The following is a 57,671-nucleotide window of genomic DNA, read 5'->3' as shown; positions in this document are numbered from 1 at the left end:
AAATTGCGGCGAAGACAGCTTGACCACGAAGATCCTCATGCTAACCATGTACAAAACCCAAGAACAGGTTTTAGCGGCTTTTAGTGCTGGTGCTGATTCCTACTGTATGAAGGATACCAGCGTCGATAAATTAGTCGAGGCGATTTATTCCACCCACAAAGGCAATCCTTGGATCGATCCCGTGATCGCCGGTGTTATTCTGCAACAAGTGCGCCAAAATTTTGCCTTCGGTGGGGCTGCCGGGAGCCAAACAGTGGTAATTCACGGCATTGACCCAGAACATCGCCAATTGCTGGAAAATGCGCCCCTAACGGAACGAGAGCTAGAAATTCTCGCTCTGATTGTCGGGGGTTTTAGTAATGCTCAGATTGCCGGCCGACTCTATATCACCATCGGCACGGTGAAAACCCATGTCCGCAATATCTTAAATAAACTCTCTGTGGATGATCGCACTCAAGCGGCAGTGCTGGCCCTGCGATCGGGATTAGTGGCTTAAAAAAAACCGGCACCCTAACCATATAGGATGCCGGTTCAGTCAAAACTAGAAACTAGACTGGCGCTGCCACTTTTGCTTCGGCTGCCATTAGTTTTTCGTAGGTTTCACGCATTTTGAGACCGACTAACACTTGGAATAAACCGGTACCATTGGTAGAACCGGGATAATCCTTGTGTTTGAGCAGTAATTCCGTCATTTCACCGTAGTATTTAGTGCCGGTTTTGCTCAAATGGCTTTCGATGTAGATCATTTCTTCTAGGTTATCGAATTGACCATCTAGTTCCAGAATCGACACTTCATTCCCCAAGAAGCCATCCGGACCATAGTAGAGTTTAATACCGGGATAAGTGCAGGTCAATTTACGACCACAGGGCCGCCAGTCGATGGTGGAACCTTCATCAAACAGATAAGCGGGTTCAAAGTTTTCTACCCCTTCTTTCTGGATTAAACGGACCCGTAGTAACTTACTTTCGTGATCTTCCAGTAATTGGGTGGGCAGCACTTGAATCACCACATCAGCGTACTGTCTTTGGGGATCGATATAGGCACTGAAATCGGGTTTTCTAGAATTAATGGCCGCCATCACATCATCATAGGTGTGACCGCGCTCGGCCATATCCCGTTGAATTTTCCAGTTAACTTTGACTTCATCGCTAATATCGAGATAAACGCTGAAATCTAATAGGGACCGGACTCGTTCATCATATAAGGGGTGCAGTCCCTCGATCACGATTACCTTATTCGGTTCGATGATTTCGGGGGGATCGATCATCCCCGTTTCATGATTATAAATAGGTTTATTAATGGCTTGACCTCCCTTAAGAGCTTTAATCTGCTCATACATCAGGTCAAAGTTATTCGCTTTCGGATTGAGTGCAGTGACACCCACCTCTTTTCTCTGTTTGCGATCGAGGCAATGGTAGTCATCTAAACAGATCACCGTCATAAACTCGGCCCCGAATAAATCGGTCAAACGACGTAAAAAAGTAGATTTCCCACAGCCGGAGTCCCCAGCTACACCGATTAGAACCACGCGCTCTGGCTTATTGGCCATAGTTTCCCTCTAAATACACAACTAATTGTTAACCCATAGTATGTAATTAAACCAGACTCTGGACCCTCGCCGTACGCCGCCGCCAGAAATTTCTGCTGCTGACAGGTTCGGCAAGAGCCTCACGCTAGAATGAGTAAGTATTTAATACTAGGGGGCCTGTTGGCGGCGATAATCTCTGACAAAAAACCAATTAATAAGCCGCCGTAACGCATCAACTTTATCATTAAATTGGTGCGTTGCGCTATCGCGCTTCACAGCCTACCAGTGAACTACTGGTAAGTAGCAAGGCCAAGGACAGCGATCGCACTAGCTGTACCAGCAGCTACAACGGTAGAGAAGGTGTTCATTGGCAATTTTGGAGAAATCTGACCAAAAAGCCTATCACCCCCCGATTTTGTCAAATATCGCTTTTTTACCAATTCTATCTCCAGAAAACGGGTTTCTCAAAGAAACCCGTTTTCTAATGTAATCGCGTAGTGCTATATCATAGACTTATCAAACTTGACAAGTCTTGTCTATGCTTTCAATAGAATACCTAACTGACCAAAACGGACAACCCAAAGCCGTTGTTATTCCGATTGAACTATGGAGACAAGTATTTCCCCAAGAAGATATGTCTTGTGAAGAGTTCACCGAAGCAATAGAAGACTACTGCCTTAACCAAGCGATGGATGAGGCACAGCAGAGTCCACTATTAGATATCGAAGAGGCACTGGCTTATTTGGAGGAATAGATTTACCTTGAAGGTTCAATATCGAAAAAGATTTCTCAAAGATTTGAAGGCATTGAAAAACCAGCCTGTTTATGAACAGATTTTACAGCTTGCTTTTAGTACCCAATGCCAAATCATTGCAGGATTAAGAATATAGTTGAGAATATGCCCGATGCTCTCAAAACTGAACTTTTACATTATGCTGAATATTTGCTCACTAAGTCTGACCAAACAGAAGAAGATAAACCAGCAGCAAAAGAATCTGTAACTGTTAAAAGAACTTTAGCCGGTTCAATAAAAGGAACTTTCGTTTTACCTTTAGCTAATGACTTTGATGCTCCCTTAGAAGACTTTAAGGACTATAGGTAATGAGGAGTGCTTTAATAGATACTCATGTCTTTATCTGGTTAGCTGAGGATGACCCAATTTTGCCGGTTTCGCTGCGAGATAGTCTTGAAAATACCGATAATGTTTTTGTAAGTATTGCTAGTTTTTGGGAAATATCGATCAAGGTAAAAATTGGTAAACTCTCTCTCTGTTCTGAAATAACTATAACTCAAAAAGATTGGGATTGAATTGCTGTGATTACCACCGTATTGATAATATCGGGAACGGTACAACCGCGACTGAGATCATTGACGGGTTTTTTTAATCCCTGTAGGATTGGACCAATCGCTAAAGCTTTCGTTTCCCGCTGCACGGCTTTATAGGTATTATTCCCTGTATTCAGGTCAGGAAAAATAAACACCGTTGCTTGGCCCGCTACCTCTGACCCCGGCATTTTTTGGGCGGCTACTTCCCTATCCACGGCCGCATCGTACTGAATCGGGCCTTCTAGCTTCAAATCGGGGCGTTTTTCCCTAGCGATTTTGGTCGCTTGTCGTACTTTTTCCACGTCTTCTCCCTGGCCCGATTGACCCGAAGAATAGGAAAGCAGGGCGATTCGCGGTTCAATTCCGAATTTTTGGGCGGTTTCGGCAGAAGATAGGGCAATTTCGGCTAATTCCTCGGCACTGGGGTCGGGATTGACCGCACAATCCCCATAGACCAAGACTCGATCCTCTAGACACATAAAAAAGACCGAGGAGACGATCGCACAATCGGGCTTAGTTTTGATAATCTGGAGTGCAGGCCGAATCGTGTGTTGAGTGGTATGCACCGCCCCCGATACCATACCATCAGCATCGCCTTGATACACCATTAAAGTGCCAAAATAGGAGACATCCTGTGCATAATCCCGGGCCAGATCGAGATTCATTCCCTTGGCTTTTCTCGCTTCGTAGAGGGTCTGCACATAGCTTTCAAAATGGGGACTAGCCACGGGGTCAATAATTTGCAGGCGATCGAGATCGAGGGTGATACCATGTTTTTTAATCACCATTGCGATCTCGTCCGGTTGTCCCAAGAGGGTTAAATCGACGATATCCTGTTCGATTAACACTGTGGCCGCCTGGAGGATGCGCGGTTCGGTTCCTTCGGCCAAAACGATGTGACGTTTTTGCGCTTTGGCCTGTTGTACGAGATTATAGGTGAACATCTTCGGGGTAATCCCCTGGGTCCGCAAAGTGCGAATTTGCGCTTCTAGGCGATCGAGATTGATGTTACTGTGAAAAAGCTGCAGACTGAGGTTAATTTTATCGTAGTCCGTCGAGGTCAGGGTGGTTCGCACATCGTGGATGCGTTCGGCCGTGGTGTAGGTATCGGTGGTGACGGAGAGAATCGGTAAGGGATCGGGCAAACCTTCAATTAAACGGGCGATCGAAGGATTGAGACTATGACCTGCTGTTAAGAGTATACCGGCTAATTGGGGATAATTGGCCGATTGGTGGGCCTGTAACATCCCGATAATCACATCGCCGCGATCCCAAGGAGTGATAATTAAACTATCTTCTTTTAACCGCTCTAGGGCATTTTGCATCTGCATGGCCACCACCAGAAAGTTACTGGCTAAACTATCTAATCTGTGCTGTCCGTAGAGAACTTTTGCCTGTAATTGTTGGGCGATTTCTGCTACTCGCGGGCTGCTAAGTTTAGCATTATGGGGAATCACTCCTAGGGCATATTCTTGGGGGGGAAAAATTTTAGTCAGGGTTTTCCGTAATTCCTCTATTTTTTCCTCTTCAGCTTGATTGATAATAATTCCAATCACTGTACAACCTTTATCTTGGTAGGTGTCGCAGGAAATCAGGATCGGACTAAGGGCATCTTCGATACTGCGCTGGTGGGCATTACCTAATATTAAGATGGGATGGCCGAGATTTTTGGCGATTTCTGTATTTAGTTCAAATTCAAAGGCGGAATTTTCTTGCAGATAATCGGAACCTTCACAGAGGATAAAATCATATTTTTTTTCTAAGTTTTTAAACTTTTTGATAATTCTTTCAATGATTTCATCAAATCTTTGTTGTACCAATAAATCCTTCACTTCTTCGTAACATAAACCGAAAGCCTCTTCGTAGGTTTGTTCTAATTTAAAATAATTGAGGATTAAGTCAATGTCTTCGTCCCGATGACCTTCGGAACAGTCGAGAACAATTGGCTGGAAAAAGGCAACTTTATTAGTTTTGCGGAGAATCAAGTCGATGATTCCTAAAGCTACTAACGCTCTACCGCTTCCCGTTGCCGTCGTGCTGATATATAAAGAGTTAGTCATGGGTAGAGAAGAATAATAACGAGGGTGGGATTTAATTCACCCACCCCAATGGTTCAGGCACTTTTGTCAAGACTATTTTTCGTTACCCAATTGGCTACGAGATTCTTGAGGTGGGCTTTTTGAGCTAAATCTTGATAATTTCGGTAAATCTGTTGATGGGAAGAATTAACTTTTAGTTGTTGATCAAGGGTTTGAAATTCTGCGATCAAATTGTCTATAAGGGCGTGAATTGTTGGCAAATTTTCAGGTAAACTACCTTCTGTTTGCTCATCCAGAGAATTCTCTAACAGAGCGATCGCTGTTAGAATATCTACTAGGGACTGACCCACTATATCTTGTAAACTATCAGCTATTTTGTCCAGTTGCTGTTCACTGGTAACATTTTTTTCCATAGAGTTGATTTAATTTCCTCAGATTAAAATAAAAACTTCCGCACATTTTATCACCAGTTTTCTGGCTAGGACTTGATTTTCACAAAGATTTAAGCTTTTGTCCGTCCTATAGCGGTAAGCGCTTGAGTGAGATACAGACCAAGCCTTGCCTAGCATGGTTTATAGCTCGTGACACTGTACCTCATACGACTGCACACCTCTATATTGGCATTAAATCTTAACTGGAAGCAATTACCCCAGATTGTTGAAACCATTGGCTAATTCCGGCGGCTAAAACCTGCGCTAATTGTTTTTGTGCCTGAGTATCGGTAATCCATTCAAATTCTTGAGGATTACTCATAAATCCTAACTCTAATAACAAAGAAGGACTACTATAGGGACGAGTTAAAGCTAAATTATTCCAAAATACTCCATAGGAAGGACGGTTAAGATTTTTGGTTAAATAATCGTGGAGAAAAACCGATAAATCCGCTGCCTGGGGATGATACCAAAATATGCCAATTCCTTGAGTATTTAAGGCATCTCCATCATCGGGTAAAGCATTATAGTGAACCGATAGTGCTAGGGTTGGTTGCAGATTATTAATCATCTCTACTCGTGCCGGTAAAGATAAGTCGATGTCAGTTTCTCTGGTTAAATAAACTGTTGCCCCCAATTTTTCTAACTCCCGTTTAATTAATTTAGACATAACTAAATTAATCTCTTTTTCCGTGTAACCCGTTGGACCGACAGCACCAGTTTCTTTACCTCCGTGTCCGGGATCTAATAAAATAACTTTGCCCTGTAAATTAGCACTTTTTTCTGGGGGATGACCCAGGGTTAAGATTAAATTTGTCCCCTGGTAACGAAGACTATAACCCCACTGTTGTTTTTGATTAAGATTAAAAGTGTATTCTATCGTGGTTGGGTTAATTTGTCGCCAATCTAAACGTCTGACCAAAGGATTATCCACTAGAAAAATTGTATCGGTTTGGGCAATAGTATTATAGAGAGTCAAAATAAATTTATCATCTTCTTGTGCCACGGCGATGGGTACAGGATGGGAGAGGGGAAAAATAATTTCTGTTGCTTGATTGATACTTCGAGAAGAGAGACCGCGAATATTAGCATTATCTAGGACCTCATTGACTATTAAACGGGTTTCTCGCTCCAAAATCCAGCCACCATAATCTAACCGTAACCAATCCCCTTCTTTCCCAGTGACTCTCGCTTTCGTGCCTTGGGGTAAAGGAGTTAAACGGGAATAATTACTACCCGGCCCCGTGCGAGCTACTCCTTGGTCTGCTATAATTTCAATCACTGGTAAATTTTGATCGCTAATAATGTTAATTTCTCCTTGACCTTGTTGGCTAATCGAGCGATTATTTAATTGTGCTGTAAAAATAGGTTTTCCTAAGTTAGCCTCTTGCTTAAACTTCTGACAACCTCGATAGTAACCAGTTTTATCCTCGGAATTCGCTTGATTAAGATTAGTTAAAACTGCGGCATTACTAGGCAGTTTTGTGCTTTGAGGTTGGGGTAAAAGAGGCAGTATTTTATCTCCTAACTGCACAGAAACCTGAGCTTGGGGAGTGGCAATCGCACTAAAACAAATCCATTCCCCCACTAACCTCGTCTTATGGACAGAAGGACTGAGAGAGTTATCAGCAAAAGCTAATCCTTGGGGAATAATTGCTTGAGTATCTAGACGAATTATTTGACGATTAATAGTTTGGTTTTGATAGCGAATAGTGAAATTATTTTCGCCAACTTCTAGGGGAAAACTAGGGGCAAAATATCCTTTAGCACTGCGTTCAATCGGTTGATTATTGAGCAAAACTTGACCCGATGGAGGTGCAGAACCAATAAAAAAGATTCTAGCGGCCGTGGTTTGATGATTATCGGGGGGATAAACAATCATCAATGAGGTAGATTTGGCGCTGATACTGTGATAAAAACCGATTAATAGGACTAAACCTAAACCGATTAAGATATTTTGCCCAAAAGTTCTCACCTTTAACCAGAATGGCCCCATATTATCCCCCTCTTAGCCGATAAATATTATCCTAGGACAAATTCTGGGGGTTTGTTGTTCGTCTTCTCAGTTGTACTACATTTAAACTGATTGAGACAGCTTAGTACAAATGCTCTGACTTCTTCTCCCCTCTCCCTTCTCCCTGCTTATAGACAGTCTTGGGGTGCTGAAGTTGGGTTTCATGCTTCAACCCAACCTACGTTCATCTTCTCCCTGCTTATAGACAGTCTTGGGGTGCTGAAGTGACCCTCATCCCTTATGATCAATATAGATTAACTTTTGTAAAGGAATCGGAGTTATGGCTTTAACCGTTGGAACAATCGCACCGAACTTTACCACCACCGACGATACTGGAAAAACCGTTTCCCTGTCGGATTTTCAAGGTAAAGTCGTAGTTTTATACTTCTATCCCAAAGATGATACCCCCGGCTGCACCAAGGAAGCGCAAAGCTTCCGGGATAACTACCAACAATACCAAGACAAGGAAATAGTAGTCTTCGGGGTGAGCAGGGATGACCAAGGTTCCCATGCACAATTTAAAGAAAAATACGGTTTACCCTTCCAATTGCTAGTGGATACCGATGGTGCTATCACCAAAGCTTATGACGTTGATGGTGGTGGCTATTCTAAGCGCGTCACCTATATCATCGATGCAGAAGGCAAAATTAGCCATGTAGATGAGAAAGTGAATACCGCTAGTCACGCATCGGATATTCTCTGCGTCGTCGGTTAATTTTTCCTAAAATCTTTTCTGGGTGTGTTAGGGCAGCCTAATACACCCGATATTTATCTTGAATGTCGGGTGAAGAGCCTCGATTTTGCCGAAGGGATGAAACCTGACCAACATAATTTAGATTGGCTATTAACCCACTTAAGAACATCAGGGGTGGGTAAGTAAGAAGAATGGGAACATAGTCTGATACTAAATCCGTTGAGAGGTCGAGTCCGTAGTCATAGAGTTTAAATTAAAAGCCAACCCATGCCAAAAGATAGCCATTTAAGAAGCTATCAGAATGGGCATTCAATAGGAACAAATGTCTGAGATTTTGGATAGACTCTGCCAGAGCTTGGTTTTCTCTATCCCGTTTTTTGGAAATATTTCTAGACATTTCTTCATATCTATTCAGAAAAATTAACAGAGGATTCTTGACCCTGCAGCTAGGGTAATATTTTAACCTAAAGATAGAACTCTGCTGCAGGGGATTTTGTTGCTGACTTTCCCTGCTATTAACATTATGACCCATCAAACTCTCAAACTCGCCGGGATGAGTTGCGCTGGTTGCGCTAATTCGATCGAACGGATAATTAAATCTATCCCCGGAGTGATTCGATGTCAAGTTAATTTTGGCATGGAACAGGTGGATGTGGACTATGATCCCAAGCGTACCGATCTTAACACTATTCAAGCAAAAGTTAGGGATGCCGGTTTCCAAGCCACACCGATAACAGAAATTAATCTCGAATCCAGGCCAGAAAAAGAACTTCTCCCTAAACTATCGATCGCTATTGTTATTAGTATTATACTTTTTATCGGTTCTTTGCCGATGATGACGGGTTTATCTCTATCTTTTATTCCCCACTGGTTACACGCTCCCTTATTACAATTAATTCTCGCTACTCCTGTCCAATTTTGGTGTGGTCAAAGTTTTTATAAAAATGCTTGGAAAGCTTTTAAAAATCGCACTGCCACCATGGACACTTTAGTAGTTTTGGGAACCAGTGCCGCCTATTTTTATTCCCTATTTTTAACCTTCGAGAGTGATTTTATCGAAAAACAGGGGTTTAATTCCCATGTCTATTACGAAGCATCAGCTATCGTCATTACTCTGATTTTACTCGGTCGTTTCCTCGAAAAACGTGCCAGAAAAGAAACGGCCGCCGCTATTAAACAATTAATGGGATTACAGGCAAAAACTGCTAGGGTAATTAGGGAAGAACAGACGCTAGATATACCAATAGAAGAGGTGAAGGTAGGAGATATAATTTTAGTGCGTCCGGGAGAAAAAATTCCCGTCGATGGCATAATTATCCAAGGCAGTTCTAGCATTGATGAATCGATGGTGACGGGGGAAAGTTTACCCGTGCGAAAAACCGTCAATCAACAGGTAATCGGGGCGACAATTAATAAAACCGGTAGCCTACAAATGCAAGCGTTACGAGTGGGAAAAGATACGGTTTTAGCTCAGATTGTTCGATTAGTGCAAACCGCGCAAGCATCAAAAGCACCTATACAAAGATTAGTCGATCGAGTGACCGCTTATTTTGTGCCGGTGGTGATGATTATTGCGGTAATAACTTTCTTATTTTGGATTCTCCGCACGGGTAATCTCACCCTCGCTTTGATTACAATGGTGGAAGTCTTAATTATCGCTTGTCCCTGCGCGCTAGGATTAGCTACACCCACCTCGATTATGGTGGGAACAGGACAGGGAGCAAAACAGGGAATTTTAATTAAAAATGCCGAAAGTTTAGAATTAGCCCAGGGCATTACTACTATTGTTCTCGATAAAACCGGAACTCTCACCCAGGGTAAACCAACGGTGACGGACTTCTTGACTCGCGAAGGGGTGAGGGATGGACGGGAATTATCGCTGCTGCAGTTAGTCGTTTCGGTGGAGAATCATTCTGAACACCCGTTAGGAGAAGCAATAGTTAAATATGGGCGGTTAAACGCCATTAAAACCCTAGAAGTAACCGAATTTGACTCAATAACTGGGGCAGGAGTGCAGGGAAAAGTCGGGTCGGATTTAGTGCAAATTGGTACACAACAATGGTTAGAACGTCAAGGGGTTGAAACAAAAGTTCTTAAAAAAGTCGCCCACGATTGGGAATGGCAGAAAAAAACCGTGGCTTGGATAGCGGTTAACGGGCATTTAGAGGGGTTGATTGCCATTTCCGACGTTTTAAAACCTTTTTCTTCTTCAGTGGTCGCCAAGCTCAAAAAAATGGGCTTAGAGGTGATGATGATGACGGGGGACAACCTCGAAACCGCAGAAGCGATCGCCAGCGAGTTGGGTATCCGGCGTTTTTTTGCCGCACTCCGTCCCCAACAAAAAGCCGAAAAAATCGAATATTTGCAGAAAAAAGGGAAAATTGTCGCCATGGTTGGCGATGGCATCAATGATGCGATCGCATTAGCACAAGCGGACTTAGGTATTGCTATTGGCACGGGGACCGATGTAGCGATCGCTGCTAGTGATATAACCTTAATTTCGGGAGATTTACAGGGAATTGTGACCGCTATTGAGTTAAGTCGGGCAACAATGGCAAATATCAAAGAAAATCTCTTTTTTGCTTTTATTTATAACCTGATTGCCATTCCCATCGCTGCCGGAGTCCTCTATCCTTTTCTGCTCAATCCGATTATTGCCGGTGCTGCCATGGCTTTAAGTTCCCTTTCCGTGGTGACGAATGCTTTACGATTGCGTCGAGTTCATCCCAGGGTGGGGAGTGGGGTGTAGGGTGTGGGGGTTATTTATTTTCAAGGGAACGAATCAAAGTTAGCAGCAGTCGGCCCACTGATTCACATTGATTAAGAATAGGATTGACGCTCTGAGGGGAAGCTAGTTCAACTCTTTGAGAGATTAACCAATGAGTCTCCAACTCTTTGAGAGAACCTTGAGCTATGTACAAAAATTGGATATATTCCTGGACTTCCCCGTTGACAAAAAGCCATAAGCTGTGCTGTAGAAGGGATTAAAAGAATTTCCAGCGCCCCGTTACTGGGTACAAATTAGGGAAACTTCCAATAAATCTAACGCATGATTGTTGTAGAGAAGTCGGTCGAGTTATCTTAGAAAAACGATAACTTCCCTCTCTAATCGTACATTCTACTGTATTCAAGCAAATTGTCCCCAGGTCTTCCAACAAAGTCCGAAAACTATGCACAGGGAGGTTCTCTTGATTCCGTTTTTTTCTCTCTTTAGATTGAACGGATTCACTGCGACTCGCTTTAATCACATTCAGAGAACTATCATCAATTTCTTCATCCTTAAATAATAAAGGAGCCAAGGACTGTTTTAAATGCCATTCCACATAATAAGCCAACATACATAGGGTTGGCTGAATAAATGTGAAATGTAGGCATGGTAAGGGTTTTGTGGCTTTTCTTGCTCCCACAGGTGCAAGATTTTGAGAGAATCGTGCTTCAAAACCTGGCGTCTTCATCGGCCCGCGTCCTGTAGGGGCGAAGCATTCGGATAGAAAATCTACGGTTTCACCGATAGGTTATTGCCCGAATGCTTCGCCCCTACTTTTTCAGCCGACCCTAGTTAAACCGGTAATATAGTCTAATCCTTCTATCGGTTTTACTAATTCCTTGATTTTCGAGTTGGTTAAAATCCCTCGCTCACTTACCCAGACCACATTCTCAATCCCCCAACCCTTTCTGACTTTCTCAATTTGTCCGCCTAAAGTAGCACCGTCTGAGGTGTTTCCTTCAAATACTTCTACCGCTATCGGACAACCCTTAGCCGAACATAACAAACCAAAAACTATCTGAGTTTTCCCTTTCTTTTTATCTCGATTATCACCATATTTTCCCAGTTCACAACCATTTCCTTCTAGGTAGGTAGAAGTGACATCATACAAGACTAATGTTCCTGATTCTAAGTGTTTAATTGCTAGGGGCTTCTCAATTTTCTCTTGTTTTTCTAATAACCAATCTAAGGCGTTATATAATTCGTCTTCATCGGCTTTCTCTAAGTCTAACAATTGTCCTAAACTCTGGCTGCAAGTCTCACTATTAAACCCTCTCGCTGTGGCTAGTTTTGATTTAGGATTGATGATTCTTGCCACAATCATCGCCACCACTAAGTTTCTGATTCGAGAGGATTTTTCACTGATTATTTTATCTAAACCCAATTTTTTAATCGTCTCTAAAATAGCCATTACATGACCATGAGGAAGACTTCTAATCACTTCAAAATGATTGGGAATGCCTTCAGTCATGGACAGTGTTGCTCCTTTGAGAGCCAGTTTCAGATTGTCGATAATATCATCGGGTAATTTTGAGAGATTGGCCAGGGTTCTTTTTTTGACTTGTTCTCCTTCTCGGTAGGACTCTCGAAGAAGAACGGCGGGGGGGGAATTACGGTTAGGAACTTTTTCTATATACATGGCTATCATTTTAGCAAATGGAGAGAATTCTTGTCCATTAAGAAATGTTACAAATTACATGGGTACATTAAGAAAAGTTAAGGGGGTGCATCCATTGATGGATAAGGGTTTTCGGCTATTGTGGTATATATGTATGGGGTAAGTTCAGCTATATTTAGGTTCGCCGAGCAAAAATAGGGTGTAAATAGCCAGATTACATTGAGCAGTTGTTGGCTTCTTGACATACTCCCACCGTCAAGCTACGCTGTGACTGGGGATTCTTGACCTATCACTATCGTAAATTCCTTGTTCAACGAGACAGCTTAGATTCTCAATGTCTCCACTGAAAATCTTTCTTGCCGGACTCTCCCCCCCCCTTGCCCCCCGACATCGGGGGGGGGTTTGGGTCGGTTTCTGTTTGCCCAACAGTACCGTTGAGATGATTTCCCAAATATTTCAACCCTTTTTTAAGAATATTTACTGCTGCGTTATGATCCCTATCTAAGACTGTTTTACAGTTAGAACACTGATGAGTTCTAGTGCTTAATGATTTTTGAACTCTCGTCCCACAAACTGAACAATCTTGGCTAGTAAAATGCGGTGGTACAGCAACAATAACAATCCGATAAATCTTGGAAAAAATTCAAACCATTCAGTGAATTGATACCAAGAAGCATCACTAATCGACTGGGCCAGCTTACGGTTTTTGACTAAGTTTCTTATCTTTAAAGCTTCATAGACTACCAGAGCATTAGACTGGACTAACGCCAAAGCGTCTTTAATTGCTTTGTCTTGACGTTGTCTTGATACTTTAAGGTGAAGCCTAGCCACTTTTATCCGTTGCTTGTGATAGTTTTTAGACTGTTTGTTTCCTTGACGAAATCGTTTTGATAATCTCCTTTGTGCTTTTTTCAGTCGTTTTTCTGACTTGCTTAAATAACGGAGATTTTCTACGGTATTGCCTTGAGCGTCAGTATAAAACTCTTTTAAACCTAAGTCAATTCCTATTATTTGTCCCGTTGGTTTATGGTATTCTTGCCGTTCTACGTCAATTAAAAACTGGCAATAATAACCGTCAGCACGTCTAACAACTCTTACCCGTCTAATCTGTTGCTCTGAATAATAAACTAAGGTCTTTTGACTACACCATAAATCAAATTCTCCTGCTTTAAAACCGTCAGTGAACTTGATTTTACGTCGAGCATCAGATAGTTGGTAGCCTGTTAGTTTGTATTCAACCGAACGGTTATGCTTTTTGAACCGAGGAAAACCTTTCTTCCCAGGTATCTGAGCATCGACAATTTTGGTAGAACCTGTTAATTGATTGCCAGGCTCTATCAGCAGCCGATTGACGAGCTTGAGAGTTTAATTTATTAACCCAATGTGTTTTTTTGTTGTCTGCTAGTACCGCACAAAGTTTTTGGAGATCATTGCGGGTTGTCCCCTTATTGTCCAGACAATAACGAACACAAGAGTTACGCACAAACTGAGATGTCCTAATTGCTTCATCTAGTCTCTGGTATTGTTCTGGTGTTCCGTTTTTTAACTTGGCTTCTACGACTAGCATTGATTAATCCTCGACCCTGGAGCAATTAAGTATAACACAGTTTACTTACAAATGGTAGAATTAAAATCGTGGTTCGCGGTCAATATCCTGGTCGGATTTCATCCCCCGCAAAGGTTGATGTCTTGTCGAAAAATTTAGCGGTGGCATTCATCCGACATTTAAGGTAATGTTTCTCATCAGTTGTTCTGTTATAAGAGATGCCCTTGTGTCAGGAAATCAAATCGGAGAGGGTTTTGTCAAGAGTCGAGAGAGAAATTGTATCTAAGAATAACAAAATTAGACCACACACATTTAAGCCTTTTTGTCAATGCGTAAGTGCTAATTTTTACTAAAATATTGCTTAAAACCCCTTGCCAGTAAGGACTATAGCTACAATCATGGATTTTTATCAAGGTGAAGAATTGTAAAATTTTTTCTCAGAAAAAATTAATTATTGAAAATGTTCTCAATAGTAGTTTCTACAATGAAGGTTTTTCGTCAAAACATCTTGGGGAATGTAAAAATATATAAAAGTATATGAAGAGCTGCGGAATGTCAGCTACAATTAAATCGGCTCGCTTGTGAGTTTATTCTCTGCTTGGCACGACTGCCAAGGGTGACGACGAGAGTAAACCAGGTGGCTACGATAAACCTAAAATTTTCCCAAAATAGGAGGAACCTCTCATGGTTGAGGCCATCTTGCCGGGTACTTACATAACAGTACGAGATGAAGGACTGATTAGTGCTGGTCAGGTTGTTTCAGGAAATATCGGAATTGTTGGAACCGCAGCCAAAGGACCAGTGGATGAGGTACAAATTCTTGGTAGTTTTTCGGAAGCTAAAGCAATTTTCGGGGAAATTGATCCCGCTCGCCAACTAACCTTAATTCAAGCACTAGAGCAGATTTATAACAATGGCGGTAAGACTGTGTATGCAGTTCGTACAGCTGCTAAAGCCGCCAAAGCTACCTACAAAATCAAAGATAGCTCTGACAAAGATCTGGTGACACTAGAGGCAAAAACTCCAGGAAACTGGGGTAATGACATCAAGATCAAAATCACTGATGCTGACTCGCCTGCTAACAGCAAAAAAGTCGAGCTAACCTATCAAAATACGAAAGAAACCTATACCATTTCTAAGTCCGGCGACCTGGAACAACAAGTCAATAACCAGACTAAAGGTTCTACTTTAGTAACTGCCACTCTAGCTAAAGGCTCTTCCTCCGATACTTTGCCAAAAAACACCAGCGAAAGTGGGGAGGAATTGGCCGCAGGCTCCGATGGAGAACCGGCTAAGGAATATAAAAATAGTCTGGCACAATTGGAGAATGAACTAATAAACTTGGTTTTGCTGGCCGGACAGGATGTCACCAACCCCGAAATGGTGACAGCACTGCTGGGTCACTTGAACACAACCGCGACAATCAAGCGAGAACGGATCGGCATTATTGGTAGCGGAACCCCTGATGATGTTGACACGATCGCCGGACACCCCCTGGATAGCGATCGCCTGATTTTGGTCGCACCAGGACTACAAATCTCCCCCCAGGTTAAACTCTCAGGCGCTTACACAGCAGCAGCAGTCGCGGGCCTACTGGCATCTCTGCCAGTGCAGGCTAGTCCGACTAACAAACCTTTGACGATTCCTGGACTCGCCAAGGAGTTTTCCACCTCCCAGTTGGAAAAGCTGGTCGGGAAGCGAGTGCTGGCGATCGAGAAACGGGAGGGTTTTCGGGTGGTCAAAGGCATTACCACCGCCACCAATTCTGCTTGGCATCAGATTACCACTCGGCGGATTGTTGACTTTGCCATTTACGGGGTGCGCTCCGCCTGCGATCCCTACATTGGCAAGTTGAATAACGAACGGGTACGGGGAGCGATGAAAGCTACTCTTGATGCCTTCTTGACGCGCATGGTCCAGAATGAAGCTCTGATTAGCTATGAGTTAGCCGTCACCGCTAACCGAGTTCAGGAAATTGCCGGAGAAGCGATCGTGACCATGACCCTGCGACCGACCTTCAGTATTGACTTCATCAAAGTAACCATGTATCTCGGTTAACCCACCCATCAATTACTTCTCAGAGGAGGAAAACTATGGCCAATAACAACGTTTTTCGAGGGTCTGATGCTACCCTAGTCTTAGCTGTGGATGACAAAGCCACCGAAGAAGGAAAACTGGCGGATGGATTGATTAGTGAGTATGAGTTTTCTAATGTCGTGGGACGACTGCGAAATGTACAGGTGAACGTCCACAATGAGATCAGACCCTATCACGAAATTGGCAAGCGCTTTCCTACTGAACTCCGTCCAGGTAATGTTGATGTTTCAGGCTTTGCTGAACGCGCTCACATTAACGGCGCACTCTTGCGGTTATTGTTAGGTGATGCGGCAAAAAGTCCACCGCCAGCAGACCCGATTCCCCAGCCAACTTTCAACATCGTCATCAATTTAAAAAATCCCGCACTCCCCAGCAACAGCAGCAAACTCGTACTATTTGGGGTCAAGTTTGAAAAGTGGAGTTTCAGTTTGCCAGAAGATGATTTTATCATGGAAGGGGTTACTTTCCGCGCTTTACGGATCAGCAGCGAAGAAACCGCAGGCTAACAATTATGGCTGAAATTTCCCTGACTCCAGAAGACCTGTTAGCGGGTGCTTCTGTCACTTTTGATATTGCTATCCCAGTCAGTATTTTGCATCCAGGCGAACTGGATACTTCAGCCGATAAATTCCCAGAGTCGAGGCGAATTGTCCAGATTCGTCCTCTGACTATTGGGAGATTTCAATTAATCATGAAGGCTTCTCGACAGGATGCAGGATTAATTCCCCTTTTAATGATTAAAGAATCCTTAGTTGAGCCAACTTTATCCTTGGAACAAGTTAAACAACTCCCTTTAGGATTGGTCAATTTTTTAATTGACAATATCCGCCAAATTAGTGGTTTAACAGGAAAAAAAAATCTTTCCTAGATGTTAGTCAGTCCCCTTGGGTACAAGCGGCTTATATCCTCGCTAGGGAATTTGGTTGGACTCCCCAACAAGTACAAACAATGACAATGGCGCAAGTTTCTCTATATTTACAAATGATCGCTCAGGATTCAACCAAAAACCATGAATGATGATTTCCTAGTCAGCCTCGGTTTAGAATTATGCCAAGAGTTTCAAGAATGGAGTGATTCTTTAATTGACAACTGGCTCAATAGTATAGAGCTTTTAGAAAAAGACCTGCAACCTTTAGCAAGATTGCACCTTGCTGTAGAAGATTTATCGGAAATAACCGATTTATTTAGAGATTGGGAGGCTTGGCTAACTGCTGATTTTGTTCCATCTTTAAGGTCTAAAAATGGGGAAATGTCTTCTCTTGAAAGGGATAGTTTCCCATTTGACCTAGGGGGAAATACTTCTTCTTTAATGTCATTTTCTCGTCAATCTTTGGCTTCAACTTCTGATTATACTCAACCTAATCCAAGAGTAAGGAAAAAAAATTATCACCCTTTACAAAAGGAGCAAGAAAATTCATATAACATTCGTCAAAACAAACAGATAAGTTTTGATGATAATCATCAAGCTAATAATATTTATCCGCAGAATAACGCAACGAAAAGCCAGCGAGAATTAACTAATTTAGTTAGGGATATATCAGGAGAAAATTTACCCTTAGATTCAGATAACCTCAATTTGGATTTGGAAACAAACCGTTGGGAAAATCCTCAACAAAAGACTGAAATTGAGTCAGATAATCCCTCACCGAAAAACTGGCAAGAATTAACCGATTTAGTTAGGGATATATCAGCAGAAAATTTACCCGTAGATTCAGATAACCTCAATTTGGAAACCACCCCTTGGCAAAATTCTAGACAAAAGACTGAAATTGAGTCAAATAATCCCTCACTGAAAAACTGGCAAGAATTAACCGATTTAGTTAGGGATATATCAGCAGAAAATTTACCCGTAGATTCAGATAAACTCAATTTGGAAACAACCCCCTGGGAAAGTTCTAGACAAAAGACTGAACCGAAAAACTGGCGAGAGTTAACCGATGTAGTTAGGGATATATCAGGAGGAAATTTACCCGTAGATTCAGATAAACTCAATTTGGAAACAACCCCTTGGCAAAATTCTGGACAAAAGACTGAAATTGAGTCAAATAATCCCTCACCGAAAAACTGGCAAGAATTAACTGATTTAGTTAGGGATATATCAGGAGACAATTTACCCTTAGATTCAGATAATCTCAATTTGGAAACAACCCCTTGGCAAAATTCTGGACAAAAGACTGAAATTGAGTTAAATAATCCCTCAGGGAAAAACTGGCAAGAATTAACCGATTTAGTTAGGGATATATCAGGAGACAATTTACCCTTAGATTCAGCAACAACGGCTGATATTATCTCTCAGCCTGCTAAGATGTTACCAATTCCACCCCAATTTTTACAGCAATCCAGAGAAAAATTATATCATCAGATCAATAATATTAACAGCAACTTTTCTAATATTCAAGAAACAGAATTAGAAATAAATGAACAGGAATCTGAAAATCAATCTTTAAATCAACACCATAGCCTGCAAGATACTGAACAACAAGCAATCGATCTAGATTATATTCTAGAAACTCTACAAACAAAAATTAATCAAGAATACCGACGATTTTATGGAGGTTAAATATGGCAATTGAAATCGCAGGAATTCAACTGAATCGAGTACATCAAATCGAGACAATCGAGCAAAATAACTTTGTCTATCACCAAATTCCGGGAAAACAGGGAAACCTAGTCCAGAATTTTGGTAGAGATTCGGTAAGATTACAAATCAAAGGCATTTTTTATGGTAATAAATACTTGGCTGATTTAGAGAAATTAAGAAAAATTTACAAAGAGCAAAAACCAGTTGAATTTATTGCTGAAATTATCGGACAATCCTATTTTAGTCAAGTCATTTTAGAAAGGTTTGCCGTTGTTCAATCTGCCACAGATCCCGATCAATTTAGCTATACTTTAACCCTAGCTGAATATGTACCTCCAACTCCTAGTCAAACAGTTGCACAAGGGGCTTCTGTTGATGCTAATATTAAAGCAGATGCTGCTAGTTTTATGACCGTTGCTATGCTACCAGATGCTTTACAATTTGGTTCAATTCCAGCAATTACTAATCCGATAGAACCATTAAAAGCTTCTCTCGATCCTATCAAAGAAGCAACTAGCACTCTTGATGGTAATCTTAGTGATTTAAAATCACTCTTTAACCTTTAGTGAAAATATGGTGTTCTTTAGGATTTTTGAGATTTTCCTCCCACAGTCTCCACACTCCCCTCCCCATTATAACTTTATTGACAGTCCCCCGACACCTGCTATAATGATTACCATAGGTTTTGATAACAGTTCCATTTTCCCTGAAATCCTTGATGTCCTAAGACTTTTCAAAGAATCGGGGATTAGCTCTAAGTCTCGCACTGTATCACCTAACTGTCAGCGCAGAAAAAATGTGACGATTTGTGTCAGACGCTCGGATTATTAACCATTACTTTAAATAAAAATTATGAGTTTAGCAATTCTCGATCAAATCCAAACCCTTGATGTAGATTCACAAGCAACTTTTGCGGAAGCGGGAAACCCTTTTACCACGTCTCAGAAATTAGTTAAGGATAATTTAGGGGGAAAAGTTACCCCTCTTCCTTCCTCAGATTTAACCAATAGCTTTGATCAAGTAACTCAACAAATTACCAGCGATCCGATAAAGATTCCTACAGCACCTTTTTCCGTGGGTGAAATTCAAACACAGGTTACGGGAAAATTAGGCGATATTTCTAGCATTAGTATAGACACTTTAACCCAGTCAATCCCAGCTAACCCCGGCGCAGATACTTTTAAAGGATTAGCTGTCACAGATCAAGTTAATAGTTCTCTTAGTAATTTAACTTCATCTATTACTGGTAATGCTAATTTTGGTCAACTTGGTATTTCCCAAAATCAATCAACTCCCTTTGACGAGTTTCAAGAGTTTCTCAATAATGCTCAAGCTTTTCCGGGTAAAGTTTTAGATGCTATTATTAAAGCCTTTAAAAATTTTATTGATAAATTATCTAATCCAGACGAATGGTTAGATAGGCTTAGTTCTGAGGCTTTAACTGAAATTTTTGTTGAACAAATTCAAGAACTTAATTATATCTTACCCAATGGAGCGATTCAACTCTATACCTTACAACTTAATCAACAGAACCAACTTTATAAAGATTATCAAAATTTTCTGAAATCTCTCGATCCTAAAAATTTAAGCCGCGCCAAAATTATACCCTTAAGACAACAAATCAAAAGCTGGTTATCGGAGGTTAACTCTCAAGGAGAACAGATTAATTTAGCAGTTAAAAATCTTAACTCTTTTGATATTGATAAGTTTTCTACGCTTTTGACAAATCTTCCCAATAGTGGAGGGGGACAAATTGAAACTCTTTCCAAAATGTTTCAAGGTATAGAAAATTTTGTCAACAGTTTAAACGAAAGGATTACGACAGTCACAGAACAACTAAAAACCTTCATTACAAACATTCAAGATTTAATTGATCAGGCTATTACCAAAGTCAGCGAAATCGGGAACAAGATTTTAAAAGCGATCGCCGATAAAATTGAACAAGCGGGAAAAGCTTTAGATCAGGTTCAAGCTTATCTGACTAATACGATTGATAAATTAGTTGATTTTGTTGAACAAACAGCAGCAAAATCTGATGAAATTGTTAAACCTTTAAAGCAAGCGATCAATCAATTTGCTAATACTGCGGTACAAGGTATTGAAACAGTAGCGCAACAAATTAAACAGACAACTCAAACAATTGAGAAATCTTTAGATGAAGTAAATAAAAAAATTACTACTGAACTTAGTCAGGAACAATTGAAAGCAAAAATCAAAGAACTTCTGGGTAAAGTAACAGGTGTTTTACAGAGTCAACCGGTTAAAGATGCTTTAAATAAAGCTGATCAAGGTATCGATCAAGTGGTGGCTGCTTTACAGAAAGTTTCCCTTGAACCTGCTTTTCAATTGGCAGTTACTCAAACCAATAAATTAGAACTAGAACTCAAAAAGATAGATGTTTCTACCATGGGGACGGCACAAAAAACCGCCTTAAAAGTAGGAGTCAAAATTCTCCAAGAAATTGATGTTCCTGGGGTAGTTAATCCAGAATTAACAGCAGCCTTCGATTCTCTGTTAGATCCGGTTGTTGGTTTAGTAGATTCAATTCAGGGAGAAATTAAACAAGTTGATGAACAAGTTAAATCTTTTGCTCCTGGAACCTTAGTTAAGACTTTTCTTGATCCTTATATTCAATCTCTAGTGACGGAACTCAATAAATATAAACCTTCTGTACTTTTAGAGACAGTTAAAGAACTGTATGAAACCTTACTAGAAAAGTTAGAAATTTTGAATCCTAATCAGCTTTTAGAACGCTTAGAAGAACTTTATGAAAAATTACTGGCAGTTGTTGACTCTCTCTCTCCTGAAAAACTCACACAGTTCTTGACGGAAAAGCTAAATGCACTGAAAAGCATCTTAGATAACTTACCAGTTGAACAACTGATCAATAAAGTTATTGAAGCCATCGGTGATGTGGAAAAATTGTTAAGCGGTTTAGGATTAGACAATGTGTTAAATTCTGGTTTTTGGCAAACTTTAGAAGAAATTTTGAGCCTTAACCTCCAAGAACAAATTCAACAAGTAGATACTATTAAAGCGAAAATTCTAGAACGGGTTAATAACATTGATGAAACTAAGTTGAGTGCTGCGTTAACTAGCTTACGTACTAATCTTACCAACTATGCAACCGATCCTAACATTGCGATCAGTAACGCCATGAATGAGTTAAACCAAGCTTGGGAAAACTATCAAAAGGCAGCCGATAATTTTGCTGCTGAATGGAATCGCAGCAAGCCACTTTTAGATAATTTTAATCCACCGGCGGAATTTGCGGTAGATTATCGAGACTTGTTAACTCGTATGACTGATTTACGTCAAAGATTAGTCACTGCAAAAGTCACCAACGATCCTGGTACAAAAGCTCTAACTCCTTTGTCAAATCCAACCAGAGAAAAGTTAGACAACTTACTGAAAAGTTCTACAGCGCGAAGTGATGAACAAATTATTGCTGATTTGAAAAAAGTCATTCCCAATGAAATCGAATCTCAGTTGACAGGTCCGCTCAAAAGGATTCTTAGTACCTTGGATGAAATTCTTGCTCAACCCCGTACTATCCTAGCAGAAATTAAGAAAGTCATTCAACGCTTGCAATCTGCTCCTACAGAAATCGCCAACATTCTGAAAAATTTAACCGCTGATTTTGGTAAACTTATTCGAGATTCGATCAATAAAGTTAAAACTGCTATTGATGGTACTGTAAATAAAATTATTGATTCCCTGGAAACAATTTACAAAGAGATTGTTGATAAACTCAAAGAACTAAGACCTTTGCTGATTCTAAATTCTTTCTATGATGTCAGTGATTTTAAAGGTGGTACTGTGGTACATCTCTTGACAAAATTACGGCGTAAAGAGCCATTGGATGCAGTTTCAGCCTACTTCTGGACAACTCTCAATGAAACGCAAAAAGCCTTGCTAGAAAATGCTGATCCTAACCAACCAGGAACGCAAAAAGCTCTTTTTAATGCTCTCAATAAATTACTAACAGATGTAAATTTCTACGGAACTGAACGCTTCAAATTAGTTGCTGAAAATCTTCCCCAAGAAGCTAAAGATTTAATTGCTAAACCCCAGCGCAGCGAACTAGAAACTATCCGCTTAAATCGGTTACTGCTAGAAACCGCTTATCCTCAAGAAATAATTCTGAGCTTACAATCAATTTATCCATTCTTCTTAGGGAAATTGAAGGATATTTATCCCACCGAAATAGTCAAAAAACTAGATCAACTTCATGCTAACATTGTCAAACTCATCCTTGATATTCCTAAAGCTTTAGAAGATGCACTTAATGATGAATATCAAAAAGTAGTAGCTGCTTATCAAGAAATACGCCAGAAAATTGATCGTATTTTTAAAGCTTTAATTGAACGATTATATGGGTTAGAAAGTGAGTTAGGTATCGGATTAGAAGATGTCAGTGATGCTTACCGAAGTTTATTAGTAGCTATTCCCGTTTAAGAGAAGGAGGTTAAACTAAATTTATGAATCAACCTCTACAAGTTAACTATAAAGTAACGATTGGTACTACCACTTATACGGTTGATGATTCATCGTTGGTTTTAAACTTGCGGGTAAGTTCTTCATTGAATATTCCTGTAAATTTATGTCAGATTTCCCTCATTCTTGCTGATTCGTTGGCTCCCTCTCTTGATGAATCGATAACAGTTAAATTAGGAAGTAATTCTCAATTAAGTCAGGTTTTTCAAGGTAAAATTAGCCAGATAAAATGGCAGGTTGATCAGGTAAATATTGAAGCTATGAGTAGTTTTAGTAGCTTGACGAAGGCAAAATTTAACCTCCTCTATGAAAAGTCCTTTGCTGGAGATATAGTAAAAAATATTGCTCAAAATATATTGGGGTTGAAAGTTAAGCAAGTTGACAATGGGATTAAATTTCCTGTCTATGTTATCGGAAATCAGCACACAGTTTATGAAAATTTACAAATCTTAGCTCAGAAATGCGGCTTTGATCTGTATGCTAATATTGAAGACCAATTAGTTTTTGCTCCCTATAAAACCTCAAAAAAACATAAATTTGAGTATGGCATTAATCTTCTTGCTTGGGAACAGATGGAGGAAAATCCCTTGCAATCTGGGGTAGAAGTTTATGGGGAAAGTCCCGCTAGTCAGGGACAAGGGGAAAAAGCTGTATCTTGGCTCACTAAAAAAGAGGTTAAAGGAACTGATGGCAAAAAATCTCCAGCAACTTTGCAACTAGAAGATTCTACTGCTAGAACTCAAGATATTGCCAACAAAATTGCTAAAGCTTACTTAAACAAATACCAGAAAAAACAAAAAGGAGTGATTAAAGTTGTGGGGGAACCTGAAGCTAAATTAGGCGACGGTGTTGAAATTGCTAAAATGCCAATATCGTCGCTTAATGGTACTTTTAAGATTACGGGAGTAGAACATTATTTATCTCGTCACAAGGGATTTTATACTACTATTCACTGGGAGGAAGTCTAATGGATTCAATTGTCGGCGTAATGAAAAAAGTTGCTCAACAGGAAGCACAAAAAATCTACACTACTGAACTTGGTATTGTTACTGCAATTTTTCCTCATTCAGCAGAAAATGATCAAGATAATTATCAATGTTCAGTAAAATTGAAAAATAAAAGGCAACCAGACGGAACTGATTTTGAACTCAGGAAAGTTCCCCTTGCTACTCCCCATTTAGGATGGGTAAATATTCCCAAAGTTGATGACCTGGTTTTGGTTACTTTTATTGGGGGTGATCTCAATTCTCCTGTGATTATTGGTCGTTTATACAATGATCAAGATCAGCCACCTGTCAACCAAGAGCAAGAATTTTTATTACAACATCCTCTGGAAAATGGTAGTCAAATTAAGATTGATAAAGATAGTGTGATTACCATTACCAGTAAAGATGAAAAAAGCATTGTGACAGTGAAGGATAAAGAAATCACAACAACTAATGAGAAATGCGAAATTAATCTTAATGATGGCGATATGACCTTAAAAACTCAACAGTGTAATATTGTTCTTAAAGGGACGACTTTGACGATTGATAATGGGACTTGTAAAATTGAAATTGCCAGTGGAGGAATTACTATTGATGCAGCAAGTAGTAATCTGACTTTGAAAAGTTTAGGTGGGATAAAAATTGGCGATGCTGCTACTTCTAGTATCCAAGTTGGGGGGAGAGTTCCCGCCAATGCGATCGCCGACAATGATGACATTTTGTTAACAACTCATACCCATCTGGGAAATTTAGGTGCGCCTTGTCCGATTCTGGTTCCGACTGAAAAAATTAACTCAATTCAAGCTAAAGCAAGAAATACAAAAGTAGGATAATTAACTAAGTAAAATTGACAAAGAGGCTTAAATCATGGTCAGACTTAAAGGCGCAAACAGCGATTATGAATATTCAAGTCAAACTGATGGAATTGTTGACAAAACGACAGAAAGACCAGAGCTTTTTCTTCAGATTTTTATCTGTCCCTATGATATGCCTAGTCGCATCGAAAAACCCCATAATGGTAAATGGTGCATAGGCACAGATCAGAATTGTCCCCACGAAGGGAATAAATCCGGTCATGCTCTTATTAATCTACATCAAAAGGAGGGAATTTCTTTAATTACTGACAACAATAATAAACTCTCAGTCACTCAGGAGGGTAATATTGAACTCATCCCCGCTAGTGGAAAAGTTATCATTAAAAGGGATAAAAAACCGAGTTGTTCTTTAACCCTGTTAGATCAAGGATTAGAAATCAAGCTAGAAAATGGCGCAGCAATTCGTTTTGATTTAGCCGGTAACATTGAATTAAGTCCTGCTGTCAATAAAACAGTGACGGTTAAAGGCAATCTTACCGTAGAAAAAGAAATTACTGGAAAACTTTCCACCACTATGAAACAGGAATTAATTCAGGAAATCAAACAAAGCTTAAATAAATAATTGAGGGTTAAAATATGACCAGTCTCAATACATTTGATCTGCAATTAACACCGGGGGAACTAGGACAAAAACAAGATCTTAATCGAGTTGATGGCCGAAAAAATCTAGCGCAAGCTATTGTTAATAGATTTTATACTCGTCGGGGAGAATTGACAAAATTAGGACATCCATCCTATGGATCTCGCCTTTATTTATTAATGGGAGAACCTAATAATATTCGTACTCGTAAGCTTGCAGAACTTTATATCAGAGAATGCTTAGAGCAAGAATCTCGGATTGCTGAAATCAAGGAAATTAGATTTGAACCACCTTCTCGCGACTTAGATAAACGCAATGTTTTACTAACAACAATTATTTTGCAACCTGTAGGAGAATCTACCGCTCTTAACATTCAGTTAGCCATCAATCTTTAGCCATAATTATCCTTTCACCAACACCGAGAATTAGATTATGACTTTTGAACCGAAAAAATTTGAAGAAATCTACACCAACATGGTGCAGAAATCCCAAGAAAAAGTTCCTACTTTGACAGATTTTCAGGTAGGTAGCGTTATTCGCACCATGTATGAATCTTTTGCTTATGAAATTGGGATACTCTACGAACAATTAAATCAAGTTTATCTGTCAGCCTTTATTGATTCAGCAGAAGGTTCACAATTAGAAATGTTGGTAGCTTTGCTAGGAATTCAACGAGGATTACCAGATTTTGCCGAGGGAACCGTCACTTTTCAACGGGATTTAGGAACCGACATAATTGAAATTCCTGTGGGAACTTTAGTGACTACAGAAGACAGTGAAAAATCACCGAAAAAAGCTTATACAACTATTGAATCCCAAATTTTTCCCGCCAATTCAAAAACTCTTGATGTTAAAATTCAAGCTGTAGAACGAGGAGAAGAACAGGTGACTAAGGAGGAGACAATTAATATTATGCCTCTTCCCATTCCTGGAATTAAATCAGTCATCAATAAAAGTCCTATACAGTTTACTGGAAAAAAAACAGAAACCGATGAAGAATTACGAAAAAGAGCCAAAATTGCCCTGATTTCTTCTGGAAAAGCTTCTAATATTGCTCTGGAAAATGCACTTTTAAGTCAGCCGAGCGTTAAAGAAGTTAAACTGATTGAAAGGTTTAATGATCCTGACAAAAAATATGGTTTAGTTGACATATTTGTCGATGGCGTTGATTTTAGCAATGAAACTAAAGTTCAAAGTCTCAAAAACCAGATTGATAAAGTTAGAGCAGCAGGGGTATTTGTTCGTTTACAATCAGCTATTTTTGTTACTATAGATGCTGTATTTAAGATTGAAATTAATCCAGCTATAAAAATATCAGAAATGGAGCGCAAGACAATAGAAAAATCTGTTGAAGAAAGCATTATTAATTATATTAGTCAAACAAAAATGGGACAACCCTTGTTGTTTTCTCAACTGACTCGCCAAATTCTTTCTGTAACAAATATCTATAATATAGAGCGTTTTGAAATTTGTACCTATGTCCCAATAGACAATGGCTCTATTCCCAGTACACCAACTCAATGTTATGCTGATAATGATTCTCGAAAGCAAATTGATATTGAGGAAGCGCAAAAAATCTATCTGCATAAGATTTGGGTAACTTCACAAGTGAAAACAGTTCCTATTGGGATTCAATTTAAAATCAATCAGGATATTAAAGCTTCTCAACAACAAGAAATTATCGATAAATTATCAGAATATTTCACAAATCTAAAATCTGGTGAATCAGTGAAAAAAGAAGATATTAAAAATAAAATTGCTGAAGCTCAAATCACCGTTAAAGATAAAGACTTGAAGTTACAAGTACAAGCTTCAGATTTATCGCCTTTAGCAGTAGTTACACCAGAAGAAATTAAATTGAGTTTTGCCGAAAAAGCGGAATTAGACGAAGCCAATCTGTTTATTTATCGTAACATTCTGAAAATTGTTGGCGCAGTTCAATTTACCCCTCCTAACAAAACTAATGATGAAGAAAAAAAACAAATCAAGAAAATAATTATTGACAGTTTGAATGCTTATTTAGAGACTCTTAAACCCGAAGAAAACGTGGATATTGATGGGTTAGAAAAAGCGGTCAAAAATGTTGTTAATGATATGCCAGTCAAGCTTGATATCAATGATTTTATTACTCTGATTAATGATCAAGAAGAATTAAGAATAAATCAAAAGCAAATTGAAGTTAAACAATGGGAAAAAGCGCAACTTGGTAATTTTTGTGTAACTAGCGAGATTGAAAGTATCAAGGTATATATTACTAAATTAAGTTTAAAATTGGTAATTCCCAATCCTTCTCCTAGTGGCTTCAAGCAAACAGATGTGATTGAACCAATACAAAAAGCTGTTACTAAAGCCATTGAAGAATTTCCGAGGCTGGAACAAGGGAAAAACTTGTCTTATACAAGTTTGCAACAAGCTATTCTTACACCAATTAGTTCGCCGGAATTACAAAATTTATTGCGAGGCGTTACTTACGTTATCGAAAATTTTGACCTAAAAGCAACTTCTCAAGCTGATAACCGCACTCAAACAAGAAATATTAACAACAATAAAGAGATTCATGTTCGTTCCGTCGAAATAATCAAGGAAATCAACCTTCCAGAAACAGTAGAAGTGAAATAACGCTAAGCACTGGAATATTTCAACTAATTAAAAACCACTCCAGACACAGAGGACACAGAGTTTTTTGATTGTGGTCAATCATCCGTACCTGATATATAGTCATTGCAAATAAGTTTGAGACATAAGTTGTAGGGGCGAAGCATTCGAGCATAACCTATCGCTGAAACCATAGATTTCTTATCCGAATGCTTCGCCCCTACGGAAGCTAACACCCTAATACCCAGTTTACTTGTTTCATTTTTAGTTGAAATAACTATAAATGCTTGCTTTAACTAGCCATACCTGCTATAATGATTCCCATGGTTGTTGAGAACGGTCTCATTTCTACCGCAACCCTGCTTTCTTGCGACCCTACTCTCATCTTGTGTTCCTAGACGGAGAAAACAATGGCGATTAGTGGTAGAACAGCTAGTATCATAAGTCGGTTTCCCCACTTCTATCCTCCCGAAGATCCTAAGAGTTTTTTGCCTCAATTTTTGGATGTTTTTGGAGAGATACTAGACGAAGTGGAGCAGGATTTAATCCGTGTCTTAAAATCTCATTTTATTAATACAGCAGACAATTTTGGTTCTCTGGGTTTCACCGCTACCCAAAAAGGAGATTTAGATAAAATCTTTGCTCTTATGTTAGCGGAATTGGGGGGAACATCCCAATTAACCACAGTCAATCCCGAATTTCAGCCTAGGGATTTTACACAAATCTCCCTATTAGTGAAAGAATTGGTTGATTCAGAAAACCCTTTATCGAGTTATATTTTTACAAAAATTAAATTATTTGAAAATACAGAAAATTTAATCAATAAATATCATGTTAACAATTCCTACTTCTCCAAGAATTTTCAATTTCAAGCATTACTAATTGTTAAGTTTATTATTGGAGAGGATGCTTTTACCAGCTATCTGCGCGATAAATTATCAGCAGAAACTAAGGAAAAATTATTCAATTATGATGGTTCAGCATCTGTTAACACCGATTTAAATCTTGTACTAATTAAAGAATTTAATAAGATTTTACAAGAAGATCGTAATCTTTATAAATACCTGCAACAAAGAAATTTACAGATCAACCTGTTCCAACAAATTACTCAAGGCTTAGAACCAGTAAAAATAGTATTAGCAAAAGGATTGTATCGGCGTTTATCTCTAGACATTCAAAGAATACTTTCTCGACAAAACCCGCCTTTTCAACCTCAAGATATTACGCCTGAAATTGAGATTGACTTAAAAAATCAATTAAAAGCTTTATTTAAAAATATCTCCTTTGTCCAACAATTACTTGCTGTAATTAATCAAGCTGAAGCAGCGACTACATTTTTATCAACCCAAGCAATCAACAGTTTATTAGAAATTGGCAAAATTAGTTTATCTAGTTTGTTATCGGTTCCAGAGAATACCACCAATATAGAAATAGCCAAGCTTTCCCCCGCAGCAGAATACCTTTTATCTCAAGTCATCGTTGGAGATGATTTAATCCGACTCAATCGAATGCTATTAGAATCGGTTTATCCAGAGGAAATTCCCTCCAGTAAAACGCCGACAGCAATAGAAGTAGCTCAACAACTTGCTCAAGCTTTCAATCAGAAAATTTTAACTGATGACAAATTCTATGAAAATAATAAAAAAAGTTTTACTTTTAAAAGCTTATCTCTCGAAATACAAAGCTTGATTCAGTCTAAATCACAAATTAAACTGCTGAATCGCTTACTATTAGAAACAGCCTATCCCACTTATTTAGAAAAAAGTATTACTGTCTATCGCAAACGTCTTCAACGCCTAATCGATGTTTTAAAGTCCGGTGCTTCAACTCAAGAGGGAATTGTCAAAATTGTTGCTGCAAACTTAGGAATGAGTACGGATGATAGCCAAGAGATCAAACCTTGGGAATCTTACCTTTTTGACATTCCGATAACTCTAGAATCCTTTCTTAGTAAACTTACCGTACCCGCAGAACTTCAGCAAGTCTTTCGAGAAAAAGGATTAATTTTGGCATTTGGGACAACTATTGTGTTAGAGAAATCTCAACAGTGTTGGTTGCTTACTGATGCCAGCCAAGGACAAGTTTATCGTATTCTTAAAAAAAATGGAACCCTTAAGGTTTATCGTCAGTTAATTCGGGTAATTGAATTTTTTCCTGAATTAGTCTTTCATAAATACACAATTCATCCTCATATTGATAAATTTAATGTCCAAAACCCCAATGCTGTTCCAGCTATTCCTGCGATTCAAATCAAGATTTTAGATAATCGTAACAATCCGCAAGGTTCTTTATCACCTTTGACGAATATTGTTCTAAAGAATCTCACTAATAATCAATCTATAAAATATGAAGCAAGTCTCAATATCAATGAAATTTTATTACTCCTACCAGATGGTTCAGCTATGGTAAATGGAGTAACAATTCCTAAACCTCCACTTGTGGGAGCTATGCCGAGTTTACCTTTAGGTCAATCTGAATGGTCAATAGAAGCGGATATTGGCAACCCACAAGTTACTTTTGATTACACTCTGTTTGACTTTTCTTTGTTTGAAAGTAACGCAACTAATTCAATTACATCTGAGGAACAAGCTAAATCTTATTCATTGGAGGTTACATTCTCTTTTTATCAAATAACTCCGGGAGGTTTTACAGTTAAGATTCCTTGGCAAATCCCAGGTTACAGTGATCGCTTTGACGAAAGCTTAGATCATCCACGCAATCAAATCCAAAGTTTAATTGAAAAAGTCAAAGCATCGGGAATTTGTGCCAAGATTGCTTATGAACAACAATTTCAAGAAGACCATCAAATCCAGGAAAAATTGTTATTTCAAGGAAAAGGCAAATTTTCAGAAGATCATAACATAACTGATGAATTTGATGGTCGATCTCAACAATCTTTGCGTTCTGAACAGGAAATGTCTGATACATTTTTGACCTCAGCCGTATTTGACTACACTTATTTTGATACAATTGTATTTACCTAAGGAGATCTAGCTATGGCTATCCAAGACACAATGGACATCAAAGGAAGTCTCACCATCCAAAAAAGAGACTTGAATAATCAACTGGTAGAAGAAATTCGCGCTAACAATACTATTGTCACTTCTGGACGAAGATTAGTGGCTCAACTTTTTAGTAAAGACTTCAAAGACACTATTAAACCAGTTTCTCAGATTGCGATTGGAGGTAATGATAAAGCGGTCAGTGATGATGATTTACAATTAGCACAAGAAATCTTCCGCAAAAAGATAAATCCCATTAAGGACAGTGATTTAGTTCTGTTACCTGATAGCAAAAGAATCAAACTAACAATAACGGCTGATCTTCAAGCGGAAGAAGGTAATGGAGAATTAAAAGAAGCGGCTTTATTCAATGAGGATAAAGTCATGTATAATAGGGTTATCTTTAAACCGATTAATAAAACTCCAGATTTTACCCTTACCCTGATTTGGGAAATCACCTTTTGAAATCAACTTACACTCTAATTATTGGTGACAATCATGCCATTAGCCGACACTCTCAACAGAAAACCGGGTGACATTCTCAAGTCTGATGATTGGAATGTCATAATCAAAGAAATTGACCGCAAAATCAATCGAGATGGAGCCGACACTCTTAAAGGACCGCTAACTATTACTGAGGCCTTAAAAGTCAATAGTAGTGTAATTATTTCTGGAAATTTATCAGTAACAAATGTCTTAGAAATTGGCGATCCACCTCTTGCCGGAAATACTGGCGGAAATCGTGATTGGATGCAAAAAGGAATCAAGATAAATTGGGATAGTGATAGTTTATTTATTGGCTTAAAAAATGAAGGAACTAACCGAAAAGATGCGGTAATTGCTTGGGGTGATGATCCACAAGATGACTTAAGATTTGTTAATGTACTAGCCGGAGGAGAGGTTCAAGGTAAAGAATTAATGAGAATTAAACCCAGTGGTAATGTGGGAATAGGAACTAATAATCCAATTGCTAGTTTAGATATTGCCTCAGCTTCTCGCACTGGAACTCATCCCACAGCCGTTAAAGGTTTATATATAACCGGTGATTTTAATGCTGATAATGATGGTGTAGAATTTCGCCATAGTAGTGGTACTCAAGGAATTGGCTTTGGCTTCAATACCATTTATGCAGCTGGAAGTGCTGCTAATCAAGATTTAGGATTAAAACCAAAAGGGACAGGCGTTATTGCAGTTGCTGGAAATTTATCAGTTTCTGGTATTGTTAAAGCCCAAGCATTAACACTTAGTCAAAGTGGTGGTCAATCCAGCGGTATGGCTTCCTTTATGAGTAAAAATCCTGAATCACCTTACATTAATTGGTATCACAGCCGTAGCGGAGCAGATCAAGATCTTAAGCGCTATGGATATATTCAAGCAGGAGATGACGGCATTAAGGAGTTTCGGTTTGTTGCCGAGAATGGAGCTAATTTCAAGTTTTCAGGGGGCAACCTAACAGTTTCTGGTGATTTATCAGTAACAGGTTCGGTTAGTTTTGGTTCACAAGTGCGTCAAATGCTTAATTTATGGTCAACTGGCTATGGAATTGGCATACAAAATGGGACCCAATATTTTCGTAGCGATAGAAACTTTGCTTGGTATAAAGGTGGTTCCCATAATAACGAGGAACTCAATCCTGGTGGTGGAGCAGTACAAATGGTTATCAAAGATGGTAATGTTGGTATCGGAACAACAAACCCAGGTACAAAGTTAGAGATCAATGGTGATTTAAAAGTAACTGGTACAATTACGGGGACAATTGATGCGACAAATATTGCTACAGGAACATTAAATGTTGCTCGTATTCCTAATTTATCGGCTAATAAAATTATTGATGTATATGATATCTATTTAAGAGGATCAGCCTTTGAGTCAACAGAGGGAAATATTACATTTTTAAAGATTGCCAACTTTGATTTTGGGCTGACAACACAACGTGGATTGAATACGATAATTCTCAACCCAGGTGGTGCTTATAGACGTAAGGCGAATCACGATGTATATGGAGATAAGACAAATTGGAATAATTGGGCTGATTGGGTTAACTCTAATGCCGCAGCTGGAGATTTAGTAGCTGTTGCCAGCTATGATGCTTTACATGAGGCTCCCAAATCTGGTTCAGCAGCTACTCTGTTGGATGCGATTAATGGGAAACAAGCCTTTAGCGCAGAGTATCGTGTTTCTTATGCACTGTTTTTTATTAAAGGAGAATCAAAATGTATAGAAGTATTACAAGCTTATCGAGGTCCTAATGCTCATTTAAAAACGGGCTATGCTTTTAGTCAGCTATCATTTAACTTTAACAACTTTAACAGCGAGGAAGCCTGGATAGTCCCAGCATTTATGAATAGTTGGACAAATTATGATACCACCTATAATCCTGCTGGATATTTCAAAGATAGTTTGGGAATAGTTCACCTCAGAGGGTTAGTCAAGAATGGTACTAACAATACTACTATTTTTACGCTTCCTGTTGGTTATAGACCTTCCAATCGAGAACTTCAAGCAGTTCAAACCAATCTTAATATAATTGGTCGGGTTGATATTCTTGCTGATGGACAAGTTACAGTAGTATCAGGAAGTAATGTGTGGGTTTCTTTAGATGGGATTACCTTTAGGGCCGGAGGATGATATTAATCTATGACTGAATTCATTCTCATCACTGGTGATAAAGCCATGTTTAACCCTACCTTCGGACAAGCAATTGCCACCGTTTATCCCCAAGCAGTGTCAACCCATGTTGATACCGTTCCCGATATTTTGGAATTTGCCATTATTGAAGAAAACTGGGTGACATTAAACAATCATAATTTAAAGATTGGGGATAAAGTTAAAATTTTCTGGAATAACAACGACAGCCAATTATTTACCGTTGGAGACATCAAAACCGATCAATTCAAAATTTCCCTTAACCACACAGGTGATATTTTTGTGTACGGTCGAGAAGTAGATGATTTTCATGTCGTTGACTATGATGCCTTGTCAATGCTTCATATTTCTGCTACGCAAGAACTCTACAAAATTATCAAAAAATTAGAAGGAAAAATCAACGAAAAAATTAATGCTTAAACTCTGATGAACAATTTCAGTTTGAATTTTAGCTTTTCCTAGTCCAGTAGTGAACTAACACAGCAACAAAAAAAACTCCGTGTCCTCTGTGTCTCTGTGGTGTTTATCACGATTATGTAACCGGATTTGCTATTAAGGCTTTATATCGCCTCAAATTATGAAAACAAAAATGGAGGACTAATCAAAGTAATCGGTTGATCGCGGTTCTTGCGATAAATATGAAAATCGCTATCCAGAGTGAAAACAGAACTTTTGGGATACAGTTCAGCCATCCGTACTAACTCTGCATCCGCCAAAGAAACTGGCACTGATTGGTAACGAGTCAGCAGCGCTATCACCGCTTCCAACTCTGAATCTAAATCAAATTGAACCTCAACTTGCCGATGATTCAAAAGCTGAAGTAGCGTTTTCCGACCATTTTTTACCCTTTGCAACAGAAACCAGGTTTCCGAAATCACAGCCTCGCAAGTTAGCAAAGGCGGCACAATCTGAGTCAACTGTTCTGTTACCCATGTATAATAACGATCGCGGCGATCAATCAAAGCCACCAAAACACCCGTATCAACAATCACTTGATGCAACATTACTGTCCATAACCCTGCATATAGTCTGGATTGGTCGAAAGATCTCCTGGTCCCTCCCCTACCCCAATCGAAGCCTGGGCCACTTGAAAAAATGAGCGAGGAGTAGTTTCCGGTTCCGTAGTGCTTGCTTTCTGACGTTTTGTCCAGATAAACTCTACAAAATCCAAAACCTGTTGCTGATCCTCTATTGGTAACGCCTCTACCGTTTGTAAAATCTGCTCAGACAAATAAGACATGGCAATCATCTCTAAACTAATTTCATTTTAGCTTTTCCTAGTCCAGTAGTGGACTGAATCAACAAAAAAAACTCCGTGTCCTCTGTGTCTCTGTGGTGTTTCTTATTGTTACCAATAATAAGATTTTGTATCACAAATACGGGAGAGTCCCGATAACTATCTCCATTCCCCCAAAAATCCAAATTCTCATCAATCAACTTGATCGACAGTTAAACGAAATTGAACAACAAGCAGCACAAGGAATTAATCTGCTTAGAAGCTTATTGTCTTATTTCCCAGAAAATGTTATACTAATGCAGTATTTTGCTTATCTTAACACGATTCTGTTTTTCCTAGAAACAGCAAGACGACAAATCCAAACCACTATTGATACTATTTCTGATGAAGACGTGCCGAGGGAATTAATTCAAGAAGCAGGAGAAGATTTGGGAATGTTGCAAGGAAAAATCATAGAAGAAAAAATCCGCTTGCAAAGACTTATTGATTTTTTAGGAAATAACCCATGAAAAAACTGCCCGATGAAAAAACCTTATTAGCTATGCTAGAACAGTTCAAAATTGCTGAACAACAAGCGAGAGAAATTTGTGAAATATCAACAGAAGTAGCCTTAAAATATCAACAGCGAATGCGAGAACTTAGGGAAGCAAAACAACAGACCGAACACTGAATCAGCAACAAAAAAACTCCGTGTCCTCTGTGTCTCTGTGGTGTTTATTATAATTTTATTTAACCCAAATAAAAGGCGGTGAGTGTAAATGGCTTATAGCAATTTCAAACTCAATTTACAATTTTGGTGGTATGATCTAGAAACACTAGGTTAAAAGTCAACCTTTCCCACGGGTTATTCCCATGAAAGAACAAATCCAAGAACGCATCGAACAACTCAAAGCCGAATATGAGTCCGGTCAAAAAATGTTAGCTGATCTAGAAACACAAGAGTCTAATCTAAGAACTACTATGCTGCGCATCAGTGGTGCGATTCAAGTATTAGAAGAATTGCTTGCTAAAGCTGAGGAAGAAGAAAATCTTGACAACGCTAAAAAAGTAGAAGTTCTCTCCCAATGAAATAGTTAATATTCCCCAAAACTGCCATGATTCAAAATCTAGTTTTGAGAATAATCAGCTTGCTAGTTGAAACCTTAGCAAGCGTTCTTTCTCCCGCAGAGCAACACATTAAGGCTGGACCGGTTGACTCAAGCGATAGCAGTAATCTCCCGATGATTGTTATAACTCCGGGTTGCTTTACCATCAGCCAACAGCCCGGAGAAAACACCTCTAATCAACCGCGTCCAGAAGAGTTTCGGGAAAAACTGGCTGTCAGCCAAGAAAAACCTTTAGGACCATATATCTTAGCCAAAACACCGCTACAAGGAACGTTTCAGTGTCAAGTTTTCTTTGCTGAAGGTACATTAACAGAAAAGCAAATTTGGCTTCAGGAAAAACAAGACTTTACCATCAATTATAAAACGAAAGAGTGTAACTTTACCTATGATATATCAAAAGCAAAAAGTATCCTGTTTATCTACTCGTTTGTCGGGATTTTTAGCCTAAGAAACTTTGAACAAGAACTTTTCATAGAGGTACAATCTGCAAGTACCAATGAACTGGAAAAATTAACGGCTCTCATTGCTGGCTCTATCCTAACCCACCACGACCAATTAATCGAAGCCTATAATCAAGATCCCACCTATAAAACAGAATATAATGCAGCTTCCCTGAGAATTTTAGCCCAACTGCATCAAATTCAGTTTTTAGCAGGAAATCCAGCCGATACATCCTCAATTAAAATGAAGCTGAAGTTTTTAGTAACCGGTCAACTGAAAGCAACACGAGCAATTAGTGAAGAATTCGGTATCATCGAAAAAATTGAGATTATAGAACCGACGGTTCGTCCATAATTTCCTGATCAATTTTGGGTAAGCTGTCATCAAATTCTTGTCTTTTTTCTCACCAGATACAGCGAATTTAACTGAGTTCTTCGGTTGTAATGAGAGTAATACCTGCACTTCCCCGTTGACAAAAAGCCATAACCTGTGCTGTAGAAGGGATTAAGAGAATTTCCATCGCCCCTTTACTGGGTACAAATCAGGGAAACTCCCAATAAATCTAACGCTTTTTGTTGCAGTTGGGTCGGTCGAGTTATCTTAGAAAAACGATAACTTCCCTCTCTAATCGTACATTCCACTGTATTCAAGCAAATCGTCCCCAGGTCTTCCAACAAAGTCCGAAAACTATGCACAGGAAAGTTCTCTTGATTCCGTTTTTTTCTCTCCTTAGATTGCACCGATTCACTGCGACTTGCCTTAATCACATTCAGAGAACTATCATCAATTTCTTCATCCTCAAATAACAAAGGAGCCAAAGACTGTTTTAAATGCCATTCCACATAATAAGCCAACATACATAGGGTTGGCTGAATAAATGTGAAATGTAGGCATGGTAAGGGTTTTGTGGCTTTTCTTGCTCCCACAGGTGCAAGATTTTGAGAGAATCGTGCTTCAAAACCTTGCGTCTTCATCGGCCCGCGTCCTGTAGGGGCGAAGCATTCGGATAGAAAATCTACGGTTTCACCGATAGGTTATTGCCCGAATGCTTCGCCCCTACTTTTTCAGCCGACCCTAGTTAAACCAGTAATATAGTCTAATCCTTCTAGCGGTTTTACTAATTCCTTGATTTTCGAGTTAGTTAAAATTCCTCTATCACTTACCCAGACCACATTCTCAATCCCCCAAACCTTTCTGACTTTCTCAATTTGTCCGCCTAAAGTAGCACTGTCTGAGGTATTTCCTTCAAATACTTCTACCGCTATCGGACAACCCTTGGCTGAACAGAGCAAACCAAAAACTATCTGAGTTTTCCCTTTCTTTTTATCTCGATTATAACCATATTTTCCCAGTTCACAACCATTTCCTTCTAGGTAGGTAGAAGTGACATCATACAAGACTAATGTTCCTGATTCTAAGTGTTTAATTGCTAGGTGCTTCTCAATTTTCTCTTGTTTTTCTAATAACCAATCTAAGGCGTTATATAATTCGTCTTCATCGGCTTTCTCTAAGTCTAACAATTGTCCTAAACTCTGGCTGCAAGTCTCACTATTAAACCCTCTCGCTGTGGCTAGTTTTGATTTAGGATTGATGATTCTTGCCACAATCATCGCCACCACTAAGTTTCTGATTCGAGAGGATTTTTCACTGATTATTTTATCTAAACCTAATTTTTTAATCGTCTCTAAAATAGCCATCACATGACCATGAGGAAGACTTCTAATCACTTCAAAATGAGCGGGAATGCCTTCAGTCATTGACAGTTTTGCCCCTTTGAGAGCCAGTTTCAAATTGTCGATAATATCATCGGGTAATTTTGAGAGATTGGCCAGGGTTCTTTTTTTGACTTGATCTCCTTCTCGGTAGGACTCCCGAAGAAGAACGGCGGGGGGGGGGAATTACGGTTAGGAACTTTTCCTATATACATGGCTATCATTCTAGCAAATGGAGAGAATTCTTGTCCATTAAGAAATGTTGCAAATTACATGGGTACATTAAGAAAAGTTAAGGGGCGTATCCATTGATGGATAAGGGTTTTCGGCTATTATAGTATATATGTATGGGGTAAGTTCAGATATTCTCCCCTGGTTTTGCGTCCATACCCCTCGGCAATATTCGCTGCTATTGACACCGAAGCTCGGCGAATCTGTGTTGTCATCCCATAAAGCTCTTCTTTGGGAAAAGTTTTAGTGAGACGATAGCAACTTTCAGCTAAATTTACGGACTCCTGCCAAACTCTTAAATCTCGGTAAGATTGAATTTTTGAATCCGCCATAGATTTTATCAACTTATCCCTATAGCCTACACTCTACACCCTGTCTCAACCCAAAAGATTGTACTACAATTTCCAGTACCCAGTTTCAATGCAAAGGGGGATAATTTTCGTTAACAATTCTTAAGGAAAAACCAGAAAAATTAGCTGTACGGGGGATGATACCGTAGAAAAGGCAATAGAATAATCATCCTGATATGACTGACTCCCCTGAAATACCTTATTTATTACGCGCTGCCAAAGGAGAAATCTTACCCCGTCCTCCCGTGTGGATGATGAGACAAGCAGGACGTTATATGCAGATTTATCGAGAATTGCGGGATAAATACCCCAGTTTTCGGGAAAGATCGGAAAATGCCGATTTAGCGATCGAAATCTCCCTGCAACCCTGGCGCGCTTTTCAACCGGATGGGGTGATCATGTTCTCCGATATCCTCACTCCCCTGGCAGGAATCGGTATTCCCTTTGATATTATCGAAAGTAAGGGACCGATTATCGATTCTCCCATTCGTACTCAAGCGCAGGTGGACCAACTTAATCCCCTCGATCCCGATCAGTCTTTACCTTTTATCAAAACGATTTTAAAAACCCTGCGTCAAGAGGTGGGAAATAAATCCACTGTCCTCGGTTTTGTCGGCGCGCCTTGGACTTTAGCAGCCTATGCAGTGGAAGGGAAAGGTTCTAAAAGTTATTCTGTGATTAAAGGGATGGCTTTTTCGGAACCTTCGGTACTGCACCAATTTTTAGATAAATTAGCGGATATGATTGCCACCTATGTCCGCTATCAAATTGATTGTGGGGCGCAAGTAGTACAAATGTTCGATTCTTGGGCGGGTCAATTAACTCCCCAAGATTACGATGTTTTTGCCTTACCCTATCAACAAAAAGTAGTTCGTTTGGTGAAAGAAACCCATCCCGATACACCGTTAATTCTCTACATTAGTGGCAGCGCCGGCGTTTTGGAAAGAATGGGTAAATCGGGGGTTGATATTATTAGCGTCGATTGGACTGTCGATATGGCGGAAGCGAGACAGCGTTTAGGTAAAGCGATGATGGTTCAAGGTAATATCGATCCGGGGGTTTTATTCGGTTCCCAGTCTTTTATTCGCGAGCGGATTATTGATACTATTCGTAAAGCAGGTAATCAAGGTCATATTCTTAATTTAGGTCATGGTGTTTTGGTGGGAACTCCTGAAGATAACGTGCGTTTCTTCTTTGAAACTGCTAAAGGATTTAGTTATCAATAAAGTTACTCAGGGAACAGGGGATGGGGAAATGGGGAAATGGGGGGATTCAACTAATACCCCAAAACCCTAAAACCCCAACACCGGTTTTTACTTTTTACTTTTGACTTTCAAACTGTCCCCTAAATTCTGCCGTATCAATTAAAATAATGAAAAAAATATTTCTAACGGGTGTGAGTGGCTGTATTGGGCATTATATCGCCGAGATTTTACTGGAAAATCCCGACTATGAATTATATTTTTTAGTGCGTAATCCAGAGAAGTTAAAATTTGCTTACCAAGGGCGATCAAATGTTCATATACTTTTAGGCGATATGGAAAATATTGGGGTATATGCGGAGCTTTTAAAAACAATGAATATAGCGGTTTTAATCGCTACCAGTTGGGGAGGAGAGGAGGAAAGTTATCAGATTAATGTGGTAAAAACCCTAGAGTTAATTAGTTATTTAGATGCTCAAATCTGCGAGAAAGTCCTCTACTTTTCCACTGCCAGTATTCTCAATCAAAATAATCAACCTTTACCCGAAGCTGGGGAGATAGGAACTAATTATATCCGTACGAAATATATTTGTTATAGTAAATTTAATGATCTAAAAATTGCCGATAAAATTATCACTTTATACCCCACTTTTGTCTTAGGTGGTGATGAAAATAAACCCTATTCTCATATCTATGGTGGTTTACCGGATGTCTTGAAATATATCGGTTTAGTGCGTTGGTTTCAAGCTGATGGCAGTTTTCATTTTATCCATGCTAAAGATATAGCTCAAGTGGTGAATTATTTAATCGAAAATCCCGCACCAGAAAGCAAAATTGTTCTAGGCAATCAACGCACAACAGCTAACCAAGCAGTGGAGGAAATCTGTGGTTATTTAAACAAAAAAATCTACTTTCGTATTCCTTTATCTTTAACCATTGCTGACTTTTTTATCAAAGTTTTTAACTTGCAGATGGAAGCATGGGACCGTTTTGCGATGAATTATCGGCACTTCACCCACATTAAAACCTATACTCCTGCTGATTTTGGTTTAAAAAACTATTGTTCCACCCTCGATGATGTTTTAACCTTGCGAGGAATTCCCCGAAAAAAACCCTAAGTAGAGGGAACGGAAAAATATCTATAATTAATTCTGTCTGGATACTTACAGCATTCTCCCTAAAGATGAAGTCTAACCTAATTCCGCAACTGATACTAAATCCAGTTATTAAAAACTGATTATTTATTCTCCGTTTTGCATGAGTGCATGAGTAGAAAACGGGTTTCTCCGAGAAACCCGTTTTCTGTGCGTTACTCAACGGATTTAGTATGACTCCCCAAAACGAAAACTTCCTACCTCACCATTAAGATAAATGCTATATCGGTGATTCTTAAATTAGTACAAGTGTATGAACAACCGCGTGTAAGCATCCCACCGAAAAACTAATGCGCTCCGGGGTTTGGGGGATTCTACCCCCCAAAAACTTGACTTGAATGATAAAATCAGAAATAATGCCCAACTCTTAACGCCAAATAGACTAATCTTGAAATTGTCTAGCATGAAATTGAGCGTAACGACCATTAAGATTTAATAACTCCTCGTGATTACCCACCTCGATAATTTCACCCTTTTCTAAGACTAAAATACGGTTAGCTTTTCTGACAGTTGCTAATCGGTGAGCAATAACAAATACCGTGCGCTCCGTCATAATTCTTTCTAAAGCTTCCTGCACTAAAGCTTCCGATTCCGAATCGAGCGCCGAAGTCGCTTCATCTAAGATTAAAATCCTCGGATTAGATAAAACCGCTCGCGCGATGGCGATTCTTTGTCTTTGTCCACCCGATAAATTAACACCCCTTTCTCCCACATAGGTATAGTAACCCTGGGAAAGTTCACTGATAAATTGATGAGCGTTGGCAATTTTTGCCGCTTTTTCCACCTCTTGCAGATGAAAATCTCCCTGACCAAAAGCGATATTTTGGGCTATAGTACCAGAAAAGAGAATATTTTCCTGTAAAACTACGCCAATTTGTCGCCGGAGACTTTTTAAAGTCACATCACGAATATCCACCCCATCGATTAAAATCTTGCCGGAAGTGGGGTCATAAAAACGCAATAAAAGATTAACTAAAGTGGTTTTTCCCGCTCCCGATGCTCCCACTAAAGCAATCATTTCCCCAGCGTGTGCAGTAAAATTAATATTTTTTAAAACCTGTCTGTCCTCATTGTAATAAAAATTTACTTGACAATATTCAACTTCTTTGCTATGGGGGGGCAACTCGATCGCCTTCGGTTTTTCGGTAATTGTTGGCAAAATAGCTAACAATTCAAAAATCCGATCCATGGAGGCTTGACCCTGTTTAAATTGATTATAATTACTGGTAATATGGGCGATAGGATCGATTAACATTGCCACCGCCGCCACATAACTAACAAACTCAACACCAGTTAAATTCTTTTGGGAAATTTGCCAACCCGCAAGGAAGAATAAAAAGATAACTCCCATCGCTTGCAAAAATCCCACCACGACGTATTGTAAAGCTTTGGTGGATTCTGATAGGTATTGAGCGCGGCGATTTTCCTCCGCTTCTTGGGCAAAAAGCTCGGTTTGATAATCTTCAGCGGCGAAAGCTTGCACTACACGAATACCGCCAAAAACTTCGGTTAATAACGAAGAAAGGTTGGATATTTTCGCCTGGGCGCGACGAGCATATTGTAATAATTTTTCACCAAAAAATCCCACCAAAACTCCTAACAAAGGAGCGATAATAATGACAGCGATCGTCAATTGCCAGTTAACAATAAACATATAGGCAAAAACGACAATTAACTGTAAGGCTGAGGGAATAAAATCATGGAAAAATTTATTAATTACTTCCCCAATGCGATCGATATCTTCCGTTAAACGATAGGATAAATCACCAGTTTTCGCCGTTTCAAAGTAATTTAAACCGAGGGTTTGCAGGTGTGCATAAACTTTTTTTCTTAATTCCAGGGCAATTTTTAAAGAAGCTTTTGCCATCAGGGAATCTTGCCCATACTGAGACATTCCCCGCAGTAAAAAAACCACTGCTCCCACCCCCGAAAGTGTCGCCAATGCTTGCACATTTCCCTCACCGATATATCTGGCCATTTGTCCAGCTAACCAGGCTAAAATCGGCCAAAATACCGTAAATCCGATCGTACAGATGAACGCCAAAATAATTGTTTGGGTTTGGGGACGGAGATAGGGAATGAGGTTCCAATAACTAGAGCGAGATTTCAAAATAATTTAGCGCCTTTAAATATAAGTATTCCTGCAAAATTAATTTGCTAGTTGAGAGAGTTATCAGTTATCAGTTATCAGAACGTAGGTTGGGTTGAAGCATGAAACCCAACACACCCATGGATTACGCTACCGCTAACCCATCCTACAAATAATTGTGCCTCCCTACTTACTGTTTACTGATCACTGATTACTGTTTAGGCACTCTTGCACTTTGGCCAGAGGTTAACTGAGAGGTATAATTAACCTTGCTTAGGTACTGAAGAAAAGGAGATTAACTAACAAATTTGCCTAAGGGGTTAATCGGGAGGTAGAGACGTTTTTAGTCCACGTCCCTACGATATTTTCCAATAATACAAAGTTATTTTGTGATTAAACCGCCACAGCTTGATGAATGTAGCCTAATTCCCTCAATTTGTTCCAGACTTTGGCGACACTTTCCTCTAAAGTCTCTAAATCAGTGCGACATTCCACTTCTGGGTTAAAAGGTGGTTCATAGGGATCATCAATTCCCGTAAAAGACTTGATTTCGCCAGCACGCGCTCTTTTATATAATCCTTTCACATCGCGCTCCTCACAGACGCTTAAGGGAGCATTCACGAAAACTTCGACAAAATTGCCAATTTTTCCCCGTACTTCCTCACGAATCTCACGATAGGGAGAAATAGCTGAAACTAGGACAATCACACCGTGACGGGTGAGCAAATTAGACACAAAACCAATGCGACGGATATTTTCATCGCGATCCTCTTTACTAAATCCTAAACCTTTGGTGAGGTTCGTCCGCACTATATCGCCATCGAGAACTTCAATGGAATAACCTTCAGCGATTAATTTTGCCTGTAATGCCTCGGTAATCGTGCTTTTCCCCGCACCGCTCAATCCTGTTAACCAAACCGTCACGCCGCGCTGTTTCATAGCAACCATTAATAATACTTAAATCCTGTTTAGCGTACCATATCTCAGTGATCAGTGATCAGTTACCAGTTATCAGATGGGAGTTTTCAGTTCACTGATTACTGATTACTGCTTACTGATAACTGAACAACCCCCAACCTGATTGAAACAAACAACCTGTCACCACGATCATTGATAATGTATGTTGAGTTACTGTCTTTAATAAGGTAATGTTTAAGAAATTCCCCCCTCACACCCCGCTCATTCTTGGACTAGGTTCTGGGGTTGCCCTTTTTACTCTCACCAGTCTCTTTCTCTTTCACCCGAAAATTCTCGCTTGGCTCGATCGCAATAGTGCTTCCCTTCCTAGCCAAGATCCTAACCAACCCTCTGCCGTAGTTGATAGCGCTTCCTTACCACAAACCGAGCGAGATGTCAAGTTAAAAGATGTTGCTGATGCCAATGCGCCCTCTTTAGAGCGTAGTCGCGCCCGCTATCTCTTGGCTATGGATTTATTGAGAAAATATGAAGGCGGTCCGGCTTTAAAACAATTAGAAGGCTTAGAAAAACAATATCCTGTCCTCGCTCCCCAGATTCTCCTCAAACAGGGACGCGCCCACGAATTAACCAATGATAGGGAAAAAGCGCAAGAAATTTGGCAAAAATTACTGGAAACCTATCCCCAATCGCCCGTAGTGGCCGAAGCTTACTACTCTTTGGGCAAATACGACCCCAGTTATCATGAAAAATTGCTCAAGGAATACCCCCGACACCCGCGTACTTTGGCTTTAATTCGCCAACGTCTTCAAGAAAATCCCGATCAATTTCCCTTATGGTTACAGTTAGCCAAGGCTAATCCTTTTGATCCTACCCTCAATCAGGCCCGCGATCGTTTGGTGAAAGACTACGCCGAGCAGTTAACTCCGGCGGATTGGGCAATGATTGGGGCGGGTTATTGGCAGTCGGGATTGTACGAAAAAGCATATAAAGCCTATGCTAAAGCCACTCCTAGCCCCGAACAAGCCTATCGTTACGCTCGCGGGCTACAAATTGCCAAAAAACTGCCAGAAGCTCGCAGCGCTTACCAAAAATTAATTAAAACCTATCCCCAAGCCCCAGAAACCGGTTTAGGATTACTGCGACTCGCCCAGATTTCCCCTAACCGCGATGCCCTAGCATATCTCGATCGCATTGTCAAGCAATTTCCCGATCGCGCTCCGGAAGCTTTAGAAGCGAAAGCCAAATTACTGGAATCAACTAATGCCCAGGCCGCTAGTCAAACATGGCAGACTCTATTAAATAAATACCCAAAATCCGACGAAGCCGCCGATTATCGCTGGTTAATGGCCCAAAGAGCCGCTAAATCCGGTGATTACGCCAAGGCGTGGCAGTGGGCGCAGCCAATTGCGGTTAATAATCCCGATAGTCAAATTGCCCCGAAAGCGGCCTTTTGGGTGGGAAAATGGGCGCAAAAACTGGGCAAAAACCAAGAAGCAAAACAAGCTTTTGCCTACACTATTTCTCGTCATCCCCATTCCTATTATGCTTGGCGCTCGGCGGTTTTATTAGGTTGGGACGTGGGGGATTTTACCACTGTCCGCTCCTATAATCCTACCACCGTCAAACCCGCCACCCGTAACGATCCCCCCGCCGGTTCGGAAGCTTTCAAGGAATTATATCGAATTGGTGAAGATACGGACGCTTGGAATCTCTTCCAAGCAGAAATTGTCGATCCTTGGCATTTAACCGTTGACGAACAATTTAACCTCGGTGTCTATAAACTCTCTCGCAATCAAAATTTAGAAGGAATTAACCTGATTTGGCGCTTGCGAGAAAGAGATACCCCGGAGGAAAGGGAAGCATGGAAAGTCCTGCGACAAAATGATAAATACTGGCACGCTTTATTCCCTTTCCCCTACTACGATAGCATCCTGGAATGGTCAAAAGATAGACAATTAAATCCCCTGCTAGTGACGGCTTTAATCCGGCAAGAATCCCGCTTTGAAAAAGAAATTCGTTCTCCTGTGGGGGCAGTGGGATTAATGCAAATTATGCCCGATACGGGTAAATATATCGCGGGTAATACTGGCAATAAAAGTTATTCTTTAACTAATCCCGAAGATAACATTATGATGGGGACATGGTATCTCGATTATACCCACGGTAAATTCGCCGGAAATTCACTTTTTGCTGTGGCTAGTTATAACGCTGGACCTGGGGCAGTTTCCAAATGGAGACAGCGTTTCGATTTTAGCGATCCCGATGAATTTGTCGAGAATATTCCCTTCAGAGAAACTAAGGGTTATATAGAATCGGTGTTTGGTAATTATTGGAATTATCTCCAGATTTATAACCCCGAAATTCAAGAGCAAATGAAGAGAGTTGCTAACCCTTCCTAGTTGATTAATGGGGATGGGTAATTAACTCATTCCCTTAAGTAAGTAGGGAGGCACAATTATTTGTAGGATGGGTTAGCGGTAGCGTAACATAATCGGGCGTTGGGTTTCATGCTTCAACCCAACCTACGTTCTTAATCCCCCCTTAATCCCCCCTTAATCCCTCCTTAATAAGGGGGGCATCTGGCAGTTTTTAACACCTAGCTACTTACTAACTTTTTTCCTAATTATGCAATCATTTAACTGGCAAACCGTCGATCGAGATTCTCCTTTTACTCGCCTAGATTTTCGGACAAAATTAACCATGATGATCGTGGTTACTCTCATCGCTTTTACTTGGGAAAGTCCCCTCGCTGGCGGTTTGCTAACTCTTATTGTCGCTTTAGCTTGTCTCTGGGCTGGGGTAAAATGGTCTTATCTCCTCACTATTTTAAAATTCATGGCTCCCTTTTATCTATTCTTATTAATTACCATGGGATTTTTTAATGTGGAACAGGTAAAAGCTTTAACGGGAAAAACTGAATTAACTCCCTTATTAACCGTCGGTTCTGCTCAAATGACTGTCGAGGGAACCCTCTACGGTTTAAATGTGATCTTTAAAACTCTCACCATGGTTTTAATTATTCCCCTCGCTATTTTTACCACTGATATAAATCAGATGATGGTGAGTTTAACTAAAGCCAGAATTCCTTACAAAATAGTCTTTATTTTTTCCTCTACCCTGCGCTTATTTCCTCTCCTAGTAGAAGAATCTCGATCGATTATTTCTGCTCAAAGATTACGAGGATTAGCAATAGAAAAAATGGGTTGGTTACAAAAAGGAAAAATTTACGCTTCTATCGCTGTACCTTTAATTTTAAACGCTATGGCTAAATCGCAAAAATTAGAGGTAGTTCTACAAGCTAAAGCTTTCTCTGGTGATCCTAATCGCACATTTTTACAGGAATCAATCTTAACCAATAAAGACTATTTATTAATTATTGGCTTTCTATTTTTATTGGTTTTGGCAATTATTCTCTATGTAAAATTCGGGGTGGGAAAATTTGCCTGGTTGTTTTAAGATTAATCCCTATTGTATAAGCTAGGATATATTTTAACCGCCTCTCCTTAGATTAGCTATATCTCCGCCCCCCCAACCCCCCCGACGTCGGGGGGGTTGGGGGGGTGTTGCCTCTTGCCTGATCTCCACAAGCAATTTAAATGTTTACAGGATAGCTCGATCGATCTGGGTATATAAAGCTTCTAAATCCCTGGAATTGTCTAAAACAATATCAGCTAAGGCAATTTTTTCGGCTAAAGGCATTTGATTATTAATCCGAGCGATCGCTTGTTCCCTAGTTAAGTTATTTCTAGTCATTAAGCGTTGAATTTGTTGCTCGAAACTGCAATAAATCACCCAAATCTCTGTGACTAAATGGGTTAATTTGGCTTCAAACAATAAAGGGATAGAAAAAACAACTATCGGGGCTTCTAACTGCTCTAAATGCCGATTAAAACATTCTCTAACGTAGGGATGAATCTGACTTTCTAACCAGATTTTTTCCTCGGGATTATTAAAAATAATCTCTCCTAACTGTTGGCGATTAAGGGAATTATCCTCAGTTTTAACTTTTCTGCCATAACGCGCCAAAATTCTCTCTAAAATTTCCGAACCTTTTTCCACTGCTTCCCGGGCATAAATATCCGCATCAAGGACGGGAATTTTGTAGATATTTTCCAAATAATGAGAAACCGTGGATTTACCACAAGCTATTCCCCCTGTTAACCCGATAATTCTTCTCGACATAAATTATTAAATTGCTAATCTCAATTAAGGTGCGTTACGCGCTCGCTAACACACCCCACAGTTATAAACTCTCTATCTAAGGTGCGTTACGCGCTCGCTAACTATTAAATTGCTAATCTCAATTAAGGTGCGTTACGCGCTCGCTAACACACCCTAAATTTATAAACTCTCTATCTGTTGTAAAACTCTTGCTTGTACTTGTTGATAGGCAGTTTCCACATCTCCTAAATCGCGACGAAAACGATCCTTATCGAGAATGCGCGCTTGGGCATCCTCTTGGGTTTTATCCCAGAGACGACAGGTATCGGGACTAATTTCATCACCTAGATAAATTTTGCCGGTTTTATCAACTCCAAACTCTAACTTGAAATCGACGAGGATAATCTGGCACTTATCAAAAAATTCCTGTAGATATTGATTGATTTGCAGGGCTAAATCTCGTAACTGATTGACTTGCTCCTCGCTGGCAATATCAATTACTTTTATGCGATCGGTTGTTAACAAAGGATCGCCCAAAGCATCATCCTTGAGGTAAAATTCTACAAGAGGAAAAGGTAATACTTTCCCCTCCTCTAATCCCGTTTGCTTGCACAAACTCCCGGCGGCGATATTTCTGACTACTACCTCCAAAGGAATAATTTTAATCGCCTTGACGCGCATTTCCCTGGAACTAGGGCGATCGATATAATGGGTAGGTATTCCTAGGGATTCTAACCATTGAAATAGAGCAGTGGAGACAGTACAGTTAATTTCTCCTTTACCGACAATTTGCCCGCGTTTTTGGGCATTAAAAGCAGTGGCATCGTCTTTGTAATAAGTGAGGAGAATATCGGGATCATCGGTTTGATAGAGAATTTTGGCCTTACCTTCATAGAGTTTTTCCATAGTTATCATCCTCGGCAATTGATAGAATAAAATCGATGGTTAATCAGATAGTGGCAGCAGTAAATTTTGGCGATCAACCTAGATAAAAATTTTAGATCATCAGGGAGATGATTGTTGAGAAAAAATAATGTATAATTGCTGCTTAAAGATAAATGCCAACATTTGGCGACCGAGCCTTAACCTATAACCAAAAAGTGTCACGATACCAGGGGTCAACTTTTGGCGAATCAGCCGAGTTTTTACTTGAATCCTCAATCATAGCCAACAATTGATATTATCTCCCATTATCATTACCGAAAAATCTAAAGAAATTCCGCACAATTACCCGCCGTCGCCCTATGAACCAGAATCCTCCTAACGATGATAACCCGAATCTCCCCGATCGCCGCAAGGAGAATTTTCTCTATCCTCGCGCCCCCTACTATGGGGAATTTAAGCCAGAAAACTTGCTATTTAACGCCAATTTACAGGAATTTGCCCAAAAGGTCAGTTTTATTTGTAATCTGGAAACGGGGGGCAAAATCAGTTCTCTAGAAGCCTACCAAAAAATTAAAGCCCTCTGGAAAGACTTAAAACAGAGCAAAAAAGGCCTAGGCATTGGGGAAAATCCCTTTAAAAAAGATGATGACATCTAAAGGAAAAAAATGCTGGGGCAGAAATATTTTCTGCCCCATAGAATTAGATGAGCAAACGCTTAAAAATTACCGTGATTTTGGATGGCAGTTTCTAATTTTGCCACCACTTCCTCAACGCTAATTACTCCTAAATCGCCCGTGGCACGGGTGCGAATACTTAAACTATTACTTTCCATTTCTTTTGCCCCCACCACTGCCATCACGGGAATTTTTTCCGTTTCAGCATTGCGAATCATTTTACCCAAACGTTCGCCACTGGTATCGGTTTCGGCACGAATTCCTAACAACTGCATTTTCGCTGTCACCTCTTTAGCGTAATCCAATTGAGTATCACTAACCGGTAATAATCGTATCTGGACAGGGGCTAACCAAAGAGGAAAATCGCCCGCATATTCTTCGATTAAAATACCGATTAAACGTTCCAAAGAACCAAAGGGTGCGCGATGAATCATCACCGGACGTTTACGATTACCATCTTCAGCAACGTATTCTAGTTCAAAACGTTCGGGTAAATTATAATCTACCTGTACCGTTCCTAACTGCCATTCTCTTTCGAGGGCATCTTGGAAAATAAAGTCTAATTTTGGACCATAAAAAGCCGCTTCTCCGGGGGCTTCAAAATAATCCATCCCCAAAGTTTGCACCGCTTTTCTAATCGCTGATTGTGCCTTTTCCCAAGCTTCATCGGAACCGATATACTTATCCGATTCGGGGTCACGAAAACTCAATCGCGCCTTAAAATTCTTTAATTGTAAACTCTTAAACACCGTCAAAATTAAATCAACAACGCTTAAAAATTCCTTGTCCAATTGTTCGGGAGTGACAAACAAATGGGAATCATCGACGGTAAAACCGCGAACTCTAGTTAATCCTCCCAATTCTCCCGATTGTTCGTAACGATAAACTGTCCCGAATTCTGCCAAACGCATCGGCAATTCCCGATAAGATCTCAAATCACTTTTATAGATTTGAATATGAAAAGGACAGTTCATCGGTTTGAGGACAAATCCTATTTCCTTACTAGCAGATTCCTCATCGTCTGCCATCATGGGAAACATATCTTCTTTGTACTTTTGCCAGTGACCGGAAATTTTAAACAAATCGACGCGAGCAATATGGGGAGTAACTACAGGCAAATAACCGCGTTTTAACTGTTCTTTTTTCAGAAAATCTTCTAACAAAGAACGAATTAAAGTTCCTTTCGGTGTCCATAAAGGCAACCCCGGCCCGACAGAATCAGAGAAAATAAATAAACCTAATTCTTTGCCTAATTTGCGATGGTCTCGTTTCAGTGCCTCTTCCTTACGGCGCTTGTATTCGGCTAATTGTTGGGGATTTTCCCAGGCTGTGCCGTAAATGCGCTGTAATTGGGCTTTATTCTCATCCCCGCGCCAATAAGCACCCGCTACCGTCTCTAATTCGATCGCCTTAACGTCTAGTTCACTTGTATTATCTAGGTGCGGACCAGCGCACAAATCCCACCAAGCGTCCCCAAGATGATAGAGGGTGATGGGTTCTTGAATTCCCGCCAGAATTTCCAGCTTATAGGGTTCATTAATCGCTTTAATGCGCTTTTCCGCCTCTTCCCGAGAAACTTGCTCGCAAATCACCGGCAGTTTTTTATTGATAATTTTGACCATCTCTTTTTTGATGTCCTTGAGATCCTTATCGGTAAAAGGTTCCGGCACATCAAAATCGTAGTAAAATCCGGTTTCAGTCCAAGGCCCGATAGTAACTTGGGCTTTCGGGAATAATTTCTGCACCGCCATGGCCATAACATGGGAGGTGGTGTGACGAATGCGCTTGAGGTGGTCGGATTCGCTGGTTTTCGGTAGTTTAATCGGGGCTTGGTTATCCATATCTCTTCAATTTACACCTTCTCTATTCTCTATTTTAATAGTAAAAGGAGTCTTTAGTCAGGAAAAAAATCAGGATAGATATCAATGCCATTTCCCCTCATCTCTAACCTCTAACCCCTCATCTCTATTTCTCGATGAAAAAACTAATTTTATCCTGTTTATTTTTGGGATTGGTTGCTTGTAATTCTTCGGTTAATACGACGGATAACCAAAAACCGAAGGTAATATCCACTAGCACAATTATCGCCGATTTAACTGCACGAGTGGGCGGTGAAGAAATTGACCATCAAGATATTTTAAAACCGGGGGATGATCCCCACGTTTATGAACCAGTTCCCGCCGATAGTGTGGCTTTAGAAAAAGCCGATTTAATTCTCTATAACGGTTATAATCTCGAACCGGGGTTAATTAAAATGATCAATTCTACGGGAATTAAAGCTAAAAAAGTGGCTGTGGGAGAAGCAATCAAGCCTTTACAATTGGAAAAAGAGGGGCAGAAAGTCCCCGATCCCCACGTTTGGGGTTCGGCGAAAAATGGCATAATCATGGTGGAAAAAATCCGAGATCAATTGATTGAATTAAGTCCCGAAGATAAAGAGATTTTTACTGAAAATGCCGCCCAATTAATCAGGGAATTAGAAAATCTTGATCGCTGGATTACTGCTGCTATTGAAACTATCCCCCCTTCCCAAAGGCAATTAGTCACCACTCATGACGCTTTTCAGTATTATGCTCATGCCTATGGTTTAAAAGTTGCAGGAACTTTAATTGGCATTAGTACCGAAGAACAACCTAGCGCCCAAACGGTGAAAAATTTAGCCGATGCTATTAAAAATCTCAAGGTTGCTGCTATCTTTGCCGAGACCACTATTAACCCCACTTTAATTACCACTGTAGCCGAAGAAGCGGGGGTAAAATTAGCACCACAACAATTATATTCTGATTCGATCGGCGCGGTGGGTACTGGAGCGGATAGTTATGTAAAAATGCTGAAAGAAAATACTCGATCGATCGTGGAATCTTTAGGAGGAAAAGTACCCGAATAAAAATAAATAATTGGGGGAAGTGGGGAAGTGGGGAATTTAGGTGATGGGGGTGTGTTACCCTAGGCTAACACCCCCGCAAGAGATGGTTATCTATTTCCCAAATCCTTTACCGCGATTGACAGCAGGTAAAATGAGACAATTGTTAATCTGTTCTTTTAGGGTTTCATGATCGAGATTTTGACCGATAAGAACTAGCTGATTTTTTGGAGTACCTTTCCATTCGTCATCTTCGAGAGTAAAACGTTTACCACTGAGGTGAAAAATATGACGTTTAGGACTCTCATCAAACCAGAGAATACCCTTAGCGCGGAAAACGCTTTCCGGTAACTGATTATCGAGGAAATATTGGAACTTCCGAATCGAAAAAGGTCGGTCACTAGCAAAGGAAATAGAAGTAAATCCATCCACCTCTAAATGATTGGAATGGTCGTGATGATCATGATCATGATCATGGTGATGATGATCGTGATCATGATCGCAATGGTCGTGATCGTGGTCGTGGTGATGATGGTCGTGGTGTTCTTCTTCTGTGTCGAAATATTTATCCGATTCAAATAGTCCGACGCTGAGAATTAAGGGTAAAGGAACCTGACTTTTGCTAGTACGAAGAATTCTCGCTCCTTGCTTCATGTCCCGGATTCTTATTTCTAAAGAATCCACATCCCCTTCATCCACTAGATCGGTTTTATTGAGAACAATAATATCACCGTAGGTGATTTGACTTAAGGCCGCTTGCGAGTTGAATAAATCGAGACTAAAATTGGCACAATCCACCATAGTGACAATGGAATCTAAACGAGTCATTTCCCGTAATTCCGTTCCTAAAAAGGTTAAAGCTACTGGTAAAGGATCGGCTAATCCTGTGGTTTCTACGACTAAATAATCGATTTTTTCGGGACGTTCGAGAACTTTATAAACTGCTTGAATTAAATCCTCGTTAATCGTGCAGCAAATACAGCCATTATTTAATTCTACCATGCTGTCATCACTGCTGATGATCAGTTCATTATCGATACCGATTTCACCGAATTCATTGACAAGAACAGCAGTTTTTAATCCCTGTTGATTGCTGAGAATATGATTGAGGAGAGTAGTCTTACCACTACCAAGAAAACCAGTAATAATTGTTACTGGTAGCCCTTTTTTTGGCACTGACATGGTGTTAATAGTTTGTGATTCGACGGTTTGCATAATGATTTGGGGGTGAGTATTCTGTCACTAAAAAGCGATTTTTCGGGATGAGATAGCTAGTTTTTCTCGATCAAACAGTCTCCACTCGATCGCCGACTATTTTTATTGTAGATATTTTTGGACCACATCCCATCCTGTTAGGGTAACAAAAAGAAAACCCAGAAACAATAAAAGATTAGTGCCGATGTGGAGAGACCGCGCTAGAGGTGGACGAGTTGTAATGTTCAGGCCGCTAATTGCCGAAACAAAAACCAGAAAAACCACCGATAAACCCGCTATCAGGTGGGAAGAGTGGCCTAAACTGCCATAATGACCGATTGTTCCCACTAATCCGATTCCCAGCAGAATTAAGACCAAAGCAACCATGATCAGGCCGCTGAGGAGATGAAAGGGTCTTAACCATTTCGGTCGAGATTGGCCCGCAAGTCGTCGATAACCCATGTTTACCCCCGAAACCGCTAGTAAAAAATAGGCAAAGAGGGTAAATCCCATCGACCAAGCGGCAATTTTCCATAACCAGAGAAAGGAAGGGAGATTCATAGGGGTGGGATTATTATTAGCAAGGAAAGGGACGACCGATCGTGTTAATTTAAGTTTACTGGACAAAAATCAGCAAGTTAGGGCTAATATGTCTCATCTCACCATCGACACGGAAAATAATCAGCGTCAACCCTTTGAATTACCGGGGGCTAAACCCCATTATAACCCCGATCGACCCGGACAAGTTAATCATATTTTTCTCGATTTAATTATTGATATTCCCCGACAAAGTTTTCAGGGCAGCTGTCAGATTACCCTCACCCCCATTCGTCAGGGAATTAGCAGTTTAACTCTGGATGCGGTGGATCTAAATATTAATTCTGTGTTCATTGAAGGTATCAGTCAACCCTTTGACTATGATCGTTCTCTCCTGACTATTCATCTGCTACAACCCACTACCGATAAACCGATTATCCTGACGATTAACTATCAAGTTAACCAACCACAACGGGGATTATATTTTATCGGACCCGACGAATATTATCCCGACAAACCGATGCAAGTTTGGACCCAGGGAGAAGATGAAGATTCTCGCTTTTGGTTTCCCTGTTTTGATTACCCCGGCCAATTAGCCACCTCCGAAATTCGGGTTAAAATTCCCCAACCCTATATGGCTATTTCTAACGGGGAATTAATCTCGGTGGAACCCGTTGGTGAGGACAGAATTTATCACTGGTCACAAAAGCAAATTCATCCTACCTATTTAATGACTCTTGCGGTGGGAGATTTTGCCGAATTATGCGACTCATGGAATGGTGTTCCTGTCACTTATTATGTGGAAAAAGGACGGGAAGAAGAGGGCCAAAGAAGTATGGGTAAAACTCCCCGCATGATCGAGTTTTTTAGCCAAAAGTTTGGTTATCCCTATCCCTATCCTAAATACGCGCAAGTTTGTGTAGATGATTTTATTTTTGGTGGGATGGAAAATACTTCCACCACAATTTTAACCGATCGCTGTTTAATTGATCAAAGAGCCAGCATCGATCATACTTGGACAGAAAGCTTAGTTGCCCATGAATTAGCTCATCAATGGTTCGGTGATTTAGTAGTAATTAAACACTGGTCTCACGCTTGGATTAAAGAGGGAATGGCTTCCTATTCTGAGGTTTTATGGACAGAATCGGAATACGGAAAAGCTGCTGGTAGTTATTATTTATTAGGGGAAGCAAGAAGTTATTTAGAAGAAGATGCTTCCCGCTATCGTCGTCCGATTGTTACTCATGTTTATCGAGAAGCGATCGAACTTTATGATCGTCATCTCTACGAAAAAGGTGCTTGTGTTTATCACATGATCCGCTCTATTTTAGGGGAAGATTTATTCGGAAAAGCGATTCATACTTTTGTGCGGGATAATGCCCATAAAACCGTAGAAACTGTGGATTTATTACGGGCGATCGAAAAAGCGACCGGCTACAATTTATTATTCCTCTTTGATCAGTACGTTTATCGCGGTGGTCATCCCGATTATAAGGTGGCCTACAGTTGGGATAATCAGAATAATTTAGCCCAATTAACCGTCACCCAAACTCAGGATGAAAAGGAACTATTCGACTTGAAAATTCCCGTCGCTTTTGCCTATCTCAACTCTGACGATCTTACCTACAATCTGCGGATTCACCAAAAAGAACAAAGTTTCTATTTTCCCCTAGCACAAAAGCCCGATTTTGTCAAGTTTGATCGGGGTAATAATTTCCTCAAAACCGTCACTCTTGAGTATCCCATCGCCGAATTAAAAGCGCAATTACAACAGGATCCCGACCCGATTTCCCGTATCTATGCAGCGACGGCCATTGCTAAAAAAGGCGGTTTAGAAGCGATCGAAGCTTTAGGGACATCCCTAGAAAATGAGCCTTTTTGGGGGGTGCGTGTGGAGGTGGCCAAACAGTTAGCAACTCTTGGTTTAGATCAGGCAGTTACTGCTTTAATTAAAGGTTTAAACGACGAAAAAGCACAAGTACGTCGGGCAGTGGTCGAGGGATTAAGTGAAATTAAAACCTTAGATAGTTATAACGCGCTTAAATCCCGATTAGAAGCCGGAGATGCTAGTTATTATGTGGAAGCGGCCACAGCGCGAGGATTAGGCTCCATGGCCGTGGGACAATTGCAAAATAAAGAAGGGGAAATTATCGACCTGCTCAATCATATTTTACAGTCAAGAAAGGGGTGGAATGAGGTAGTAAGAGCGGGCGCAATTGGGGGTTTAAGCCAGTTAAAAACCTCGCCGGCGGCTTTAGAGTCAATTTTGACCTACACGGCTTTAGGCACGCCTCACCCCCTGAGATTAGGCGCTATCCGCGCCCTGGGAGCGATTTCTTCGGGACAAACCACGGATAAATTAACCGTAATTTTGGAACGTTTAGAAACCATTGCCAAAGAAACTTTTTTCTTGACGCAAGTGGCAGTGTGTAACGCTTTAGGACAGATAGAAAATGCCAAAGCTATCGCTATTTTACAAGCTTTGAGCGATCGAACTCCCGATGGTCGCGTGCGTCGTGTAGCGGAGGAAGCAGTACAAAAAGTCCAGAAAAAATTAGGTTCCGACAAAGCAATTCAGGAAATTCGCGAGGAATTAGAAAAAATGAAACAGGAAAATCAGGAACTTAAAAGTCGTTTGACCAAATTAGAGGCAAAAAATAGTTAGTTAACCTGAGTTATCAGTTATCAGTTATGGCGTTGCTGAATCAAGGTATGAATCAGCAACGCCGAAATTATTAATGAACTTAGAAATGCTTGGACAAAATACTTCTCAAGTTGAAGTAATACTAATTCTACAAAATCTGGCTACAAAAGTCTGAACTCCCTAAATCCTCCTTTTCAAGGGGAGCTTAAATTCTGGAGTTTAGACTAACAGGGGACGATCGCTACGAGGAAATGGCGATCGCTACGAGGAAAGGGCGATTGCTAGGACGAGAAGGTGATCGCTAGGACGAGAAGGCGATCGCTACGAGGAAAGGGCAATCTGGGGGCGATGACAGATTTGTCCCAATAATTTATCGTTCATAAAGTCACAAAAAAAGGGAAAATAAAAAAGTAAAACAATTAACATTTATTCCCTAGATGAATAATAACA

47 protein-coding genes and 3 pseudogenes (1 of these 50 running past the window's edge) are annotated in these 57,671 nt (G+C 40.0%); 32 read left to right on the top strand and 18 right to left on the bottom strand.

Annotation, left to right across the window (positions count from 1 at the left end; genetic code table 11):
• Positions 1-496 carry the 3' portion of a response regulator gene (locus H6F92_RS20235; protein ID WP_190359240.1) on the top strand. The gene continues 218 nt to the left of window position 1, outside the view, so only the last 496 of its 714 coding nucleotides appear in the window; the start codon falls outside the window, past its left edge; the stop codon is at positions 494-496.
• 52 nt (positions 497-548) lie between these two features.
• Here H6F92_RS20235 and H6F92_RS20230 read toward each other — a convergent pair whose 3' ends face one another.
• Positions 549-1,550, bottom strand: coding sequence for a phosphoribulokinase (locus H6F92_RS20230; RefSeq protein ID WP_190359238.1), 1,002 nt, complete (start codon positions 1,548-1,550; stop codon positions 549-551).
• A 517-nt stretch (positions 1,551-2,067) separates the two neighbouring features.
• Here H6F92_RS20230 and H6F92_RS20225 point away from each other — a divergent pair.
• From H6F92_RS20225 to H6F92_RS20215, 3 genes are all read left to right on the top strand, one after another.
• Positions 2,068-2,283, top strand: coding sequence for a hypothetical protein (locus tag H6F92_RS20225; RefSeq protein WP_002801839.1), 216 nt, complete (start codon positions 2,068-2,070; stop codon positions 2,281-2,283).
• A 105-nt stretch (positions 2,284-2,388) separates the two neighbouring features.
• On the top strand, positions 2,389-2,631 hold the full coding sequence (gene vapB / locus H6F92_RS20220) for a type II toxin-antitoxin system VapB family antitoxin (protein WP_190359237.1): 243 nt from the start codon (positions 2,389-2,391) through the stop codon (positions 2,629-2,631).
• Entirely contained in the window at positions 2,631-2,837 is a 207-nt protein-coding gene (locus H6F92_RS20215) for a PIN domain-containing protein (RefSeq protein ID WP_198285282.1), read from the top strand. The genes vapB and H6F92_RS20215 overlap by 1 nt, the downstream gene beginning before the upstream one ends.
• Here H6F92_RS20215 and pta read toward each other — a convergent pair.
• The 3 genes from pta to H6F92_RS20200 form a co-directional block, all read right to left on the bottom strand.
• Complete coding sequence (pta, locus tag H6F92_RS20210) at positions 2,819-4,915, bottom strand: phosphate acetyltransferase (RefSeq protein WP_190359236.1); 2,097 nt, start codon at positions 4,913-4,915, stop codon at positions 2,819-2,821. The two genes, H6F92_RS20215 and pta, sit on opposite strands and share 19 nt — an antisense overlap.
• A 53-nt stretch (positions 4,916-4,968) precedes the next feature.
• Entirely contained in the window at positions 4,969-5,307 is a 339-nt protein-coding gene (locus tag H6F92_RS20205; protein ID WP_190359242.1) for a hypothetical protein, read from the bottom strand.
• 217 nt (positions 5,308-5,524) lie between these two features.
• Positions 5,525-7,321 (bottom strand): N-acetylmuramoyl-L-alanine amidase family protein, encoded by a 1,797-nt coding sequence (locus tag H6F92_RS20200; RefSeq protein WP_190359235.1) that lies wholly within the window; start codon positions 7,319-7,321, stop codon positions 5,525-5,527.
• Between the two features lie 298 nt (positions 7,322-7,619).
• Between H6F92_RS20200 and H6F92_RS20195 the strand changes: the two genes are divergently transcribed.
• Both H6F92_RS20195 and H6F92_RS20190 read left to right on the top strand, forming a co-directional pair.
• Positions 7,620-8,054 (top strand): peroxiredoxin, encoded by a 435-nt coding sequence (locus H6F92_RS20195; protein ID WP_190359234.1) that lies wholly within the window; start codon positions 7,620-7,622, stop codon positions 8,052-8,054.
• Positions 8,055-8,556: 502 nt separating this feature from the next.
• A complete protein-coding gene (locus H6F92_RS20190; protein WP_190359233.1) occupies positions 8,557-10,782 on the top strand; it encodes a heavy metal translocating P-type ATPase in 2,226 nt (741 codons plus the stop codon).
• 10 nt (positions 10,783-10,792) lie between these two features.
• Here the strand turns inward: H6F92_RS20190 and H6F92_RS26245 are convergent, their stop codons facing one another.
• The 3 genes and pseudogenes from H6F92_RS26245 to H6F92_RS20175 form a co-directional block, all read right to left on the bottom strand.
• The gene (locus H6F92_RS26245; protein ID WP_265795831.1) at positions 10,793-10,963 is read right to left on the bottom strand and encodes a four helix bundle protein; all 171 of its coding nucleotides are present in this window, start codon (positions 10,961-10,963) and stop codon (positions 10,793-10,795) included.
• A gap of 77 nt (positions 10,964-11,040) precedes the next feature.
• Positions 11,041-12,439 (bottom strand): annotated as a pseudogene (locus H6F92_RS27115) (IS1634 family transposase).
• 234 nt (positions 12,440-12,673) lie between these two features.
• Positions 12,674-13,985: pseudogene (locus H6F92_RS20175) on the bottom strand (RNA-guided endonuclease InsQ/TnpB family protein).
• A 663-nt stretch (positions 13,986-14,648) separates the two neighbouring features.
• On the opposite strand from H6F92_RS20175, the gene H6F92_RS20170 reads away from it, so the two are divergent.
• The 15 genes from H6F92_RS20170 (at position 14,649) to H6F92_RS20100 (ending at position 34,243) form a co-directional block, all read left to right on the top strand.
• Positions 14,649-16,022: a phage tail sheath C-terminal domain-containing protein gene (locus tag H6F92_RS20170; RefSeq protein WP_147069696.1), complete on the top strand. Its 1,374-nt coding sequence runs from the start codon at positions 14,649-14,651 to the stop codon at positions 16,020-16,022.
• 35 nt (positions 16,023-16,057) lie between these two features.
• Complete coding sequence (locus tag H6F92_RS20165) at positions 16,058-16,567, top strand: hypothetical protein (protein WP_147069699.1); 510 nt, start codon at positions 16,058-16,060, stop codon at positions 16,565-16,567.
• Positions 16,568-16,572: 5 nt separating this feature from the next.
• Positions 16,573-16,929 carry a hypothetical protein gene (locus tag H6F92_RS20160; protein WP_190359232.1) on the top strand — a complete coding sequence of 119 codons (357 nt, stop codon included), beginning with the start codon at positions 16,573-16,575 and terminating at the stop codon, positions 16,927-16,929.
• A gap of 141 nt (positions 16,930-17,070) precedes the next feature.
• Positions 17,071-18,621 carry a hypothetical protein gene (locus H6F92_RS20155; RefSeq protein WP_190359231.1) on the top strand — a complete coding sequence of 517 codons (1,551 nt, stop codon included), beginning with the start codon at positions 17,071-17,073 and terminating at the stop codon, positions 18,619-18,621.
• A gap of 2 nt (positions 18,622-18,623) precedes the next feature.
• Positions 18,624-19,208, top strand: coding sequence for a DNA circularization N-terminal domain-containing protein (locus tag H6F92_RS20150; RefSeq protein ID WP_190359230.1), 585 nt, complete (start codon positions 18,624-18,626; stop codon positions 19,206-19,208).
• A 286-nt stretch (positions 19,209-19,494) separates the two neighbouring features.
• Positions 19,495-23,100: a DUF4455 domain-containing protein gene (locus H6F92_RS20145; protein WP_190359229.1), complete on the top strand. Its 3,606-nt coding sequence runs from the start codon at positions 19,495-19,497 to the stop codon at positions 23,098-23,100.
• Positions 23,101-23,123: 23 nt separating this feature from the next.
• A complete protein-coding gene (locus tag H6F92_RS20140; RefSeq protein ID WP_199308269.1) occupies positions 23,124-24,107 on the top strand; it encodes a hypothetical protein in 984 nt (327 codons plus the stop codon).
• The gene (locus H6F92_RS20135) at positions 24,107-24,958 is read left to right on the top strand and encodes a phage baseplate assembly protein V (RefSeq protein WP_190359228.1); all 852 of its coding nucleotides are present in this window, start codon (positions 24,107-24,109) and stop codon (positions 24,956-24,958) included. The genes H6F92_RS20140 and H6F92_RS20135 overlap by 1 nt, the downstream gene beginning before the upstream one ends.
• A 34-nt stretch (positions 24,959-24,992) precedes the next feature.
• Positions 24,993-25,562 (top strand): hypothetical protein, encoded by a 570-nt coding sequence (locus H6F92_RS20130; protein WP_190359227.1) that lies wholly within the window; start codon positions 24,993-24,995, stop codon positions 25,560-25,562.
• A gap of 14 nt (positions 25,563-25,576) precedes the next feature.
• Positions 25,577-25,975 carry a contractile injection system sheath initiator gene (locus H6F92_RS20125; RefSeq protein WP_190359226.1) on the top strand — a complete coding sequence of 133 codons (399 nt, stop codon included), beginning with the start codon at positions 25,577-25,579 and terminating at the stop codon, positions 25,973-25,975.
• 37 nt (positions 25,976-26,012) lie between these two features.
• Positions 26,013-28,199, top strand: a complete 2,187-nt coding sequence (locus tag H6F92_RS20120; RefSeq protein ID WP_190359225.1) for a baseplate J/gp47 family protein — start codon at positions 26,013-26,015, stop codon at positions 28,197-28,199.
• A 710-nt stretch (positions 28,200-28,909) separates the two neighbouring features.
• A complete protein-coding gene (locus tag H6F92_RS20115; RefSeq protein WP_190359224.1) occupies positions 28,910-31,159 on the top strand; it encodes a hypothetical protein in 2,250 nt (749 codons plus the stop codon).
• A 12-nt stretch (positions 31,160-31,171) separates the two neighbouring features.
• Entirely contained in the window at positions 31,172-31,642 is a 471-nt protein-coding gene (locus H6F92_RS20110) for a hypothetical protein (RefSeq protein ID WP_190359223.1), read from the top strand.
• A 33-nt stretch (positions 31,643-31,675) separates the two neighbouring features.
• Entirely contained in the window at positions 31,676-33,805 is a 2,130-nt protein-coding gene (locus H6F92_RS20105; protein ID WP_190359222.1) for a hypothetical protein, read from the top strand.
• A 9-nt stretch (positions 33,806-33,814) separates the two neighbouring features.
• Complete coding sequence (locus H6F92_RS20100; RefSeq protein ID WP_190359241.1) at positions 33,815-34,243, top strand: hypothetical protein; 429 nt, start codon at positions 33,815-33,817, stop codon at positions 34,241-34,243.
• Positions 34,244-34,398: 155 nt separating this feature from the next.
• Here H6F92_RS20100 and H6F92_RS20095 read toward each other — a convergent pair whose 3' ends face one another.
• Both H6F92_RS20095 and H6F92_RS20090 read right to left on the bottom strand, forming a co-directional pair.
• The gene (locus H6F92_RS20095) at positions 34,399-34,827 is read right to left on the bottom strand and encodes a type II toxin-antitoxin system VapC family toxin (RefSeq protein ID WP_016515967.1); all 429 of its coding nucleotides are present in this window, start codon (positions 34,825-34,827) and stop codon (positions 34,399-34,401) included.
• The gene (locus H6F92_RS20090; protein ID WP_016515968.1) at positions 34,827-35,063 is read right to left on the bottom strand and encodes a DUF2281 domain-containing protein; all 237 of its coding nucleotides are present in this window, start codon (positions 35,061-35,063) and stop codon (positions 34,827-34,829) included. The genes H6F92_RS20095 and H6F92_RS20090 overlap by 1 nt, the downstream gene beginning before the upstream one ends.
• A gap of 125 nt (positions 35,064-35,188) precedes the next feature.
• Here H6F92_RS20090 and H6F92_RS20085 point away from each other — a divergent pair, with 125 nt between their 5' ends.
• The 4 genes from H6F92_RS20085 (at position 35,189) to H6F92_RS20070 (ending at position 36,961) form a co-directional block, all read left to right on the top strand.
• Positions 35,189-35,569, top strand: a complete 381-nt coding sequence (locus H6F92_RS20085; protein ID WP_199308268.1) for a restriction endonuclease subunit S — start codon at positions 35,189-35,191, stop codon at positions 35,567-35,569.
• Entirely contained in the window at positions 35,566-35,730 is a 165-nt protein-coding gene (locus H6F92_RS20080) for a hypothetical protein (protein ID WP_190359221.1), read from the top strand. Before H6F92_RS20085 ends, H6F92_RS20080 begins: the two co-directional genes overlap by 4 nt.
• 182 nt (positions 35,731-35,912) lie before the next feature.
• A complete protein-coding gene (locus tag H6F92_RS20075; protein WP_190359220.1) occupies positions 35,913-36,128 on the top strand; it encodes a hypothetical protein in 216 nt (71 codons plus the stop codon).
• Between the two features lie 26 nt (positions 36,129-36,154).
• On the top strand, positions 36,155-36,961 hold the full coding sequence (locus H6F92_RS20070; protein WP_190359219.1) for a hypothetical protein: 807 nt from the start codon (positions 36,155-36,157) through the stop codon (positions 36,959-36,961).
• 173 nt (positions 36,962-37,134) lie between these two features.
• Here the strand turns inward: H6F92_RS20070 and H6F92_RS27110 are convergent.
• A pseudogene (locus H6F92_RS27110) lies at positions 37,135-38,534 on the bottom strand (IS1634 family transposase).
• 117 nt (positions 38,535-38,651) lie between these two features.
• Positions 38,652-38,882 carry a four helix bundle protein gene (locus H6F92_RS20055; RefSeq protein ID WP_190359218.1) on the bottom strand — a complete coding sequence of 77 codons (231 nt, stop codon included), beginning with the start codon at positions 38,880-38,882 and terminating at the stop codon, positions 38,652-38,654.
• Between the two features lie 194 nt (positions 38,883-39,076).
• Here H6F92_RS20055 and hemE point away from each other — a divergent pair, with 194 nt between their 5' ends.
• Both hemE and H6F92_RS20045 read left to right on the top strand, forming a co-directional pair.
• Positions 39,077-40,126 carry a uroporphyrinogen decarboxylase gene (hemE, locus tag H6F92_RS20050; protein ID WP_190359217.1) on the top strand — a complete coding sequence of 350 codons (1,050 nt, stop codon included), beginning with the start codon at positions 39,077-39,079 and terminating at the stop codon, positions 40,124-40,126.
• Between the two features lie 146 nt (positions 40,127-40,272).
• Positions 40,273-41,220, top strand: a complete 948-nt coding sequence (locus H6F92_RS20045) for an NAD-dependent epimerase/dehydratase family protein (RefSeq protein ID WP_190359216.1) — start codon at positions 40,273-40,275, stop codon at positions 41,218-41,220.
• 418 nt (positions 41,221-41,638) lie between these two features.
• Here the strand turns inward: H6F92_RS20045 and H6F92_RS20040 are convergent, their stop codons facing one another.
• Positions 41,639-43,366 (bottom strand): ABC transporter ATP-binding protein, encoded by a 1,728-nt coding sequence (locus tag H6F92_RS20040; RefSeq protein WP_190359215.1) that lies wholly within the window; start codon positions 43,364-43,366, stop codon positions 41,639-41,641.
• A gap of 372 nt (positions 43,367-43,738) precedes the next feature.
• Complete coding sequence (gene cysC / locus H6F92_RS20035) at positions 43,739-44,284, bottom strand: adenylyl-sulfate kinase (RefSeq protein WP_190359214.1); 546 nt, start codon at positions 44,282-44,284, stop codon at positions 43,739-43,741.
• A 209-nt stretch (positions 44,285-44,493) separates the two neighbouring features.
• Between cysC and H6F92_RS20030 the strand changes: the two genes are divergently transcribed.
• Both H6F92_RS20030 and H6F92_RS20025 read left to right on the top strand, forming a co-directional pair.
• Positions 44,494-46,662: a lytic transglycosylase domain-containing protein gene (locus H6F92_RS20030; protein WP_190359213.1), complete on the top strand. Its 2,169-nt coding sequence runs from the start codon at positions 44,494-44,496 to the stop codon at positions 46,660-46,662.
• Between the two features lie 226 nt (positions 46,663-46,888).
• Positions 46,889-47,719 (top strand): energy-coupling factor transporter transmembrane component T family protein, encoded by an 831-nt coding sequence (locus tag H6F92_RS20025; RefSeq protein WP_190359212.1) that lies wholly within the window; start codon positions 46,889-46,891, stop codon positions 47,717-47,719.
• Between the two features lie 144 nt (positions 47,720-47,863).
• Here H6F92_RS20025 and coaE read toward each other — a convergent pair whose 3' ends face one another.
• Positions 47,864-48,445: a dephospho-CoA kinase gene (coaE, locus tag H6F92_RS20020; protein WP_190359211.1), complete on the bottom strand. Its 582-nt coding sequence runs from the start codon at positions 48,443-48,445 to the stop codon at positions 47,864-47,866.
• Positions 48,446-48,604: 159 nt separating this feature from the next.
• Positions 48,605-49,330, bottom strand: a complete 726-nt coding sequence (purC, locus tag H6F92_RS20015) for a phosphoribosylaminoimidazolesuccinocarboxamide synthase (protein ID WP_277882335.1) — start codon at positions 49,328-49,330, stop codon at positions 48,605-48,607.
• 338 nt (positions 49,331-49,668) lie between these two features.
• Between purC and H6F92_RS20010 the strand changes: the two genes are divergently transcribed.
• Positions 49,669-49,965, top strand: coding sequence for a DUF7219 family protein (locus H6F92_RS20010; protein ID WP_190359209.1), 297 nt, complete (start codon positions 49,669-49,671; stop codon positions 49,963-49,965).
• A 59-nt stretch (positions 49,966-50,024) separates the two neighbouring features.
• Here the strand turns inward: H6F92_RS20010 and thrS are convergent, their stop codons facing one another.
• Positions 50,025-51,824 carry a threonine--tRNA ligase gene (gene thrS / locus H6F92_RS20005; protein WP_190359208.1) on the bottom strand — a complete coding sequence of 600 codons (1,800 nt, stop codon included), beginning with the start codon at positions 51,822-51,824 and terminating at the stop codon, positions 50,025-50,027.
• Positions 51,825-51,958: 134 nt separating this feature from the next.
• On the opposite strand from thrS, the gene H6F92_RS20000 reads away from it, so the two are divergent.
• Positions 51,959-52,870 carry a metal ABC transporter solute-binding protein, Zn/Mn family gene (locus H6F92_RS20000; protein ID WP_190359207.1) on the top strand — a complete coding sequence of 304 codons (912 nt, stop codon included), beginning with the start codon at positions 51,959-51,961 and terminating at the stop codon, positions 52,868-52,870.
• 90 nt (positions 52,871-52,960) lie between these two features.
• Here H6F92_RS20000 and H6F92_RS19995 read toward each other — a convergent pair whose 3' ends face one another.
• Both H6F92_RS19995 and H6F92_RS19990 read right to left on the bottom strand, forming a co-directional pair.
• A complete protein-coding gene (locus tag H6F92_RS19995) occupies positions 52,961-54,061 on the bottom strand; it encodes a CobW family GTP-binding protein (protein ID WP_190359206.1) in 1,101 nt (366 codons plus the stop codon).
• A 102-nt stretch (positions 54,062-54,163) separates the two neighbouring features.
• A complete protein-coding gene (locus H6F92_RS19990) occupies positions 54,164-54,601 on the bottom strand; it encodes a DUF4079 domain-containing protein (RefSeq protein ID WP_045362843.1) in 438 nt (145 codons plus the stop codon).
• A 4-nt stretch (positions 54,602-54,605) separates the two neighbouring features.
• Here H6F92_RS19990 and H6F92_RS19985 point away from each other — a divergent pair, with 4 nt between their 5' ends.
• On the top strand, positions 54,606-57,242 hold the full coding sequence (locus tag H6F92_RS19985) for a M1 family metallopeptidase (RefSeq protein ID WP_190359205.1): 2,637 nt from the start codon (positions 54,606-54,608) through the stop codon (positions 57,240-57,242).
• The last annotated feature ends 429 nt before the right edge of the window (positions 57,243-57,671 follow it).

The sequence above is a fragment of the Microcystis wesenbergii FACHB-1317 genome (assembly GCF_014696875.1).
Taxonomy (GTDB): domain Bacteria; phylum Cyanobacteriota; class Cyanobacteriia; order Cyanobacteriales; family Microcystaceae; genus Microcystis; species Microcystis wesenbergii_A.
This window is presented reverse-complemented; position numbering and strand designations above follow the sequence as displayed.

Coding starts and splice junctions, on each gene's coding strand:
- thrS (WP_190359208.1), bottom strand. CDS start 51,824: ATGGATAACCAAGCCCCGATTAAACTACCGAAAACCAGCGAATCCGAC.
- H6F92_RS20225 (WP_002801839.1), top strand. CDS start 2,068: ATGCTTTCAATAGAATACCTAACTGACCAAAACGGACAACCCAAAGCC.
- H6F92_RS20100 (WP_190359241.1), top strand. CDS start 33,815: ATGACTGAATTCATTCTCATCACTGGTGATAAAGCCATGTTTAACCCT.
- H6F92_RS20160 (WP_190359232.1), top strand. CDS start 16,573: ATGGCTGAAATTTCCCTGACTCCAGAAGACCTGTTAGCGGGTGCTTCT.
- H6F92_RS20080 (WP_190359221.1), top strand. CDS start 35,566: ATGAAAAAACTGCCCGATGAAAAAACCTTATTAGCTATGCTAGAACAG.
- H6F92_RS20150 (WP_190359230.1), top strand. CDS start 18,624: ATGGCAATTGAAATCGCAGGAATTCAACTGAATCGAGTACATCAAATC.
- cysC (WP_190359214.1), bottom strand. CDS start 44,284: ATGAAACAGCGCGGCGTGACGGTTTGGTTAACAGGATTGAGCGGTGCG.
- H6F92_RS19990 (WP_045362843.1), bottom strand. CDS start 54,601: ATGAATCTCCCTTCCTTTCTCTGGTTATGGAAAATTGCCGCTTGGTCG.
- H6F92_RS20045 (WP_190359216.1), top strand. CDS start 40,273: ATGAAAAAAATATTTCTAACGGGTGTGAGTGGCTGTATTGGGCATTAT.
- H6F92_RS20205 (WP_190359242.1), bottom strand. CDS start 5,307: ATGGAAAAAAATGTTACCAGTGAACAGCAACTGGACAAAATAGCTGAT.
- H6F92_RS20200 (WP_190359235.1), bottom strand. CDS start 7,321: ATGGGGCCATTCTGGTTAAAGGTGAGAACTTTTGGGCAAAATATCTTA.
- H6F92_RS19995 (WP_190359206.1), bottom strand. CDS start 54,061: ATGCAAACCGTCGAATCACAAACTATTAACACCATGTCAGTGCCAAAA.
- H6F92_RS20025 (WP_190359212.1), top strand. CDS start 46,889: ATGCAATCATTTAACTGGCAAACCGTCGATCGAGATTCTCCTTTTACT.
- H6F92_RS20095 (WP_016515967.1), bottom strand. CDS start 34,827: ATGTTGCATCAAGTGATTGTTGATACGGGTGTTTTGGTGGCTTTGATT.
- H6F92_RS20170 (WP_147069696.1), top strand. CDS start 14,649: ATGGTTGAGGCCATCTTGCCGGGTACTTACATAACAGTACGAGATGAA.
- H6F92_RS20120 (WP_190359225.1), top strand. CDS start 26,013: ATGACTTTTGAACCGAAAAAATTTGAAGAAATCTACACCAACATGGTG.
- H6F92_RS20030 (WP_190359213.1), top strand. CDS start 44,494: ATGTTTAAGAAATTCCCCCCTCACACCCCGCTCATTCTTGGACTAGGT.
- H6F92_RS20075 (WP_190359220.1), top strand. CDS start 35,913: ATGAAAGAACAAATCCAAGAACGCATCGAACAACTCAAAGCCGAATAT.
- vapB (WP_190359237.1), top strand. CDS start 2,389: ATGCCAAATCATTGCAGGATTAAGAATATAGTTGAGAATATGCCCGAT.
- H6F92_RS20130 (WP_190359227.1), top strand. CDS start 24,993: ATGGTCAGACTTAAAGGCGCAAACAGCGATTATGAATATTCAAGTCAA.
- H6F92_RS20110 (WP_190359223.1), top strand. CDS start 31,172: ATGGCTATCCAAGACACAATGGACATCAAAGGAAGTCTCACCATCCAA.
- H6F92_RS20070 (WP_190359219.1), top strand. CDS start 36,155: ATGATTCAAAATCTAGTTTTGAGAATAATCAGCTTGCTAGTTGAAACC.
- H6F92_RS20145 (WP_190359229.1), top strand. CDS start 19,495: ATGAGTTTAGCAATTCTCGATCAAATCCAAACCCTTGATGTAGATTCA.
- H6F92_RS20090 (WP_016515968.1), bottom strand. CDS start 35,063: ATGTCTTATTTGTCTGAGCAGATTTTACAAACGGTAGAGGCGTTACCA.
- H6F92_RS20000 (WP_190359207.1), top strand. CDS start 51,959: ATGAAAAAACTAATTTTATCCTGTTTATTTTTGGGATTGGTTGCTTGT.
- H6F92_RS20105 (WP_190359222.1), top strand. CDS start 31,676: ATGCCATTAGCCGACACTCTCAACAGAAAACCGGGTGACATTCTCAAG.
- purC (WP_277882335.1), bottom strand. CDS start 49,330: ATGGAAAAACTCTATGAAGGTAAGGCCAAAATTCTCTATCAAACCGAT.
- H6F92_RS20135 (WP_190359228.1), top strand. CDS start 24,107: ATGGATTCAATTGTCGGCGTAATGAAAAAAGTTGCTCAACAGGAAGCA.
- H6F92_RS20010 (WP_190359209.1), top strand. CDS start 49,669: ATGAACCAGAATCCTCCTAACGATGATAACCCGAATCTCCCCGATCGC.
- H6F92_RS20055 (WP_190359218.1), bottom strand. CDS start 38,882: ATGGCGGATTCAAAAATTCAATCTTACCGAGATTTAAGAGTTTGGCAG.
- H6F92_RS20195 (WP_190359234.1), top strand. CDS start 7,620: ATGGCTTTAACCGTTGGAACAATCGCACCGAACTTTACCACCACCGAC.
- H6F92_RS20190 (WP_190359233.1), top strand. CDS start 8,557: ATGACCCATCAAACTCTCAAACTCGCCGGGATGAGTTGCGCTGGTTGC.
- H6F92_RS20165 (WP_147069699.1), top strand. CDS start 16,058: ATGGCCAATAACAACGTTTTTCGAGGGTCTGATGCTACCCTAGTCTTA.
- hemE (WP_190359217.1), top strand. CDS start 39,077: ATGACTGACTCCCCTGAAATACCTTATTTATTACGCGCTGCCAAAGGA.
- H6F92_RS20125 (WP_190359226.1), top strand. CDS start 25,577: ATGACCAGTCTCAATACATTTGATCTGCAATTAACACCGGGGGAACTA.
- H6F92_RS20230 (WP_190359238.1), bottom strand. CDS start 1,550: ATGGCCAATAAGCCAGAGCGCGTGGTTCTAATCGGTGTAGCTGGGGAC.
- coaE (WP_190359211.1), bottom strand. CDS start 48,445: ATGTCGAGAAGAATTATCGGGTTAACAGGGGGAATAGCTTGTGGTAAA.
- pta (WP_190359236.1), bottom strand. CDS start 4,915: ATGACTAACTCTTTATATATCAGCACGACGGCAACGGGAAGCGGTAGA.
- H6F92_RS20140 (WP_199308269.1), top strand. CDS start 23,124: ATGAATCAACCTCTACAAGTTAACTATAAAGTAACGATTGGTACTACC.
- H6F92_RS20215 (WP_198285282.1), top strand. CDS start 2,631: ATGAGGAGTGCTTTAATAGATACTCATGTCTTTATCTGGTTAGCTGAG.
- H6F92_RS20155 (WP_190359231.1), top strand. CDS start 17,071: ATGAATGATGATTTCCTAGTCAGCCTCGGTTTAGAATTATGCCAAGAG.